Annotated in this window: 55 protein-coding genes (2 of these 55 running past the window's edge); 33 read left to right on the top strand and 22 right to left on the bottom strand. The window is 72.8% G+C overall.

Annotated elements, in window-relative coordinates; all coding sequences use genetic code 11:
* From KZC56_RS02550 to rocD, 6 genes are all read left to right on the top strand, one after another.
* On the top strand, window positions 1–3,280 hold the 3' portion of the coding sequence (locus KZC56_RS02550; protein WP_247637791.1) for a proline dehydrogenase family protein. The gene continues 374 nt to the left of window position 1, outside the view; the window shows 3,280 of its 3,654 coding nt (coding positions 375–3,654); its start codon lies beyond the left edge, outside the window; it ends in the stop codon at window positions 3,278–3,280.
* Window positions 3,281–3,363: 83 nt separating this feature from the next.
* Window positions 3,364–3,798: a hypothetical protein gene (locus KZC56_RS02545; protein WP_136034142.1), complete on the top strand. Its 435-nt coding sequence runs from the start codon at window positions 3,364–3,366 to the stop codon at window positions 3,796–3,798.
* Entirely contained in the window at window positions 3,798–4,028 is a 231-nt protein-coding gene (locus KZC56_RS02540; RefSeq protein WP_136034144.1) for a helix-turn-helix transcriptional regulator, read from the top strand. The genes KZC56_RS02545 and KZC56_RS02540 overlap by 1 nt, the downstream gene beginning before the upstream one ends.
* Complete coding sequence (locus KZC56_RS02535; RefSeq protein ID WP_206252632.1) at window positions 4,025–5,017, top strand: NAD(P)-dependent alcohol dehydrogenase; 993 nt, start codon at window positions 4,025–4,027, stop codon at window positions 5,015–5,017. Before KZC56_RS02540 ends, KZC56_RS02535 begins: the two co-directional genes overlap by 4 nt.
* Before the next feature lie 166 nt (window positions 5,018–5,183).
* A complete protein-coding gene (gene ddaH / locus KZC56_RS02530; RefSeq protein WP_136034148.1) occupies window positions 5,184–6,062 on the top strand; it encodes a dimethylargininase in 879 nt (292 codons plus the stop codon).
* Window positions 6,059–7,282, top strand: coding sequence for an ornithine--oxo-acid transaminase (gene rocD / locus KZC56_RS02525; RefSeq protein ID WP_240744654.1), 1,224 nt, complete (start codon window positions 6,059–6,061; stop codon window positions 7,280–7,282). The genes ddaH and rocD overlap by 4 nt, the downstream gene beginning before the upstream one ends.
* Window positions 7,283–7,363: 81 nt before the next feature.
* Here the strand turns inward: rocD and KZC56_RS02520 are convergent, their stop codons facing one another.
* The 3 genes from KZC56_RS02520 to KZC56_RS02510 are packed head-to-tail and all read right to left on the bottom strand — an operon-like array spanning window position 7,364 to window position 9,483.
* A complete protein-coding gene (locus KZC56_RS02520) occupies window positions 7,364–7,642 on the bottom strand; it encodes a hypothetical protein (protein WP_136034150.1) in 279 nt (92 codons plus the stop codon).
* Between the two features lie 60 nt (window positions 7,643–7,702).
* On the bottom strand, window positions 7,703–9,037 hold the full coding sequence (locus tag KZC56_RS02515) for an MFS transporter (RefSeq protein WP_136034163.1): 1,335 nt from the start codon (window positions 9,035–9,037) through the stop codon (window positions 7,703–7,705).
* Between the two features lie 5 nt (window positions 9,038–9,042).
* A complete protein-coding gene (locus KZC56_RS02510; RefSeq protein ID WP_136034152.1) occupies window positions 9,043–9,483 on the bottom strand; it encodes a MarR family winged helix-turn-helix transcriptional regulator in 441 nt (146 codons plus the stop codon).
* Window positions 9,484–9,554: 71 nt separating this feature from the next.
* Between KZC56_RS02510 and KZC56_RS02505 the strand changes: the two genes are divergently transcribed.
* The 5 genes from KZC56_RS02505 (at window position 9,555) to KZC56_RS02485 (ending at window position 14,153) form a co-directional block, all read left to right on the top strand.
* Window positions 9,555–10,298 carry a copper homeostasis protein CutC gene (locus KZC56_RS02505; RefSeq protein ID WP_247637790.1) on the top strand — a complete coding sequence of 248 codons (744 nt, stop codon included), beginning with the start codon at window positions 9,555–9,557 and terminating at the stop codon, window positions 10,296–10,298.
* 9 nt (window positions 10,299–10,307) lie between these two features.
* Window positions 10,308–11,162 (top strand): alpha/beta fold hydrolase, encoded by an 855-nt coding sequence (locus KZC56_RS02500; protein ID WP_136028536.1) that lies wholly within the window; start codon window positions 10,308–10,310, stop codon window positions 11,160–11,162.
* A 193-nt stretch (window positions 11,163–11,355) separates the two neighbouring features.
* A complete protein-coding gene (locus KZC56_RS02495; protein ID WP_136036951.1) occupies window positions 11,356–12,093 on the top strand; it encodes a DUF1684 domain-containing protein in 738 nt (245 codons plus the stop codon).
* 33 nt (window positions 12,094–12,126) lie between these two features.
* Entirely contained in the window at window positions 12,127–13,176 is a 1,050-nt protein-coding gene (lplAB, locus tag KZC56_RS02490) for a lipoate-protein ligase LplAB (protein ID WP_136028538.1), read from the top strand.
* On the top strand, window positions 13,155–14,153 hold the full coding sequence (locus KZC56_RS02485) for a DNA-methyltransferase (RefSeq protein WP_372490542.1): 999 nt from the start codon (window positions 13,155–13,157) through the stop codon (window positions 14,151–14,153). The genes lplAB and KZC56_RS02485 overlap by 22 nt, the downstream gene beginning before the upstream one ends.
* A 3-nt stretch (window positions 14,154–14,156) precedes the next feature.
* On the opposite strand, the gene KZC56_RS02480 is transcribed toward KZC56_RS02485, so the two are convergent.
* From KZC56_RS02480 to KZC56_RS02470, 3 genes are read right to left on the bottom strand one after another with little or no spacing between them, the layout of a single operon-like run.
* Window positions 14,157–14,507 (bottom strand): cupin domain-containing protein, encoded by a 351-nt coding sequence (locus KZC56_RS02480; RefSeq protein WP_247637789.1) that lies wholly within the window; start codon window positions 14,505–14,507, stop codon window positions 14,157–14,159.
* Window positions 14,504–15,907 carry an NAD(P)/FAD-dependent oxidoreductase gene (locus KZC56_RS02475; protein WP_136036949.1) on the bottom strand — a complete coding sequence of 468 codons (1,404 nt, stop codon included), beginning with the start codon at window positions 15,905–15,907 and terminating at the stop codon, window positions 14,504–14,506. Before KZC56_RS02475 ends, KZC56_RS02480 begins: the two co-directional genes overlap by 4 nt.
* Before the next feature lie 25 nt (window positions 15,908–15,932).
* On the bottom strand, window positions 15,933–16,397 hold the full coding sequence (locus KZC56_RS02470; protein WP_136036948.1) for an Lrp/AsnC family transcriptional regulator: 465 nt from the start codon (window positions 16,395–16,397) through the stop codon (window positions 15,933–15,935).
* A 99-nt stretch (window positions 16,398–16,496) separates the two neighbouring features.
* Here KZC56_RS02470 and KZC56_RS02465 point away from each other — a divergent pair, with 99 nt between their 5' ends.
* A complete protein-coding gene (locus KZC56_RS02465) occupies window positions 16,497–17,945 on the top strand; it encodes a gamma-aminobutyraldehyde dehydrogenase (RefSeq protein ID WP_247637788.1) in 1,449 nt (482 codons plus the stop codon).
* Window positions 17,946–17,969: 24 nt separating this feature from the next.
* On the opposite strand, the gene KZC56_RS02460 is transcribed toward KZC56_RS02465, so the two are convergent.
* Window positions 17,970–18,497 carry a GNAT family N-acetyltransferase gene (locus tag KZC56_RS02460; RefSeq protein ID WP_136028543.1) on the bottom strand — a complete coding sequence of 176 codons (528 nt, stop codon included), beginning with the start codon at window positions 18,495–18,497 and terminating at the stop codon, window positions 17,970–17,972.
* A gap of 122 nt (window positions 18,498–18,619) precedes the next feature.
* On the opposite strand from KZC56_RS02460, the gene KZC56_RS02455 reads away from it, so the two are divergent.
* From KZC56_RS02455 to KZC56_RS02445, 3 genes are read left to right on the top strand one after another with little or no spacing between them, the layout of a single operon-like run.
* Window positions 18,620–19,768 (top strand): ROK family protein, encoded by a 1,149-nt coding sequence (locus tag KZC56_RS02455; RefSeq protein WP_247637787.1) that lies wholly within the window; start codon window positions 18,620–18,622, stop codon window positions 19,766–19,768.
* Window positions 19,769–19,785: 17 nt separating this feature from the next.
* Complete coding sequence (locus tag KZC56_RS02450) at window positions 19,786–20,715, top strand: polysaccharide deacetylase family protein (protein ID WP_136045197.1); 930 nt, start codon at window positions 19,786–19,788, stop codon at window positions 20,713–20,715.
* On the top strand, window positions 20,712–22,037 hold the full coding sequence (locus KZC56_RS02445) for an MFS transporter (RefSeq protein ID WP_136045196.1): 1,326 nt from the start codon (window positions 20,712–20,714) through the stop codon (window positions 22,035–22,037). Before KZC56_RS02450 ends, KZC56_RS02445 begins: the two co-directional genes overlap by 4 nt.
* 3 nt (window positions 22,038–22,040) lie before the next feature.
* Here the strand turns inward: KZC56_RS02445 and galE are convergent, their stop codons facing one another.
* From galE to galT, 3 genes are read right to left on the bottom strand one after another with little or no spacing between them, the layout of a single operon-like run.
* Window positions 22,041–23,021, bottom strand: coding sequence for a UDP-glucose 4-epimerase GalE (gene galE / locus KZC56_RS02440; RefSeq protein WP_136028547.1), 981 nt, complete (start codon window positions 23,019–23,021; stop codon window positions 22,041–22,043).
* 46 nt (window positions 23,022–23,067) lie between these two features.
* Window positions 23,068–24,246, bottom strand: a complete 1,179-nt coding sequence (gene galK / locus KZC56_RS02435) for a galactokinase (RefSeq protein ID WP_247637786.1) — start codon at window positions 24,244–24,246, stop codon at window positions 23,068–23,070.
* Complete coding sequence (gene galT / locus KZC56_RS02430; RefSeq protein ID WP_247638851.1) at window positions 24,243–25,412, bottom strand: galactose-1-phosphate uridylyltransferase; 1,170 nt, start codon at window positions 25,410–25,412, stop codon at window positions 24,243–24,245. The genes galK and galT overlap by 4 nt, the downstream gene beginning before the upstream one ends.
* Before the next feature lie 141 nt (window positions 25,413–25,553).
* Between galT and KZC56_RS02425 the strand changes: the two genes are divergently transcribed.
* Entirely contained in the window at window positions 25,554–26,516 is a 963-nt protein-coding gene (locus KZC56_RS02425) for a LacI family DNA-binding transcriptional regulator (protein ID WP_247638850.1), read from the top strand.
* Between the two features lie 2 nt (window positions 26,517–26,518).
* Here the strand turns inward: KZC56_RS02425 and KZC56_RS02420 are convergent, their stop codons facing one another.
* Both KZC56_RS02420 and KZC56_RS02415 read right to left on the bottom strand, forming a co-directional pair.
* Entirely contained in the window at window positions 26,519–28,525 is a 2,007-nt protein-coding gene (locus KZC56_RS02420) for a DUF2264 domain-containing protein (RefSeq protein WP_247637785.1), read from the bottom strand.
* Entirely contained in the window at window positions 28,522–29,535 is a 1,014-nt protein-coding gene (locus KZC56_RS02415; protein ID WP_247637784.1) for a hydroxyacid dehydrogenase, read from the bottom strand. Before KZC56_RS02415 ends, KZC56_RS02420 begins: the two co-directional genes overlap by 4 nt.
* Before the next feature lie 193 nt (window positions 29,536–29,728).
* Here KZC56_RS02415 and KZC56_RS02410 point away from each other — a divergent pair, with 193 nt between their 5' ends.
* The 10 genes from KZC56_RS02410 to KZC56_RS02365 all read left to right on the top strand — a co-directional run bounded on the left by KZC56_RS02410 (window position 29,729) and on the right by KZC56_RS02365 (window position 40,152).
* Window positions 29,729–30,829 carry a substrate-binding domain-containing protein gene (locus tag KZC56_RS02410; protein ID WP_247637783.1) on the top strand — a complete coding sequence of 367 codons (1,101 nt, stop codon included), beginning with the start codon at window positions 29,729–29,731 and terminating at the stop codon, window positions 30,827–30,829.
* Window positions 30,830–30,984: 155 nt separating this feature from the next.
* On the top strand, window positions 30,985–32,154 hold the full coding sequence (locus KZC56_RS02405; protein ID WP_247637782.1) for a Gfo/Idh/MocA family protein: 1,170 nt from the start codon (window positions 30,985–30,987) through the stop codon (window positions 32,152–32,154).
* The gene (locus KZC56_RS02400) at window positions 32,151–33,362 is read left to right on the top strand and encodes a DUF993 family protein (RefSeq protein ID WP_247637781.1); all 1,212 of its coding nucleotides are present in this window, start codon (window positions 32,151–32,153) and stop codon (window positions 33,360–33,362) included. Before KZC56_RS02405 ends, KZC56_RS02400 begins: the two co-directional genes overlap by 4 nt.
* Window positions 33,359–34,231: a sugar phosphate isomerase/epimerase family protein gene (locus KZC56_RS02395; RefSeq protein ID WP_247637780.1), complete on the top strand. Its 873-nt coding sequence runs from the start codon at window positions 33,359–33,361 to the stop codon at window positions 34,229–34,231. The genes KZC56_RS02400 and KZC56_RS02395 overlap by 4 nt, the downstream gene beginning before the upstream one ends.
* Before the next feature lie 90 nt (window positions 34,232–34,321).
* Window positions 34,322–35,056: a sugar phosphate isomerase/epimerase family protein gene (locus tag KZC56_RS02390; protein ID WP_247637779.1), complete on the top strand. Its 735-nt coding sequence runs from the start codon at window positions 34,322–34,324 to the stop codon at window positions 35,054–35,056.
* Window positions 35,057–35,099: 43 nt separating this feature from the next.
* Window positions 35,100–36,164 carry a LacI family DNA-binding transcriptional regulator gene (locus tag KZC56_RS02385; protein WP_247637778.1) on the top strand — a complete coding sequence of 355 codons (1,065 nt, stop codon included), beginning with the start codon at window positions 35,100–35,102 and terminating at the stop codon, window positions 36,162–36,164.
* The gene (locus KZC56_RS02380; protein ID WP_247637777.1) at window positions 36,161–37,264 is read left to right on the top strand and encodes a glycerate kinase; all 1,104 of its coding nucleotides are present in this window, start codon (window positions 36,161–36,163) and stop codon (window positions 37,262–37,264) included. Before KZC56_RS02385 ends, KZC56_RS02380 begins: the two co-directional genes overlap by 4 nt.
* A gap of 141 nt (window positions 37,265–37,405) precedes the next feature.
* A complete protein-coding gene (locus KZC56_RS02375) occupies window positions 37,406–38,257 on the top strand; it encodes an ABC transporter permease (protein ID WP_136034641.1) in 852 nt (283 codons plus the stop codon).
* 30 nt (window positions 38,258–38,287) lie between these two features.
* Window positions 38,288–39,322 (top strand): ABC transporter substrate-binding protein, encoded by a 1,035-nt coding sequence (locus tag KZC56_RS02370; protein WP_247637776.1) that lies wholly within the window; start codon window positions 38,288–38,290, stop codon window positions 39,320–39,322.
* Window positions 39,323–39,333: 11 nt separating this feature from the next.
* Window positions 39,334–40,152 (top strand): ABC transporter ATP-binding protein, encoded by an 819-nt coding sequence (locus KZC56_RS02365; protein WP_136045508.1) that lies wholly within the window; start codon window positions 39,334–39,336, stop codon window positions 40,150–40,152.
* Between the two features lie 93 nt (window positions 40,153–40,245).
* On the opposite strand, the gene pgm is transcribed toward KZC56_RS02365, so the two are convergent.
* Window positions 40,246–41,889, bottom strand: coding sequence for a phosphoglucomutase (alpha-D-glucose-1,6-bisphosphate-dependent) (pgm, locus tag KZC56_RS02360; RefSeq protein ID WP_136034647.1), 1,644 nt, complete (start codon window positions 41,887–41,889; stop codon window positions 40,246–40,248).
* Between the two features lie 77 nt (window positions 41,890–41,966).
* Here pgm and pheA point away from each other — a divergent pair, with 77 nt between their 5' ends.
* The gene (gene pheA, locus KZC56_RS02355) at window positions 41,967–42,917 is read left to right on the top strand and encodes a prephenate dehydratase (protein ID WP_136034649.1); all 951 of its coding nucleotides are present in this window, start codon (window positions 41,967–41,969) and stop codon (window positions 42,915–42,917) included.
* 79 nt (window positions 42,918–42,996) lie between these two features.
* Here the strand turns inward: pheA and KZC56_RS02350 are convergent, their stop codons facing one another.
* From KZC56_RS02350 to KZC56_RS02335, 4 genes are all read right to left on the bottom strand, one after another.
* Window positions 42,997–43,203 (bottom strand): methyltransferase, encoded by a 207-nt coding sequence (locus KZC56_RS02350; RefSeq protein WP_136035692.1) that lies wholly within the window; start codon window positions 43,201–43,203, stop codon window positions 42,997–42,999.
* A gap of 70 nt (window positions 43,204–43,273) precedes the next feature.
* Complete coding sequence (locus KZC56_RS02345) at window positions 43,274–44,311, bottom strand: LLM class flavin-dependent oxidoreductase (RefSeq protein WP_247637775.1); 1,038 nt, start codon at window positions 44,309–44,311, stop codon at window positions 43,274–43,276.
* 82 nt (window positions 44,312–44,393) lie between these two features.
* Window positions 44,394–44,618 carry a DUF2795 domain-containing protein gene (locus KZC56_RS02340; protein ID WP_136034658.1) on the bottom strand — a complete coding sequence of 75 codons (225 nt, stop codon included), beginning with the start codon at window positions 44,616–44,618 and terminating at the stop codon, window positions 44,394–44,396.
* A gap of 69 nt (window positions 44,619–44,687) precedes the next feature.
* Window positions 44,688–45,110, bottom strand: a complete 423-nt coding sequence (locus KZC56_RS02335; protein WP_136034660.1) for an Hsp20/alpha crystallin family protein — start codon at window positions 45,108–45,110, stop codon at window positions 44,688–44,690.
* Between the two features lie 124 nt (window positions 45,111–45,234).
* On the opposite strand from KZC56_RS02335, the gene KZC56_RS02330 reads away from it, so the two are divergent.
* Entirely contained in the window at window positions 45,235–45,549 is a 315-nt protein-coding gene (locus tag KZC56_RS02330; protein WP_136034662.1) for a MerR family transcriptional regulator, read from the top strand.
* Window positions 45,550–45,579: 30 nt separating this feature from the next.
* Window positions 45,580–47,310 carry a cation:proton antiporter gene (locus KZC56_RS02325; protein WP_206252674.1) on the top strand — a complete coding sequence of 577 codons (1,731 nt, stop codon included), beginning with the start codon at window positions 45,580–45,582 and terminating at the stop codon, window positions 47,308–47,310.
* A 73-nt stretch (window positions 47,311–47,383) separates the two neighbouring features.
* Here KZC56_RS02325 and KZC56_RS02320 read toward each other — a convergent pair whose 3' ends face one another.
* From KZC56_RS02320 to KZC56_RS02300, 5 genes are all read right to left on the bottom strand, one after another.
* Window positions 47,384–48,814, bottom strand: a complete 1,431-nt coding sequence (locus KZC56_RS02320) for a dicarboxylate/amino acid:cation symporter (protein WP_247637774.1) — start codon at window positions 48,812–48,814, stop codon at window positions 47,384–47,386.
* A gap of 143 nt (window positions 48,815–48,957) precedes the next feature.
* A complete protein-coding gene (locus tag KZC56_RS02315) occupies window positions 48,958–49,299 on the bottom strand; it encodes a hypothetical protein (protein WP_136034667.1) in 342 nt (113 codons plus the stop codon).
* 72 nt (window positions 49,300–49,371) lie between these two features.
* Window positions 49,372–49,608, bottom strand: coding sequence for a helix-turn-helix domain-containing protein (locus tag KZC56_RS02310; protein ID WP_136034669.1), 237 nt, complete (start codon window positions 49,606–49,608; stop codon window positions 49,372–49,374).
* Window positions 49,605–50,357 carry a hypothetical protein gene (locus KZC56_RS02305; protein WP_247637773.1) on the bottom strand — a complete coding sequence of 251 codons (753 nt, stop codon included), beginning with the start codon at window positions 50,355–50,357 and terminating at the stop codon, window positions 49,605–49,607. Before KZC56_RS02305 ends, KZC56_RS02310 begins: the two co-directional genes overlap by 4 nt.
* Window positions 50,357–50,980, bottom strand: a complete 624-nt coding sequence (locus tag KZC56_RS02300; protein ID WP_136034674.1) for a hypothetical protein — start codon at window positions 50,978–50,980, stop codon at window positions 50,357–50,359. The genes KZC56_RS02305 and KZC56_RS02300 overlap by 1 nt, the downstream gene beginning before the upstream one ends.
* Before the next feature lie 176 nt (window positions 50,981–51,156).
* Here KZC56_RS02300 and KZC56_RS02295 point away from each other — a divergent pair, with 176 nt between their 5' ends.
* The 4 genes from KZC56_RS02295 to KZC56_RS02280 form a co-directional block, all read left to right on the top strand.
* Complete coding sequence (locus KZC56_RS02295; protein ID WP_136034677.1) at window positions 51,157–53,688, top strand: ATP-dependent Clp protease ATP-binding subunit; 2,532 nt, start codon at window positions 51,157–51,159, stop codon at window positions 53,686–53,688.
* Window positions 53,689–53,793: 105 nt separating this feature from the next.
* Complete coding sequence (locus tag KZC56_RS02290; RefSeq protein WP_136034679.1) at window positions 53,794–54,294, top strand: amino-acid N-acetyltransferase; 501 nt, start codon at window positions 53,794–53,796, stop codon at window positions 54,292–54,294.
* A 60-nt stretch (window positions 54,295–54,354) separates the two neighbouring features.
* Complete coding sequence (locus KZC56_RS02285; protein WP_247637772.1) at window positions 54,355–54,999, top strand: hypothetical protein; 645 nt, start codon at window positions 54,355–54,357, stop codon at window positions 54,997–54,999.
* Between the two features lie 353 nt (window positions 55,000–55,352).
* Window positions 55,353–55,510 carry the beginning of a dehydrogenase gene (locus KZC56_RS02280; RefSeq protein ID WP_136034683.1) on the top strand. The gene runs 253 nt beyond the window's last position, so only the first 158 of its 411 coding nucleotides appear in the window; the start codon lies at window positions 55,353–55,355; the stop codon falls past the right edge of the window.

The following is a 55,510-nucleotide window of genomic DNA, read 5'->3' as shown; positions in this document are numbered from 1 at the left end:
CGCGCGTCCCGCCAAGCTCGGCCCCGCGATCGAGCGGCTGCGTGCCTCGGGTTCGCGGCTCAACCTCAATCTGCTGGGCGAGGCGGTGCTGGGCGAGGCCGAGGCGCAGCGCCGGCTCGACGGCATCCACGAGCTCATCCGCCGCGCCGACGTGGACTACGTGTCGGTCAAGGTGTCGGCCATCATGAGCCGCATCTCGATGTGGGGGTTCGACGCCGTCGTCGACCGCGTGGTGCAGCGTCTGCTGCCGCTGTACCTGACCGCGGCGGACGACGGCACCTTCATCAACCTCGACATGGAGGAGTACCGCGACCTCGACCTCACGATCGCGGTGTTCACGCGGCTGCTGGAGGATCCGCGGCTGGCGCGGCTGGAGGCCGGCATCGTGCTGCAGGCCTACCTGCCCGACGCGCTGCCCGCGCTGCAGGAGCTGACCGCGTGGGCGCAGGACCGCGTGGCCCACGGGGGTGCCCGCATCAAGGTGCGGCTCGTGAAGGGCGCGAACCTCGCCATGGAGCACGTCGAGGCGCGGCTGCACGGCTGGACCCCCGCGACCTACGACACCAAGCTCGACACCGACGCGAACTACCTCCGCTGCCTGGACTGGGCGCTCACGCCCGCGCACACCTCCGCCGTGAAGCTGGGGATCGCCGGGCACAACCTGTTCGGCATCGCCTACGCCTGGCTGCTCGCGGGCGAGCGCGGCGTGCGCGACGCGATCGAGTTCGAGATGCTGCTCGGGATGGCGCAGGGCCAGGTGCGGGCCGTGTCGCGCGAGGTCGGGGCGGTGCTCCTGTACGTGCCCGTGGTCGCCCCGGCCGAGTTCGACGTGGCCATCAGCTACCTGGTGCGGCGGCTGGAGGAGAACGCGTCGTCCGACAACTTCCTGTCCGCGGCCTTCCGGCTGCACGAGGACGAGGGGCTGTTCGCCCGGGAGCGCGACCGGTTCCTCGACGCCCTCGACCGCTCCACGGACGCGACCCTGCTCCGCGGACCGCGCCGCACGCAGGACCGGCTCGCACCCGTGCACGAGTCGGTCCGCCCGACCGCCGCGGCCCCGATCCCCGAGGCCGACCTGACGCAGGCGGTGCTGGGCATCGCCCGCGGCACCGACGGCGCGGACACCGGGGCCTTCCTGGAGACGGCGGTGTACGCGGCCCGCGAGCGCGGTGAGGACACGAGCGGCGCTCCGGGCTTCGCCAACGCGCAGGACACCGACCTCGCGCTGCCCGCCAACCGGGAGTGGGCCGACGGGATCCGCGGTCGCCTGGCCGACTCGACCGTGGGGGAGGCCGTGCTCGCCGCCGCGCGCGTGGACGACGCCGACGAGCTCGGGCGCCTCGTGCGGGGCGTGCGCGCCGCGGCCGCGTCGTGGGGCTCGCGTCCGGCGGCGGAGCGCGCGGAGGTGCTGCTGCGGGCCGCCGCCGCGCTCGACGGTCGGCGCGGGGAGCTGATCGAGGTGGCCGCGGCGGAGACCGGAAAGGTGTTCGCCGAGGCCGACGTGGAGGTCAGCGAGGCCGTCGACTTCGCCCGCTACTACGCCTCCACGTGCCGCGAGCTCGACGCGATCTCCGGTGCCGTGTTCGTGCCGGCGCGCGTGACCGTGGTCGCGCCGCCCTGGAACTTCCCGCTGGCGATCCCGGCCGGAGGAGTGCTCGCCGCGCTCGCCGCCGGCTCGGGGGTCGTGCTCAAGCCCGCCCCGCAGGCGCGACGCTGCGCCGCCGCGCTCGCCGAGGCCCTGTGGGAGGGTGGCGTGCCGCGCGAGGTGCTCGCCCTGGTCGACATCGAGGAGGGCGAGCTCGGACGGGCGCTGATCACCGACGAGGCCGTGGACCGCGTGATCCTCACCGGCTCGTGGGAGACGGCGGCGCTGTTCCGCTCGTGGCGCCCCGACCTGCCGCTGCTCGCCGAGACCAGCGGCAAGAACGCCATGATCATCACGCCGTCCGCCGACCTAGACCTGGCCGTCGCCGACCTGGTCAAGAGCGCCTTCGGGCACGCGGGGCAGAAGTGCTCCGCCGCCTCCCTCGCGATCCTCGTCGGCCCTGTCGGCCGTTCGCAGCGCTTCGCCCGGCAGCTCGCCGACGCGGTCCGCTCCCTGCGCGTGGGCTGGCCGGCGGATCCGTCGGCCGAGGTGGGCCCCGTGATCGAGCAGCCGCAGGGCAAGCTCGCCTGGGCGCTCACCGAGCTGGAGGGCGACGAGCGGTGGCTGATCGAGCCCGCCCCCGTGGACGGCGACGAGAGCGGACGACTGTGGCGGCCCGGCGTGCGCGTGGGCGTGCAGCCGGGGTCGCGCTTCCACCTCGAGGAGTTCTTCGGCCCGGTGCTCGGCATCATGCACGCGCCCACGCTCGCGCGCGCGATCGAACTGCAGAACGCGGTCGCGTACGGCCTCACGGCCGGGCTCCACACGCAGGACCCCGACGACCTGTCGCTCTGGCTCGACCGGGTGCAGGCGGGCAACCTCTACGTCAACCGCGGCACCACGGGGGCGATCGTGCAGCGGCAGCCCTTCGGCGGCTGGAAGCGGTCGTCGGTCGGACCCGGTGCGAAGCCGGGCGGCCCGAACCACCTGATCGGCCTCGGCACGTGGCGCTCGCAGCCCGGGGGCGCGGCATCGAGCACCCTGCACCTGCGGGGACTCGACTCGCGCATCACGGCGCTCATCGAGTCGGCGCAGCCGTCGCTGGCGTACGAGGCCTTCGAGTGGCTGCGGCGGGCGGCCCTGTCGGATGCCCTGGCCTGGGACCGTGAGTTCGGGCGGGTGCGCGACGTGTCGCGGCTGGAGGTGGAGCGCAACCTGTTCCGCTACCGCCCGGGGCACGTGGAGATCAGGGCGACCGAGGACGCACGGCTGCAGGACGTGCTGCGGGTCGTGATCGCGGGGGTCCGCGCGGGGGCGGGCTTCGTGCTCTCCACCCCGGTGGGGCTGCCGGCCGGGGTGCGGCACGCGCTGGGCGACCTCGACGCGGTGGTGTTCCTGGAGTCGGACGAGGAGTGGATGCAGCGCCTGCTGCCCGCGGAGGAGGAGCCGGCGGAGGGCGCGAGCGCGGGCGCGCGGTACGACCGGGTGCGTCTGGTGGGCGGCCGGGAGGCGGTCGCGACCCTGCGGGCGTCGCTGGCGGCGGCGACCGCGGGCGACCCCGATCTGGCGGTGTACGACGCGGAGGTGACCGCGGCTGCCCGCATCGAGCTGCTCCCGTTCGTGCACGAGCAGTCGATCTCCATCACGGCGCACCGCTACGGCAACCTCGACCCCTGGAGTGCTCCCGTCATCTGACCCCGGGCGTGTAAAAGATTCTTGACACCTCTGCCGGCCGCGCGTAGCCTCATGTCAAGAATCCTTTACATTCGGAGGGCGTCATGGTCTACGAGGAACGCAATGTCTGGGCGGGGCTCATCATCAGCCCGATCGTGCTCGTCGCCTACGTGGTGCTCGTGCTGCAGCAGGCGGCGGGCGGGCCGCTCACCGCGGTCGACTGGTTCCCGCTCATGCTCTGGAGCATCGGCGGCGGCATCGTCGGCACCATCCTGCTCAGCGTCGCCTGGGGCATCCTCGCCGGGATGCGCGACCCCGACGGCGTCGGCCGCTCCGACATCCGCGACCGCGACATCGGCCGCATGGGCGCCCGCGTGGAGCAGGCGTTCGTGGCGATCGCCGGACTCGGCGTGATCGTGCTGTGCGGGATCGGAGCCGACGTCTTCTGGATCGCGAACACGATGTTCCTCGGGTTCTTCGTGGCCGCGGTGGTCGGCGGCATCGCCCGGGTGATCGCCTACCGGCGGGGGCTCGTGTGATGGTCAAGCCCACCCTCGTCTCCAACAGCATCCGCGCCCACCGCGAGCGGGCAGGGCTCACCCAGGCCGAGCTCGCCAAGACCGTCGGCGTGACGCGCCAGACGCTCATCGCGATCGAGCAGCAGAAATACTCGCCCACGCTCGAGCTCGCGTTCCAGATCGCTCGCGCCTTCGGCGTCGGGCTCGACGAGCTGTTCTCCTATCCGAGCGCCCCCGGAGGTGCCGCATGACCGCCCGCATGGCCGCCTGGCGTCGCGAGACCTACGGCCCCGCCGACGGAGTCGCGCTCGAACGCCTCCCCCTGCCGCAGCCGCACCACGGCGAGGTGCTGCTCCGCGTGCGGGCCACCGCCCTCAATGCGGGCGACGTGCGGCTGCTGCTCGGCGATCCGCTGCTCGTGCGACCGGCGTTCGGGCTCACCCGGCCGAAGCATCCCGTGCGCGGCATGGAGGTCGTCGGCACGGTCGTGGGCGTCGGGCCCGACGTGGTGGGCGCCGAGCTCGACGAGCACGTGGTCGGCGAGCTCGTGGGCGGCGGAGGTCTCGCGGAGTACGTGCGGGTGCCGGCCGCCCGGCTCGTGCCGCTGCCGCCGGGCGTGGAGCCCGAGGTCGCCGCCACGCTCCCGGTCGCCGGGGGCACGGCGTGGCAGGCGCTCGACCTCGGCGGGGTCGGACTGCACGGCGGCACCCCGCGGGTGCTGGTGATCGGGGCGTCGGGCGGGGTCGGCACGTTCGCGGTGCAGCTCGCCGCGCTGCGCGGGGCCGAGGTGTGGGCGTCGTGCCGCGACCGCAACCAGCCGCTGATCGAACGCCTCGGGGCCGTGCGCACGTTCGACCACCGGGTCACGCCCCTGCGCGAGCTGCCCGCGGGGCACTTCGACGCGATCATCGACGTCGCGGGCGGCATCCCGCTGCGGCAGCTGCAGCGACTGGTGGTGCCCGGCGGTCGCGTGGTGCTGGTCACCGGCGACGGCGGGCCCGTGCTGGGTCCGATCCCGCGCATGCTGAGGGCGGTCGTGCTGTCGCTCGGATCGCGGCGCATCCGCCCGCTCGCGGCGACGCCCCGGCCCGAGGTGCTCGCCCGGCTGCTCGAGCTCGTGGCGGATGGCAGCCTCGTGCCGGTGATCGCCGAGACCTACGACTTCGCCGGGGCCGGGGCCGCGCTCGCCCGGCTGCAGGAGGGGCACGTGGTCGGAAAGCTGGTCGTGCGCGGCACCTGAGCGCGGCGGCGCGGGATCTGGCGGGCGGTCAGGCGCGGGTGGCACAATGGTCACCGGCGTGCCCGAGTCGCATCTTCCCCGCACCCGCTCCCGCGCGAGCGACGGGTCGAAGGACCGCCGGGCCCCTGGACAGCGTCCGCCGCGCCCGTTCACACGAGGAGCATCCATGTCGACGCCGGAGACCGCCGTCACCACCGCCCCTGCGCGCACCGCGCACCGCCGCCACTACCTGATGTGCCGTCCAGAGCACTTCACGGTGAACTACTCGATCAACCCGTGGATGGAGCCGGCCAAGCCGACCGACACGGCCCGTGCGGTCGAGCAGTGGCAGAAGCTGTACGACCTGTACGTCGAGCTGGGCCACGAGGTCGAGCTGATCGAGCCGCTCGCCGGATACCCCGACATGGTCTACACGGCCAACGGCGGCTTCCTGATCGACGGCCGCGCGTACGTGCCCGAGTTCCGCTTCGTCGAGCGTCAGGGCGAGGCCCCGGCGTTCGCCGACTGGTTCCGCGCCAACGGCTACGACACGGTGCTGCCCGAAGAGGTCAACGAGGGTGAGGGCGACTTCCTGCTGGTGGGTGACGTGATCCTCGCCGGCACCGGTTTCCGCTCCACGGGCGACAGCCACCGCGAGGTGGGTGAGGTGTTCGGCCGCGAGGTCGTGTCGCTCAACCTCGTCGACCCGCGCTTCTACCACCTCGACACCGCCATCGCGGTGCTCGACCCGGTGCAGGGCGTGGAGAACGGCGGCCCGGAGCGCGCCAACATCGCCTACCTGCCCGGTGCCTTCGACGACGCCAGCCGGGCCGAGCTCGAGCGGCGCTTCCCGGACGCGATCCTGGTGTCCGACGAGGACGGCGCGGTGTTCGGCCTCAACTCGTCCAGCGACGGCTACAACGTGATCATCTCGCCGCGCGCGAAGGGCTTCGAGCAGCAGCTGCGCGAGCGCGGGTACAACCCGATCACGGTCGACCTGTCCGAGCTGCTGCTCGGCGGCGGCGGCATCAAGTGCTGCACGCTCGAACTGCGCGGTGCGAAGTGACCGCGGTCGAGCCGGTGACCGCGGCGGCCGCTGAGGCCACGGCGCACGCGGAGCCGCACGTCGCGCACAACTACCACCCGCTGCCGGTCATGATCGCGCGGGGCGAGGGCGCGTGGGTCACCGACGTGGAGGGCAAGCGCTACCTCGACCTGCTCGCCGCCTACTCGGCCGTGAACTTCGGTCACCGCCACCCCGCCCTGGTCGCCGCCCTCACGGAGCAGCTCGGCCGCGTGACCCTGGTGAGCCGGGCGTTCCAGAGCGACACGCTCGAGCCCTTCGCCGCGGCGCTCGCCGAGCTGTGTGGCAAGGAGCTCGTGCTCCCGATGAACACCGGCGCCGAGGCCGTGGAGACCGGCATCAAGGTCGCCCGCGCGTGGGGCTACCGCGTGAAGGGCATCCCCGAGGGCGAGGCGCGCATCGTGGTGGCCAACGGCAACTTCCACGGGCGCACGACCACCATCGTGAGCTTCAGCGACGACGAGACCGCGCACGACGACTTCGGCCCCTACACGCCGGGCTTCGACCGGGTGCCGTTCGCCGACGCCGACGCCATCGAGGCCGCGATCACGGAGAACACCGCGGCCGTGCTGGTCGAGCCGATCCAGGGCGAGGCCGGGGTCGTGATCCCGCCGGAGGGCTACCTGCGCCGCATCCGCGAGATCTGCGACGCGAAGAACGTGCTGTTCATCGCCGACGAGATCCAGGCGGGACTGGGCCGGGTGGGCGAGACGTTCGCGTGCGACCGCGAGGGCGTCGTGCCCGACCTGTACCTGCTCGGCAAGGCGCTCGGCGGCGGCATCCTCCCGGTGTCGGCCGTGGTGGGCGACCGCGACGTGCTGGGCGTGATCCGCCCGGGCGAGCACGGGTCGACGTTCGGCGGCAACCCGCTCGCGGCGGCGGTCGGGCTGCGCGTGGTGGAGATGATGCAGACGGGCGAGTTCCAGGAGCGCGCACGGGCTCTGGGTGCGCACCTGGAGGCCGCGCTGCAGCCGCTCATCGGCCACGGCGTGACTGCGGTGCGCATCGCGGGGCTGTGGGCCGGCGTCGACATCGACCCGGCGATCGGGACGGGCCGGGCGGTCGCGGAGAAGCTGTCGGAGCGGGGTGTGCTCGTGAAGGACACGCACGGCCAGACCATCCGCATCGCCCCGCCGCTCGTGATCCGCGCGACCGAGCTCGACTGGGCGGTCGAGCAGCTCAAGCTCGTGCTGGCGGGCTGAGCCCCTCACACGCACGCGAAGGATCCGCGGACGGGCACCGGTCTCCGGTCGTCCCGTCCGCGGTTCCGTCTGCGGGAGCGCTCAGGCCGGCGGGTTGTCCGGGTCGAGCGTCTTCAGGGTGTCCTCCTCGGCGGGGTTGTCCGCGTCGAGGCCGTCCTCCGTGTTCTCCGAGCCGCCGAGCGGGGCGTGACCGGGGCCGGAGCTGCCCTGGATCGCGCCGCCGGTCGACTCGCCGCGGGAGCTGTCGCCCTGGATCGCGCCGCCGGTGCCGTCGCCCTGGCCATCCTCCTGGGGCACGTCGACGTCGGGCGCGCCCTCGGCCGGGTCCTGGGGGTGGGGGGTGCTCATGTTGTCGTCCATGGCCCGACCGTACGGCGCGGGGCGGATGACGCGGAGGGCGTTGACAAAACGCCGCGGTCGTCACTCGCCGTCGTCGCGGCGCACCGTGCGGATCGGCGTGGTCACGGTCGCCTTCTCGGTGAAGTCGACCGGTTCGACGGGCTGCACGACCCGCAGCGGCCGCGTCTCGTCGAGGGTGAGCAGGAAGCGGCTGGTCTCGTGCCGGTGCAGGCGCCCGGAGGTGAGCACCCACAGCACGCCGATCGCGCACGCGACGAAGCCCGCCGTGCCGCCCAGCATGATCGCGGCGCGCGGGCCGAACGTGTCGGCGACCCACCCGGCGATCGGCGCGCCGACCGGGGTCGAACCCATGATCACGGCCATGTACAGCGCCAGCACGCGTCCGCGCAGCGCCGGGTCGGTCGTGATCTGCACGTACCCGTTCGCCGTGGTCAGCAGCGTCACGATCATGAAGCCCGTGAAGGTGAGGGTCACGGCGTAGGCGAGGTAGCTCGGCATGGCGGCCGACACGAACGCGGCGATGCCGAACCCGCCCGCGGCGAGGATCACGACCCGCACGCGGGCGGTGTCGCGGCGGGCGGCGAGCAGCGCGCCGATCAGCGAGCCGATCGCGAGCACCGAGCTGAGCACCCCGTAGCCGTCGGCTCCCGCACCGAACTCGAGGGCCATGGTGGAGGCGAAGATCGGGAAGTTCATGCCGAACGCGCCGATCAGGAACACCGTCACGAACACGACCTTGAGGTCGCTGCGCGCCCACACGTAGCGGAAGCCCTCGGCCAGCCCGCCCCGGTTGCGGTGCTTGGGCCGCGGGGCGAGCAGGTTCGCGCGCATCAGCAGCAGGGCCAGGATCATCGCGAGGAAGGTGGCGGCGTTGGCGATGAACACCCACCCGGAGCCGATCGCGACGATGAGGAGGCCGCCCACGGCCGGGCCCACCATGCGGGCGAGGTTGAACGAGGCGGAGTTGAGGGCGACCGCGTTCGAGGTGTCGGCGGCGGAGACCATGTCGGACACGAAGGCCTGGCGGGCCGGGGCGTCGAACGCGTTGACGATGCCGAAGCCGAGCGCGAAGGCGAACATCATCGGCAGCGTCATGACGCCGGCCAGCAGCAGCGAGCCGACGGCGATCGCCAGCGCGAGCAGCGAGCCCTGCGTGGCGAGCAGGATGCGGCGGCGGTCGAAGCGGTCGGCCACCCAGCCGGTGAGGCTCACGAGCACGAGGGGCGGCCCGAACTGGAGGGCCATCGTGATGCCCATCGCGGTCGCGTCGTTGTCGGTGAGCTCGGTCAGCACGACCCAGTCCTGCGCGGTGGCCTGCATCCAGCCGCCGACGTTGGAGACCAGGGCGCCCGCGAACCAGATGCGGTAGTTGATGTTCGCGAACGAGCGGAACATGGCGCTCATCGTTCGACCACCCTCCGCATCAGGGCGCTCGCATCGCGCAGGATCGCGAGCTCGGCCTCGGTGTAGTCGACCTCGCGGAGCATGTCGGCCAGCAGCTCGTCGCGGCGGCGGATGGTCTCGACCACGATCTCGGCGCCGGCGGGCGTGATGTCGACCTGCACGCGCCGGCGGTCGTCCTCGTCGGGCGTGCGGGCGACGTAGCCCTGCTCCTCGAGCCCGTTGACGATGCTGGTCATGGAGGGGGCGGTCACGCGCTCGCGCTCGGCGAGGGTGGAGATCGTGCGCCGGCCGTTCATGCGCAGATCGGCGAGCACGGCGAGCTGGGTGTCGCTCATGGTGTCGGCGGCGCGGGCGCAGCGGAGGCGGCGGGCGAGCCGGAACGTGGCCAGGCGCAGGTCTGTGGCGGTGAGGGCGAGGAGATCATCGGGCGCAGACATACTTAGTTAGTCTATCTAATATTCGGGCGTCGTGGGCGGGCCGTCGCGCATCCACCCGGCAGAATGGACGGGTGACCCGTACCCTCGCTCTCGAACTCGCCGTCCAGGACCCCGCCGGAGTGCGCATCGCCGCAGAGATCGGCGCCGCCCGTGTCGAGCTCGCCACGGCCCTCGCGCTCGGCGGCCTCACCCCCTCGCCCGGGACCGTGGAGCTCGCGCTCGCCGCCGCCGCCGACGGCCCCGAGGTGCACGTGCTGATCCGTCCGCGCGCCGGCGACTTCCACTACGACGCCGACGAGCTCGCGGTCGCCGAGCGCGACGTGCGCCACGCGATCGCCGCGGGGGCCGCGGGCGTCGTGATCGGCGTGCTCGACGCCGCCGGCCGCCTCGACCGCGAGGCCGTCGCCCGTCTCCGCGACGCCGCCGGGGGAGCACCCGTCACGCTGCACCGCGCCATCGACGTGACCGCCGACCCGGTCGCCACGCTCCGCACCGCGCGCGAGCTCGGGCTGCGCCGCGTGCTCACCTCGGGCGGAGCGTCCGCCGCGATCGACGGCATCGACACGCTGCGCGCCCTGGTCGCCGCGGCCGAGGGCGCGATCGAGGTCATGGCCGGCAGCGGCGTCGACGTCGCGAGTGCCCCCGTGCTCGCCGAGACCGGCATCGACGCGCTCCACTTCTCCGCCAAGCGCACGGTCGTCGCTGAGGGCGGCGTGCGCATGGGCTCGGCGTCCGACGGCGTGGGCGGCTACGAGGTCACCGACCGCGACATCGCCGTCGCGATCAGGGACGCGCTCCCGGGGCGCGACCGGTAGGGTCGCAGCGTGACCGACACCCGCGAGTTCACCGATTCCCACGGCATCGCCATCGTCTACGACGTCCACCCGGCTGCGGGCGAGCCCCGCGGCGTCGTGCAGCTGCTGCACGGCGTGGGCGAGCACGCCGGCCGCTATCCCGCGCTGATCGCCGCGCTCACCGGCGCGGGCTTCCACGTGTACGCCGACGACCACCGCGGCCACGGGCGCACCGGTCTGCGTCAGCACGGCGACCCCGAGAAGCTGGGGCGGCTCGGCCCCGGCGGACTCCGGGCGGCGAAGGACGCGATCTGGCAGCTCACCGGCATCATCCGCGACGAGAACCCCGGCCTGCCGCTCGTGCTCCTCGGGCACTCGTGGGGGTCGTTCCTGGCGCAGATGCTCGTGAACGAGCACGCCGAGGCGTACGACGCGGTGATCCTCTCCGGCTCGGCACTGCGGACCCCGCGGTCGCTGAACCCCGCGCCGCTGAACGCCGCGTGGGCCGCCGACGACGCGACCGGATACGAGTGGCTGAGCCGCGACCCCGCGGTGTGGAAGTCCTTCGAGGAGGACCCGCTCACCACGGGCGTGCCCCTCCTGAAGCTGTTCGGTCCGCTCGACGCGGCGCGGCTCTACGGTCGTCCGGCGAAGCACCTCGCCCGCGACCTGCCGATGCTCCTCCTGGTCGGCCGCGACGACCCGGTCGGCGGTCCGCGCAGCGTCCACAAGCTCGCCGACGAGTATCGCCGCCGCTCGGGCCTCACCGACGTCACGACCCTCGTGTACCCCGACGCCCGTCACGAGATCTTCAACGAGCAGCAGCAAGACGAGGTGCGCGCCGACGTGCTCGCGTGGCTCGACGCGCACATCCCCGCCCGCTGACACCCGTACCCGCCCGTCCCTGGGCCCGGACTCGCACCCGCACCGGCCCGTCCGCACCCACACCCGCACGCGACCGAGGCGGACTGTGACGCGGGATGACGCGCGGTGAAGGAGTGTGACGCGAGCGCGCCGCGCCCGGCGTCGGCGACCTAGATTCGGCTCATCCGCAGCAGGGACGGGAGGGCGCGCGGCGATGGGTTTCCGGAGCGACTGGCACGAATGGCATGCGGCGCGCGAGCGCTACGCCGGCGCGGAGTACGGGCCGTCCGCGCTCGAGTCCACGAACTGGCTCATCAGCGAGCCCGCGGCCGTCGACGGCATCCCCGGGCTCTGGGCCCTCGCCGGCGACGATGGCATCCGCGGCACCGAGCTCGGTCAGGCGGGGTCGAGCGTCACCCTCCGCGGCGCGCAGACCCTGCGTCTGGGCCGCCGCGAGCTGCGCGTGTTCGACCGCAACGGAGCGATCGCGCTGCGCGTGTGGAACCCCGCGCGCCCGCAGCGGGAGTGGTTCACGGCGATCGACGCGTACGCCCCGGACGAGCGGTGGCGGCTGCCCGCCACGTTCGAGCCGACGCCCGGCGAGCGGATCCTGGTGACCTCGGTCGACGGCGCCTCGCGCGAGACGGACGTGGCGGGGCGCCTGCACTTCACGCTCGCCGGAGCCCCGCACACCCTCACGGTCACCCGCACCGGTCAGGGCACCCTGAGCGCGGTGTTCTCCGACGGCACCAGCGGCCTGGAGACGTACCGGTTCCGTTTCCTCCCGGTCGACGAGCCCGCCGAGGACGGGACGGCGGTGCTCGACTTCACGCGCGCCTACCTGCCGCCGTGCGCGTTCTCCGACCAGTTCGTGTGCCCGCTGCCGCCACCGGGCAACCGCTACTCCACGCCCATCCGCGCGGGGGAGCGCGTGGTGGTGCTCGGCGGCTGACCCGCGCGGCACGGCGCGCCTTAAGCTGGAGTCGTGCACGGTGAATACAAGGTCCCTGGGGGCAAGCTCGTCGTCGTCGACCTCGAGGTGGAGAACGACCGGATCGCGCGGTTCCGGCTCGCCGGCGACTTCTTCCTGGAACCGGACTCGGCGCTCGACGACATCAACGCGGCGGTCGAGGGTCTGCCCGTGGAGTCCGACGCCTCCGCGATCGCGGCCGCCGTCCGCGGGGCCCTCCCCGAGGGGGCGCAGCTGCTCGGCTTCACGCCGGAGGCGGTCGGCACCGCCGTGCGACGTGCCCTGGTCACCGCGCCGGGCTGGCGCGACTTCGACTGGGAGATCGTGCACGACAGGGCCGTCTCCCCGCGCATGAATCTCGCGCTCGACGAGGTGCTCACGTCGCGCGTGGGCGAGGGGCGTCGTCGTCCCACGCTGCGCATCTGGGAGTGGGACGAGTCGGCGGTCGTGATCGGCTCGTTCCAGTCGTACCGCAACGAGGTCGACCCGGAGGGCGCGGCCCGGCACGGGTTCGACGTGGTGCGCCGCATCTCCGGCGGCGGGGCCATGCTCATGGCGGCCGGCCAGATTATCACCTACTCGCTGTACGTGCCGGCGTCGCTCGTGGCGGGCATGACCTTCGCCGACTCCTACGCGTTCCTGGACGACTGGGTGCTGCAGGCGCTGCGCTCGCTCGGCATCGACGCGGTGTACCAGCCGCTCAACGACATCGCGAGCCCCACCGGCAAGATCGGCGGCGCCGCGCAGAAGCGTCTCGCCAACGGCGGGGTGCTGCACCACGCGACGCTGTCGTACGACATCGACGGTCAGGTGATGACCGAGGTGCTGCGCATCGGCCGCGAGAAGCTCAGCGACAAGGGCACCACGTCGGCGGCGAAGCGCGTCGACCCGCTGCGCAGCCAGACCGGGCTCGAGCGGGCGGAGATCATCGACCGGTTCGTGGAGACGTTCCGCTCGCTCACGTCCGCCGAAGACGGCACGATCACGCCGGAGGAGTACGCCGACGCCGAGGCTCTGGTGGAGTCGAAGTTCTCCACCGACGCGTGGCTGCACCGGGTGCCGTGACGACCTCGGACGCGGGCGCGGGCCGTCCCGTCGCCGCGGAGGGGGCGCCGCGGGGTGCGGTCGAGATCGTGGAGGGCGACAACCTCGCCGTCGCCGCGACGCTGCCATCCGGATCGTTCACGCTGGTGTACCTCGATCCGCCGTTCAACACCGGGCGGGCGCGCGAGCGGCAGGTCGTGACCGCACGGCGGACGTTCACGACTCCTCACGACCCCGCCGATCCGGAGGCCCCCGGTGCCGACGGGCCTGATGCGGAGGCAGATCCGCGGAGTTCCGAACCCGCGGCGGCGGAGGCCGAGGTGCGGCACGGGTTCCACGGCCACGCGTACGAGCGGGTGCGGGGCATGCTCCGCGCGTACGACGACAGCTTCGACGACTACGGCGCCTTCCTGATGCCGCGGCTGGAGGAGGCGTGGCGGCTCCTGGGCGACGACGGCACGCTGTATCTGCACCTCGACTACCGGGAGGCGCACTACGCCAAGGTGATGCTCGACGCGGTGTTCGGGCGGGACTGCTTCCTCAACGAGCTGATCTGGGCCTACGACTACGGGGCGAAGTCGCGGCGGCGCTGGCCCACCAAGCACGACACGATCCTGGTGTACGTGAAGAACCCGCGCACGTACGTGTTCAACTCCGACGACGTCGACCGCGAGCCGTACATGGCTCCCGGTCTGGTCACGGCGGAGAAGGCGGCGCGCGGCAAGCTCCCCACCGACGTGTGGTGGCACACCATCGTCCCCACCACGGGTCGCGAGAAGACGGGCTATCCGACGCAGAAGCCCGAGGGGATCCTGCGGCGCATCGTCACGGCGTCGAGCCGTCCGGGCGATCGCGTGCTCGACCTCTTCGCGGGCAGCGGCACGACCGGGGCGGTGGCGTCGGCGCTGGGCCGTGACGCGGTGCTGGTCGACGACAACCCCGAGGCGGTGCGGATCATGGCCGAGCGCATGCCGCACGCCGAGGTCCGTCGCGGTTGAGGCTCAGACCGCGACAGAGACCTTGCGCAGCGTCTCGGTCACGGTCCACACCGTGCGCATGCCGGCCGACAGGCGCATCACCGACCCGGGCCCGACCTCGACAGACGGCAGCGCGGGCTCGGTGAACTCGATGGTCGCGCGGCCAGACAGCACCACGAACACCTCCTCCTCCTCGGTGTCGCTCGCGGCGCCCGGTGTCATCTCCCAGACGCCGATCTCCGTCCCGTCCGCGGCGTCGAGCACGGCATACGCCGCGGTCGGCGCTCCGTCGCGCACCTCGTCCGCGGGCAGGGGCTCGTGCGCGAGGGCGACGGCGCGCGCGTCCACGGGCGTGCCCGGTGTCAGCGCGGTCACGAGTCGAACCCCATGCCGAGGGCGTCGAGCGTCTTCAGGAACGGGCCGCGTCGTCCCCCGTCGTGGTCGGCGCGGTCCATCGCGGCGCGCACCAGGTTGATGCCGATCGAGGCGGCGGGCTCGGGCGGGAAGGGGATCGGCTTCTCGCGCACCATGCGCAGCTCCGTGCGCTCGGTCTCCTCCCCGGCGAGCTTGTCGAGCATCACGTCGGCGGCGAACCGCGCGGCGCCCACCCCGAGCCCGGTGAATCCCGTGGCGTAGGCCACGCGCCCGCGACGGGCCGTGCCGAAGAACGCGCAGAACCGGCTGGAGGAGTCGATCGCGCCGGCCCAGCGGTGCGTGAAGCGGAGCCCCGCGAGCTGCGGGAACGTGGTGAAGAAGTGCGAGGCGAGGCGGCGGTGGCTCTCCATCCGGTCCTCGTACGCGGGGCGCACCTTCCCGCCGAAGTGGTAGACCGCGTCGTAGCCGCCGAACAGGATCCGGTCGTCGGCGGTGAGCCGGTAGTAGTGGAACTGGTTGGCGCTGTCGGCGAGGCCCTGGCGGTTGCGCCAGCCGATCGCGTCGAGCTGCTCCGCCGACAGCGGCTCGGTCATCAGCACGTAATCGTACACGGGCACCGTCATGAGCCGGTTGCGCTTCAGCAGCGAAGGGAACACGTTCGTGGCGAGGGCGATGTTCTCCGCGGTCACCCGTCCGCCGTCGGTCACGAGGGTGACCGGGCCGGCGTCGGGTCCCTCGATGCGGCGCACCATCGTGTGCTCGTGGATCTGCACGCCGAGCTCGACGGCCAGGCGCGCGAGCTCCAGGCCGAGCTTGGCGGGGTGCACGAGGGCCGTGCCCTCCCGGTCCCACGCGCCGGCGAGGAACGTGGGGGAGTGCACCTCGGCCTGCACGGCGTCGCGGTCGAGGAAGCCCTCCTCCTCGCGTAGCCACTCCACCTGGTGCGGCTCCACGGCCACGGCCAGCTGGCCCGTGCGCTCGAACTCGGCGTCGAGGGCGTACCGGCGCACGGTGTCCTCGATGCCGTCGAGGTTCTGCCGCCCCAGCTCCTCGAGCCGGTCGATCTCCTCCGGCCACCGGTTCACGCCGTTCTCGTGGCCGTGCGTGATGCTGGCCTCGCAGAAGCCGCCGTTGCGCCCCGACGCGGCCCAGGCGACGCGCGAGGCCTCCAGCAGCACGACCGTGCGCCCGGGGTCGCGCTCCTTCGCCCTGATCGCGGTCCACAGCCCGGTGTAGCCGCCGCCGACGATCGCGAGGTCGGCGTGCGCCGTCCCGCGCAGCGGCGGATGCGTCGGGCGGTCGACGTCGTCGAGCCAGAAGACCGACAGGGCGGTGTCGCGCAGGGACTCGTCGATGACGGACGGCGCGGGACGCCGGCGTTCGAAGACCGTGGTGCCCATGTTCACTCCCGGGTGCGGGGACGCGTCAGCGCGTTCCCCAGTTGTAGAGGTCTTTGTACAGTCCGGCGTAGAGCAGGCTCTCGGTCTGCACGATGCCGGGGATGGTGCGGATGCGGGTGGCGATGAGGTCGATCAGGTGGTCGTCGTCCTCGCACACCGCCTCGACGAGGATGTCGAAGGTGCCGAGCGTGACGACGACGTACGCGAGCTCGGTGATCGCGGTCAGCTCCTCGGCGATCGCGCGGGGGTCGCCGGAGACGCGGATGCCGATCATCGACATGCGCCGGAAGCCGAGCTGGAGCGGATCGGTGACGGCGACGATCTGGATGATCCCGGCCTCGGTCATGCGCTGCACCCGCTGGCGGGCGGCGGCCTCGCTGAGTCCGACCTCGCGCGCGATCTCGGAGTAGGGGCGGCGACCGTCTTCCTGCAGCAGCTCGACGATGCGCTTGGAGATGTCGTCGAGGGGCGGCTGCGGCGTCGGAGTCATGTACCGATAGTGACATTCTCAGGGGGCTGTCGCAACTGATTCCGTCGTTCGACCCTCGTCATCCTTCAGATTCCGCGTTCGAGTGGCTACCATGGCGCCATGCACACCCCGTCGACGACGACCGAGCCCCTGCACAACTTCCTCGGCGGCCGCGCCGTGCCCGCGCACGGACGGGGACGGCTGCCGCTGATCGACCCGGCGACCGAGGAGCCGTACGGCGAGATCCCCCTGTCCGACGCCGCCGACGTGGACGCGGCCGTCGCCGCCGCGGCCGCCGCGTTCCCCGAGTGGCGCGACACCACGCCCGCGCAGCGCCAGCTCGCCCTGTTCCGCATCGCCGACGAGATGGCCGAGCGAGCGGAGGAGTTCGCCGACCTGGAGTCCCGCGACACCGGCAAGCCCCGCGCCACGCTGGTCGCCGACGAGATCGAGCAGTCCATCGACCAGCTGCGCTTCTTCGCGGGTGCCGCGCGCAGCCTCGAGGGGCGGGCCGCCGCGGAGTACGTCGCCGGACACACGTCGTTCGTGCGCCGCGAGCCGATCGGGGTCATCGCGCAGGTCACCCCGTGGAACTATCCGCTCAACATGGCGGTGTGGAAGATCGCGCCGGCGCTCGCCGCGGGCAACACCGTGGTGCTCAAGCCCGCGGAGGCGACGCCGCTCACCACGCTGCTGCTCGCCGAGATCGTCGCGCGGCACACCCCGCCCGGAGTGTTCAACGTGGTGCTGGGCGACCGCGACACCGGCGCCGCGCTGATCGCCCACCCGGTGCCGCAGATGGTCGCGATCACCGGCTCGGTGCGCGCGGGCATGGCGGTCGCCCGATCGGCCGCCGACGACGTGAAGCGCGTGCACCTGGAGCTCGGCGGCAAGGCCCCCGCACTGGTGTTCGTCGACGCGGCGCTCGACCGCGCCGTGGAGGGCATCGTCGCCGGAGCGTTCTTCAACGCAGGGCAGGACTGCACGGCCGCCACCCGGGTGCTCGTGCACGCGTCCAAGCACGACGAGCTCGTGGCGGCCCTGGTCGCCCGCGCCCGCACGCACGCGCGCACCGGCGGCCCGCACGACCGGGGCGTGCTCTACGGACCGCTCAGCAGCGCCGCCCAGCTCGCCCAGGTGCAGGGCTTCATCGACCGCCTCCCCGCGCACGCCACCGTGGCCACCGGCGGCCGCCGGCAGGGCGACCGCGGCTACTTCTGGGAGGCGACGATCGTGACCGGTGTGCGGCAGGACGACGAGGTCGTGCAGGGCGAGATCTTCGGACCCGTGCTCACCGTGCAGTCGTTCGAGACCGAGGAGGAGGCGCTGGCCCTCGCCAACGGCGTGCCGTACGCGCTCGCGGCGTCGGTGTGGACCACGGATCACGCCAGGGCGATGCGCTTCTCGCGCGACCTCGACTTCGGGTGCGTGTGGATCAACACCCACCTGCCGTTCGTGTCGGACATGCCGCACGGCGGCTTCAAGCACTCCGGCTACGGCAAGGACCTGTCCCAGTACGGCTTCGACGACTACACGCGCCTCAAGCACGTCATGAGCGCGATCGACTGACGGGCGGCGCCGGGCCGTCCGGGCTCAGCGCGGGCCGAGGAGCTTGACGCGGCGGTGCTCGCGGAGCGTGAACTGCGGGCGCTGGTCGATCTTGGTCGCCCCGTCGAGCTCCCACCCGTGCCGGGCGTAGAACCCGTCGGCGCGGTCGTTGCCGTCGAGCACCCACAGGTAGCCGCGCGTGTGCCCGGCCTCGATCATGCGCGCCTCCGCGGCTTCGAGCAGCGCATGACCCGCGCCCGTCGACCACGTGTCCGGGTCGGCGTAGATGCCGTACAGCTCGGCGTCGTCGAGACCGTCGGGGTCGCGCCCCGAGCCGAACGACGCCCACGCGATCACCGCACCGTCGCGCACCGCCACCAGGGTGCCCAGGCTCGTGGGCAGCGGGTCGGCGAAGATCCGCCGCCACCCCTCGGCGCGCTCCGAGACCGAGAGCCCGTCGAGCACCTCCTGGTCGATCAGGCCGCGGTAGGCGGTCTGCCACGAGCGCACGTGCACTCGGGCCACGGCATCGGCGTCGTCGGCGCGGGCGTCGCGGATCACGAAGGACGTCATCCCTCCACCCTAGGTGCGCGCGGCGACGGCGGAATCGGGGTGGACGCACGCGGCCGGATGTAGCATGCTGGCCGGGCACCCGAGCCGAACCACGAGCATCGACACCTCCGAGGATCAGCCGCATGTCACGACCCCTTGCCGGACCGCAGAGCCTGCTCCGGTCGCTCAACGGCCGCGCGATCCTGGAGCGGCTCGCCGACAGCGGTCCGCAGACGCGCGCGGAGCTGATGGCGGCGACCGGGCTGTCGCGCACGGCCGTGACCCAGGTGCTGCGGATGCTGGAGGCGGGAGGTGCGGTGGCGGCCGCCGGCGTCGACCGCGGTGCGCGGGGTCCCGCCGCGGGGCGCGTGGCCCTGCACCCGCTGCTCGGGGTCGCCGCCGCGGTGCACGTGGATCATCATGCCGCCCACGTCGTGCTGGTCGATGCGACCGGGACCGTGCGGGCCGAGCAGCACGCGCCGTTCCCCTCGTCCGGGGACCGGGTCGGGCACATCGCCGGGCTCGTGGCGTCGTGCCGGGAGTCCACGCGCGGCCCGCTGCACCTCGCGGTGGTCGGGGTGCCCGGCATCGTGACGGCCGACGGAGGCATCCGCGACGACCAGGGCCCGGACGGCGGTGCGTTCCGCTCGGCGCTGCAGACGGCGCTCGGGTGCCCGGTGCAGGTGGAGAACGACGTGAACCTGGCCGCGCTCGCGGAGCTGACGGCGGGGGCGGGGGCCGAGCTGAGCAGCTTCGCCCTGTTCCTGCTCGACGACGACCTCGGCGCGGGCATCGTGATCGAGGGGCTGCTGCACCGGGGCTTCTCGGGTGTCGCGGGCGAGATCATGTACCTGCCGCAGTCGCCGCTGCCGATCGGCGCCCCCGTCGTGGGGGAGGAGGTGGTGCACGACCTCGCGCTCGGTCTGGGTCTCGACGTGCGGGCGCCGCTGCTGGCCCACCTCGAAGCCGCGCAGCAGGGCGACGAGAAGGCGCGCGAGCTGGTGGCCGAGATCGGCCGGCGCCTGGTGGTGGCGGCGGGCACCGTGGCGCTCGTGCTCGACCCCGAGGCGTTCATCCTCGGCGGCGAGGCCGCGCACCCCGCGCTCGTGGAGGCGGTCGACCGCGTCGCGGAGGAGTTCGCCGCGCAGCTGCCGCTCCGGTTCCTCGTCTCGGCGTTCGGCCCGGAGGCTCCGCTCGTCGGGGTCGTGGGCGAGGCGGCCTCCGCCCTGCGCGCGCTCGTCTTCTCCCGTCTCCTCACCCCCGCGGCCGCCACCCCCCGACCCGGCCGCTGACCCCGACAGGACCCGCCATGACCACTCCGCCCCCGCTCGCCGACCGGCTCGGCCTCCCGTCCGGTGCCAGGGCGATCATCCTCAACGCCGACGACTTCGGCATGTGCCACGCGGCGAACACGGCGATCGGGAGCCTCCTCGAGCGGGGCCGCATCGACAGCGCGACCGTCATGGTCCCGTGCGCCTGGGCGCCCGAGGCGCTCACGTTCGCCGCCGGTCGACGCGACCTCGATGTGGGCGTGCACCTCGTGCTCACCAGCGAGTGGCGGCGCTACCGGTGGCGTCCGCTCACCGGCCCCGGCACCACCCTCGTCGACGGCGACGGCTTCTTCCCGAACGAGGTCGCCGCGGTCGAGCAGGGGGCATCCGAGGCCGACGTGGCCGCCGAGCTGACGGCGCAGGTGCAGGCCGCGCTCGACGCCGGAGTCGACGTCACCCACCTCGACAACCACATGGGCTCGGTCTACGGACTGCAGAGCGGGCGCGACTTCCTGCGGCCGGTGTTCGAGCTCGCCGCCCGGCTCGGCCTGCCGTTCCGGCTTCCGCGGTACCGGGAGGGCGCGGAGGCCGACCAGGAGCTGCAGGCGAAGCTCGCGGAGGCCACGGCCGCCGCCGATGCGCTCGGCGTGGAGATCATCGACCGGCTGTGGACGCACCCGTTCGAGCTGGCCGGTGAGGGCACGGCGCAGGAGGAGACGTACGAACGGGTGCGCGACGGGTTCCTCGACGTGCTGCGGGCCGTGCCGCCCGGCGTGACCGAGATCTACCTGCACCCGATGACCGACGGCGCCGAGCTGCGCGCCGCCGTCGACTTCGGGGCGGCCAAGCGCGGCTACGAGCTGCGGCTGCTCGACGACCCGCTCGTGGAGCAGACGATCGACGACGAGGGCCTCGTGCGGGTCGGCTGGCGCGACCTGCGCGACCTGCAGCGCGGGGCGGCCCGGTGACGGCGCTCGCGGACCGGCTGCGCGACCGTCGCCTCGACGCGGCCCCGACGCGGGCGCAGTCGATCGCGTTCGGGGCGTCCGGGTTCCCCACGCAGCTGATGACGCAGACGTTCTCCGCGTTCGTCGTCTACTTCTACGTGTCGCACCTCGCGGTGCCCGCCACCTGGGTGGCCGTCGCGATGGTCGCACACGGCATCCTGAACGCGGCGCTCAACCCGCTGGTGGGCGCGCTGTCCGACCGGATCCGCACGCCGTGGGGCCGCCGCATCCCGTGGATCGGCCTCGGCATCGTGCCGCTGGTGGTGGCGTTCGCGCTGGTGTGGATGCCGCCCGACCTGCCCGCGGACGGCCTCATCGCCTGGTTCCTGGTGGTGGTCGCGGTCTACGACATCGCGTTCGTGGTGGTGGTGCTGAACATCTCGGCGCTGTTCCCGGAGATCTTCCGCACGACGGAGGAGCGCGCGCGGGGCAACGTGCCGCGGCAGATCTTCGCGATTCTCGGCATGGTGCTCGGCACGGCGGGCGCCCCGGCACTGTACGACGCGATCGGCTGGCCGGGCATGGCGCTCGTGCTGTCCGGGGTGTGCCTCGTGCTGCTGGCGTGGTCGTTCTTCGGCGGCATGATCGAGCGGCGCGTGCCGGAGGCGGCGTCGGAGGCGATGCGCTGGCGCGACCAGCTCACCTACACGTTCCGCAATCGGGCGTTCGTGCCGTACGTGCTGGGGTCGCTGTGCGTGCAGACCTCGATCGCGGTGATCCTCGCGTCGGTGCCGTTCTACGTGCGGTACTCGCTGGGTGCGGCGGAGGGGGAGGGCAGCCTGCTGCTCGGTGCGATCTTCGTGACCGCGATCCCGTCGATCGTGCTGTGGAGCACGGTGGTCCGCCGCACCTCCCCCCGCACGGCCCTGCTGTGGAGCGTGGCGGTGTTCGGGGTCGCGGTGCTCGGGTATCTGATCCCCACGTCGGTGCTCGGAGCGGCTCTCGTCGGCGTCGCGGTGGGCGTGGGCGTGGGCGGGCTGCTGCAACTGCTCGAGGTCGTGCTGGCGCAGATCATCGACGACGACGCGACGCGCACGGGGCATCGGCGGGAGGGCGCGTACTTCGGCGTCAACGGCTTCGTCGTCCGCGGCTCCGTCGTGCTGCAGGCGATCGTCGCGGCGGTCGTGCTCACGGCGTCGGGGTTCGACGCGACGCTCGGCGAGGCGCAGCCCGACACGGTCGACGGCGCCATCCGGCTCATGCTGGCCGTGATCCCGCTGGGGTTCACCGCGCTCGCGTGGCTGTGCTTCTGGCTCTACCCCATCCGCACCCGCGACGTGTGAGGCTCAGGCGCCGGCGGCCCGCCGTGCTTCCCAGCCCGTGCGCACCATCTCGTCGACCGTGTACCGCATGCGCCAGTCGAGGTCGCGCGCTGCGAGCTCGCCGGTGGCCACGATGCGGTCGGGGTCGCCCGGGCGCCGAGGGCCGACCTCGGGCGTGAAGTCGATGCCCGTGACCCGGGCGACCGCGTCCATGATCTGCGCCACGCTGAGGCCGTCGCCCGAGCCGAGGTTGTACGCCGGCTCGAGGGGCTCGCCCGCCGCGAGGCGTTGCGCGGCGGCCACGTGCGCGGCGGCGATGTCTCCCACGTGCACGTAGTCGCGCACGTTCGTGCCGTCGGGGGTGTCGTAGTCGTCGCCGAAGATCTTCGGGGTGCGGCCCTCCAGCAGCGCCTCGAACACGATCGGGAAGAGGTTGTGCGGGCTCACGTCGTACACCGCGGGGTCGGCCGAGCCGACGACGTTGAAGTAGCGCAGCGAGGTGTGCCGGAGCGGCCGCTCGCTGTCGGCGGTGGCGATGGCCTGGTCGCGCAGCAGCCACTCGCCGATCAGCTTCGACTCCCCGTAGGGGCTCGCCGGCTTCTTGGCGGTGTCCTCCACCACGAGCGGCACGTCGGGCGTGCCGAACACGGCGGCCGAGGAGGAGAACACGATGTTTGCGACGCCGGCGGCCTGCATGGCCTCCAGGATCACGCGGGTGCCCTCGACGTTCTGCGCGTAGGTGTGCAGCGGGCGCTGGACGGAGACCCCCGCGTACTTGTACCCGGCCACGTGGATCACGCCGTCGGCGTCGTGGTCGCGCAGGGCCTTCTCGACCAGGTCGCGGTCGAGGATGCTGCCCTGCACGAACGGCACGCCCTCCGGCACGAACGAGGCGACGCCGCTGGACAGGTCGTCGAGCACGACCGGGGTGAGACCCGCCTCCGCGAGAGCGCGGACCACGTGGGCGCCGATGTATCCGGCGCCGCCGGTGACGATCCAGGACATGCGTTCCTCTCCTGCCGCGACCGTGGCGGCTCGACCACTCATTGTGTCAGGCGTCGCGGCGCGGACCTGCGGACGGGCTGACGGTGAACACGTGCGGCTCGGCGTATCCGGCCTCGGCGAACCGGGCGCGCACGGCGGTCGTCACCGCCTCGACCTCGTCGCGCGGCACGAGCGCGATCGCCGCGCCCCCGAAGCCGCCGCCGGTCATGCGCGCCCCCAGGGCACCGGCGGCGAGCGCGGCGTCGACTGCGGTGTCGAGCTCGGGGGTGGAGATCTCGAAGTCGTCGCGCATCGAGGCGTGCGAGGCGACGAGCAGGCCGCCGATGGCCCGCGCGCCCTCCGCCCGCAGCACGGTGACGGTGTCGCGCACGCGCTGGTTCTCGGTGACGATGTGGCGCACGCGGCGGAAGGTCTCGTCGTCGAGCAGCTCCTGCGCGCGGGCGAGGTCCGCCACCGCGACGTCGCGCAGCGCGGGCACCCCGAGCGCCGCGGCGCCGCGCTCGCACGACTCGCGGCGCGCGCGGTAGCCGCCGGTCGAGTGGGCGTGCTTCACGCGGGTGTCGATCACCAGCACGGACAGCCCGGCCGCGGCCATGCCCAGAGGCACGACCTCGGCCTCCAGCGAGCGGCAGTCGAGGAAGATCGCGGCGTCGGGCTCGCCGAGCATCGACGACATCTGGTCCATGATCCCGGTGGGGGCGCCGACCGCCTCGTTCTCGGCCGTGCGACCGATGCGCGCGAGGGCCACCGCGTCGAGCCCGGTGCCCCACAGCTCGTTCAGCGCGGACGACGTGGCGCCCTCGATCGCGGCGGACGACGACAGTCCGGCGCCCACCGGCACGGTCGACGCGATCGCGATGTCGGCGCCGTGGCCCGGCACCCCCGTCGCCCGGCGCAGCGCCCACGCCACCCCGAGCGGGTACGCGGCCCACTCCGGCACCGCGGGGCGGCTCCCGGGCGCGGTGGGGAACAGGCGGTCGAGGTCGTCGAGGGCGACCTCCACGGGCTCGTCCGCGAACGTGGAGGTGACGCGGAGCCGACCGTCGTCGCGCCCGCCGACCGCCGCGGCCGTGCGCTGCGGGATCGCGAACGGCAGCACGAAGCCGTCGTTGTAGTCGGTGTGCTCGCCGATCAGGTTCACGCGACCGGGAGCCGACCACACGCCGTCCGGCCCGTGCCCGGTCAGGGTCGCGAACAGGGCCTCGGCCTCCCGCACCGCGGTCATGCGGAGACTCCGTCCACGGCGTCCGTGCGGGCGATGGCGTCGCGGAGGCGCTCGGCCCCCTGCTCCGGCGTGACCTCGGCGGCCCACGCCCACATCGCCGCCTCGGAGCCGGCGAGGTACTTGAGCCGGTCGGCGGCGCGGCGGGGGCTCGTCAGCTGCAGGTGCAGGCGCACGCTGTCGCGGCCCACGCGCACGGGAGCCTGATGCCACGCGGCGATGTAGGGCGTCGGGGTGTCGTACAGCGCGTCGACCCCGCGCAGCAGGCGCAGGTAGAGCGGGGCGAGCTCGTCGCGCTCGGCGTCGGTGGTCGCGGCGAGGTCGGGCACGTGGCGGTGCGGCATCAGATGCACCTCCAGCGGCCAGCGGGCGGCGAAGGGCACGAACGCGGTCCAGTGCTCGCCGCGGAGCACGACGCGCTCGGACCGCTGCTCGGTGTCGAGGATGCGGGCGAACAGGTCGGGCGCGGTGCGGTCGATCATGTCGAGCGTGCGGGTCGTGCGCGGCGTCACGTACGGGTAGGCGTAGATCTGGCCGTGCGGGTGGGGCAGCGTGACCCCGATCTCGGCGCCGCGGTTCTCGAACGGGAACACCTGCTGGATACCGGGCAGTGCGGAGAGGGCTTCGGTGCGGTCGGCCCACGCCTCGATCACGGTGCGGGCGCGCGTGACGGTCTGGGTGCCGAACGATCCCGCGGGCTCGGGGCTGAAGCACACGACCTCGCAGCGTCCGACCGCGGTGCGGGTGCGACCGAGGCCCGGGGCGTCGAGGTCGTCGAGCCCGCGTGGGGCGTCGGCCGCGGCGGGGGCGGTGCCCACGGCCTCGGCGAGCGCGGGGCCGAACGCGGGGGAGCGGTTCTCGAACACGGCGACGTCGTAGCGCGACGGCACCTCGGACGGGTTGCCCGGGGTCTGCGGGGCGAGCGGGTCGGCGTCGGCGCTCGGCATCATCACGCGGTTCTGCCGATTCGCGGCGACCGTGATCCAGTCGCCCGTCAGCACGTCGAGCCGCATGGTCGCGGTGTCGGGTCGCGGGGCGAGGGTGCGGGCGTCGACGGCTCGCTCCGCGCCGAGGGCGGTGCCGGGGTCGTCGTAGTAGAAGAGGTCGCGGCCGTCGGCGAGGGTCGTGGCGCGGCGGACGACGCCGGCACCGAGGACCTGCGTCCGCATCTCAGGGGAATCGGGCGTGTTCACGTCAACATGGTAGGTCTCCGCGCGTGATAACGTCAACATGACGGAGTTGTGAACGGAGGACGCGTGGCACGAGACACCCCCGCCTCCGCATCCGCCGCGCCGGACGCCCGCGTCTCCATGGCCCAGGTCGCCGCGCGCGCCGGAGTCTCGGGCCAGACGGTGTCGCGCGTCGTCAACGGCAGCCCGCGGGTCGATCCGGCCACGCGTGCCCGCGTCGAGGCGGCGATGGCGGAGCTCGGCTACCGGCCGCACCGCGCCGCGCGAGCCCTGCGCACGGGCCGCTCGCACACGATCGGCCTCGTCGTCACCACCCTCGCGACGATCGGCAACTCCCGCATGCTGCAGGCGACGGCCGAGGCGGCGGCCGAACGCGGCTACGCCCTCACCGTGGTCACCGCGTCCGAGGGCGTCGAGGCGGCGTTCGCCCAGCTCGCGGACCAGGGCGTCGACGGCGCGGTCGTGCTGAACGAGGCCTCCGCGCTCGTGCCGTCCGCCCCGCGGCCTCCGGGTCTGCGGCTCGTGGTGGTCGACGCGCCCGCCGAGACCGGGGCGATCGTCGTGCACAGCGATCACGCGGGAGGGGCGGCCGCGGCCACGGCGCACCTGCTGAGCCTCGGACACGCCACCGTGCACCATCTCGCCGGGCCCGCCGACTCCTTCGCCGCCGCCGAGCGCGAGCGGGGATGGCGGGAGGCGCTCGCCGCGGGCGGCATCGCGGCGCCCGCGGTGGTCCGCGGCGACTGGACCTCGCGATCGGGATTCGCGGCAGGCGCCGCGCTGGCTCCCGCGACGGCCGTGTTCTGCGCGAACGACCAGATGGCCCTCGGTCTGCTGCGGGCCCTGGCGGAGTCCGGACGCCGTGTGCCCGCGGACGTGAGCGTGCTGGGGTTCGACGACGTGCCGGATGCCGCGGACTACCTGCCGCCCCTCACCACCATCCGCCAGGACTTCTCCGCTCTCGCACAGCGGGCGGTGGGGGCCCTCGTCGCGGCGATCGAGGGAGCGGACCCGGCGGCGGACGGCGGCCGTGCGATCGTGCCCACCCGGCTGCTCGTGCGCGACAGCACCGCGCACCGCTGAGGTCAGCCGGGCGGCAGCAGCACCTCCGCGGCGAACGCCGTCGTCGACCCGTCCGCCCACACGACCAGCCACCCGCCCTCCTGCGGGGTGAGCTGCGGCGACGCCGAGGCCACGCCGAGCAGCACCCCCACCGCCACCCAGGCCCCCGGGCGCGCCGGAACAGTGAGCCACGGTGTCGCCGTCCGCGGGGCCAGGGGCGTCACGTCGGACTCGACCCGCACGCCCGAGGCCGCCCCGTCCGTGCCGTGCAGACCCACGAGGCGGCTGTGCCGCGCGGGCGCGCGACCGCCGGGCCGCCCGCTGCCGTGCGACGCGTTCCCCGCCTCGGCTCCGGCGGACACGCTCCCCGGGCCGTCCTCGACGAGATCCTCTCCCGACAGCGCCCATCCCCCGACGCGCAGCTGGTCGCCCTCCCGCACCCGCGTCGCGGCCGCCTCCCCCTCCGCGTCGCGGACACGCACCAGCCGCACCTCCCAGGCGCCGCGCACGACCGACACGACGTCGAGCACCGGCCCCGTCTCGGTGACGCGCGCCGCCGCACCGCCGCCCACGTCGAACGCCGACACGAACTCCCGGTGCCAGTGCACCCGCCCCGACGACCCGCCGAGCAGCGTGCCCTCGTGCTCGCCGAGCGTCCCGGTCGAGAAGCCGGAGCGGTGACTCGGGCGACCGTCCCGCACCAGGGCGGCGGTGCCGTCGAGCGGCTCTGTCAGTCCGGGCGTGCGGAGCACGGGCGCGGTCGCCGTCGAGTAGCCGAGCTTGGCGTAGAGCGGCGCGTCCGGATGGCGCTCTCCCGGAACGCCGTGGTCGGTGCCGTGGTTGACGATGCGCACGACACCGTCCTCCTGGGTGCCGCTCGCGAGCCACCCGGGCGCGGCGAGCACCCGCGCGAACGATCCCGCATCGATGGGCAACGGTTCTTCCACGGCCGTCCATACCGGATGGGCGGCGGGCAGCGCGAGCGCGAACAGCCCCTTCGCCGCCCAGGACGGCGACCCCGGGCCCGAGTAGTCCTGCGCGAGCGCCCGCCACGCGCCGTGCCAGCCCAGCGGGAGCACGCCGGACGCGTCCGGGATCCCGCGGTCGACGAAGTGCCGCACCTGGGCGCTGATGGCGCGGCGCAGCAGGCCGGGGCCGTGCCGCGATCCCCCCGTGAAGGCCGCAGCGCCCGGCGCCGCCGCCGACGCGAACCGGTACGTGAGGCTGCGGCCCTGGATCAGAGGTCCGCCGTCGGCGCCGACGAGGTGCAGGGCGTCGTCGAGGTAGTCGTCGAGGCGGGCGCGGGAGCGGGCGATCCGGGCGGTGTGCCGCGGATCGTCGGCGACCATGTCGGCCCAGATCGCGGGATAGAAGGACAGCGCCCAGCCCGCGTAGTGGTCGAACGAGCGCGGGGCGCCGTCGGAGGTCCAGCCGTGGGCCCGCTCGAACCCGTCGAGCAGGGCGAAGTCGGCCCCGCGGTCCTCGGTCGAGAACGGGCCGCCCACGCTCTCCAGGAACTGCTCGACGAGGATGCGGAACCAGGCCCAGTTGTTCGGCGGGTACGAGCCTCCGATGAACCCGGCGAGGTAGTCGATCGTGCGGGTGCGTGCCGTGTCGTCGAGTCGAGCCCAGACGGTGTCCCGCGTGAGGTGGAGCCCGACGGCGAGGGCTGCGGCCTCCACCTTCGCCTGATCGACCTCGTCGGGCCGGGGCCAGCGCTCCGGGTTCCCCCGGTCCACTCCGGCGGCGAGTCCGCGCGCATACCGCGCGGCCAGGTCGCCGGTGCCGTCGGGGTCTCCGGCGATGCGGAACGCGGCGAGCAGGAAGGTGCGGCTGAAGCCCTCCAGGGCGTCGATCGCGGGGCCGAATCCGCCAGGGCGGCCCGGATAGCGCACACCGGCGCCCGTGGGGCTCGCGTGCCGGGCGGCCCCGTCGAGGATGGCGTCGGCGACCGCCTGGAGGTGCGCGCGACCCCAGCCGGTGTACGGCGACAGGTCGCGGTCCTCCGGAGGGAGGGCGAGCGTGCTCACGCGCCGTGCTCCAGGTCGGCCGGGCGCACGGGGTGGAGCGGGGGAGCCCCGGCGATCCAGGCCTCCAGCTCGTCGAGGGCCGCATCGGCGAGCCGCCGCGTCTCGCTGCCGAGCGAGCCGGCGAGGTGCGGGGTGACCGCGACGTTCGGCAGCTGCAGCAGCCGCGAGTCCACGGGCAGGGGCTCGGGTTCCGTCACGTCGAGCACGGCGTCGAGTCGTCCGTCCGTGCACTCGTCGGCGAGGGCGTCGTGGTCGAGGAGCGCTCCGCGGGCCGTGTTGATGATGGTCGTGCCATCGCGGAGGGCGGCGAGCTGTGCGCGTCCGATCATGCCGCGGGTCGCCGGGAGCGCCGGAGCGTGCAGCGACAGCACGTCCACGCGGGGGAGCAGTGTCGCCAGCGGCACGAGCTCGGCGCCCGCGGCCCTGACCTCGGCCGCATCGGCGAAGGGATCCGCGACGAGCACCTCGATGCCGGGGAACGGCCGGAGCAGCTCCACCACGCGCCGGCCGATGCGCGAGAACCCGACGATGCCGACCGTCCGGTCGAGGTTGCCGATGCGACCGCCGACGCGGGCGCCGGTGCGGAGGTCGTGCTGCGGGTCGGCCGTCCGCAGGGGCACGAGGGCTCGCTTGCCGGCGAGGAGGATCATCGCGAGGGTGTACTCGGCGACGGGGGCCGCGTTGGCGTCGGCGGCGGAGGTGACGAGGATGCCCCGGTGCCACAGTGCCTCGGACACGAGGCCGCGGACGCTCCCGGCGGCATGGAACACCGCGCGCAGCCGGGGGAGCCGGGCCAGAGCCGCCTCGTCGAGCGCGGGCGCGCCCCATCCCGTGACGAGCGCCTCCACCCGGGCCAGGCGCTCCTGCGGGGCGGCGGCGTCGACGGCGGTGACGGGAACGGGGTCGTCGATCAGGGCGAGAGCCGCGAGCCGGTTGCGACGGGGGCCGTCGAACAGGAGGTCCCAGGCATCGGGGGACATCGCGACGAGGACGGTGGGGCGGGCGGACATGGTCTCCTCGGGGTCTGCGCGACGGACGTCGGCGCCGCTCCAGTGAAGGACGGCGGGGCGGTGCGCGCAACGGAGACGAACACGGTCTGTCATGATCGAACACACTCGAACAAGGAGTCCCGATGCCGATCCCACACCGCGCCCGCTCGGCCGAGCGGTGCCGTGCATCCACGACACACGGGGAGGCCGCGACGTGAGCGGCGGGGAGGAGGCGCCGCGCTTCGGCATCTCCCGCCGCGAGCGGATCCTCGACGAGCTGCGGCGCGCGGGGGCCGTGCGGGTGTCCGCGCTCGCCCGCGACCTGGGCGTGGCCGAGCTGACGATCCGCCGCGACATCGCCGACCTCGCGGAGCGGGGGCTCCTCACGCGCGTGCACGGCGGCGCCACGCTCCGCAGCACCCTCGACCCGGCCGCGGCTCGGCCGCTGTCCGCTCCGCGACGGTTCGGCATGGTGGTGCCGTCGCTGAGCTACTACTGGCCGCAGGTGGTCGAGGGCGCCCGCGTGGCGGGGATCGAGACCGACACGCAGATCGTGCTCCGGGGGGCGAGCTATGCGGCCGCCGACCAGCGCCGACAGATCTCCGCCCTGGTCGCGTCGGGGACGGTCCACGGGCTGATCGTGGCTCCCGAGACCGCGGGCGCGGACGGTCATGCCCTCCTCGCCTGGCTGGATGCGCTGCCCCTGCCCGTCGTGCTCGTCGAGCGTCGCGCGCCCGACGTGCTCGCGCTGACGCGTCTCGAGAGCGTCGTCACCGATCATGCGTTCGGGGGAGCGCTCGCCGCGAGTCATCTCGCAGGCCTCGGCCATCGGCGGGTCGGCATCCTCACCTCGCCCCAGTCGCCGACCTCCATCGCCCTGCGCCGCGGGTGGGGCCGTGCGGTCGAGGAGCTCGGTCTCGAGCCGGGGGTCGACCGCGAGATCGCCCTCGACCGCATGGGCCGGTCGGCGGTGGGGCCCTTCGTCGCCGCGCTCCTCGACGAGATCCGGGCGACGGCGACGACCGCGCTGCTGGTGCACTCCGACCCGCAGGCGCTCCTGCTGCAGCAGCACCTGGTCGATGCGGGGTGGCGGGTGCCGGGCGACGTGTCGCTCCTCGCCTACGACGATGAGATCGCGATGAACGGGGCCCCGCCCCTCACCGCGCTGCGCCCGCCGAAGCCGCAGGTGGGCCGCCGCGCCGTGGAGCTGCTCCGCGACCGCCTGCGCGACGGCATCGATCGCCCTTCGGAGCGGGTGGCGCTGGCCCCGGCTCTGCACGTGCGCGCCAGCACGGGGTCGCCGCCGGAAGCGTGACCCGGCGGGCGGCGCGGTGAGGCGGCCGGCCGTGCGCGCCCGAGGTCCGCCGCGGTTGCGGGGTGGACGTTCTCGTGCCATGATCTCGGAAAGCGCTTACCCGCATCCTCGAATCCGGGCCGCGCATCCCCCTCCACCGAAAGGAACGGACCGAGATGGCACAGGCCACGACCCGCGAGATCGGGATCATCATGAACGGCGTCTCCGGGCGCATGGGGTACCGGCAGCACCTGGTGCGCTCGATCCTCGCGATCCGCGACCAGGGCGGCATCGAGCTCGCGGACGGCACGCGGGTCACCGTGAAGCCGATCCTCGTGGGCCGCAGCGAGGCCAAGCTGGCGGAACTCGCCGCGGCCCACGGCATCGCCGACTGGACGACCGACCTCGACGCCGCGCTCGCCGACCCGCAGTGGGAGATCTACGCCGACTTCCTCGTGACGAAGGCCAGGGCCTCCGCGATCCGCAAAGCCATCGCCGCGGGCAAGGCGATCTACACCGAGAAGCCCACGGCCGAGTCGCTGGAGGAGGCGCTGGAGCTGGCCCGGCTCGCCCGCGACGCCGGCGTGAAGACCGGCGTCGTGCACGACAAGCTCTACCTCCCCGGCCTGCAGAAGCTCAAGCGCCTCATCGACTCCGGATTCTTCGGGCGCATCCTGTCGGTGCGCGGCGAGTTCGGCTACTGGGTGTTCGAGGGCGACTGGCAGCCCGCGCAGCGACCGAGCTGGAACTACCGCACGGAAGACGGCGGCGGCATCATCACCGACATGTTCCCGCACTGGAACTACGTGCTCGAGAACCTCTTCGGCGAGGTCACGAGCGTCTACGCCCAGGCGGCCGTGCACATCGCCGACCGCTGGGACGAGAAGGGCGAGCACTACACCGCGACGGCCGAGGATGCGGCGTACGGCATCTTCGAGCTGGCGGGCGGCGTCGTCGCCGAGATCAACTCCTCGTGGACGGTCCGCGTCAACCGCGACGAGCTCGTGGAGTTCCAGGTCGACGGCACGCACGGCTCCGCGGTGGTCGGACTCTTCGGCGCGAAGATCCAGCCCCGCAACGCCACCCCCAAGCCGGTGTGGAACCCCGACCTGGAGGACGACCACGACTACGACGCCGACTGGCAGCAGGTGCCCGCCAACCAGGTCTTCCAGAACGGCTTCCGGCAGCAGTGGGAGGAGTACCTGCTGTCCTACGTCGAAGGCACCGACTACCCGTTCGACCTGCTGGCGGGGGCCCGCGGCGTGCAGTTCGCGGAAGCCGGCCTGGCGTCCAGCGCCGAGGGCCGCAAGATCGTGCTCGAACCGCTGACGCTGGACCGGGCATGAGCGCCCTCCGTCTGCTCGCCGCCGACGGGCGCACCTCCGGCGTCGAGCTGCGTGCGCCCGACGCCGTGACCCGGCCGGACGGACCACTGCGCAGCCGGGTGGCGTACGCGGCGGCCCACGTGGTGCCGAAGCCGCACGCCGACAACACCCCCGGACGCCCCGCCGACATCGACTGGGACGCGACGCTCGCGTTCCGCCGCAACGTGTACTCGTGGGGGCTCGGCGTCGCGGATGCGATGGACACCGCGCAGCGCAACATGGGGCTCGACGCGGTCGCGACGCGCGAGCTCATCGCCCGCAGCGCCGAGGTCGCCCGCGAGGAGGGCGGGTCGGTCGTGGTCGGGGTCAACACCGATCAGGTCGACGACGCGCACATCCCGCTCGATCGCATCGTCGACGCGTACGTCGAGCAGCTGCACTTCGCCGAGGAGCAGGGAGCGGGGCCGGTGCTCATGGCGTCGCGACACCTCGCCAGGGCGGCCGAGAGCGCCGACGACTACCGCCGCGTGTACCGGGAGGTGCTGTCCCGCGCGTCCGCGCCCGTGGTGCTGCACTGGCTCGGCACCGCGTTCGACCCCGAGCTGGCCGGGTACTTCGCGCCGACGGCGGCCGCGGATGGCTCGGCCGGATGGGAAGAGGCGGCACGGGTGCTGCTCGACATCATCGCCGAGCACCGCGACGCGATCGCCGGGGTGAAGATGAGCCTGCTCGACGCCGACTCCGAGGTCTGGGTGCGCGACCGGCTCCCCGCGGGCGTGCGGATGTTCACGGGCGACGACTTCCACTACGTCGGCCTCATCGGCGGCGACAGCCTGGACTCCGGTGGTGCGACGCCGGCCTCGCACGGGCACTCGGATGCGCTGCTCGGGGCCTTCGCCGCGATCGCCCCCGTGGCGTCGGCGGCGATCCAGGCGCTGGATGCGGACGACCCCGACCGCTACCTCGCACTGCTCGGGCCCACCGAGGAGCTCAGCCGGCAGGTGTTCGCCGCGCCGACCTACTACTACAAGACGGGCGTGGCCTTCCTGTCGTGGCTCAACGGCCATCAGCCGGCGTTCCAGATGGTGGGCGGACTCCACTCCGCCCGGAGCCTCCCGCACCTCAGTCGCGTCGTGGAGCTCGCGAACGCGGCGCTCGCCCTGGAGCGGCCGGAGCTCGCCCGTGAGCGGTGGCACGGCCTCCTCCGGCTGAACGGCGTCGACGCATGACCGCCCCGTTCCCCGACCCGCGTCTCTCCCTCAACCAGGCAACGATCAAGCACGCCGACCTCGCCACGGCGCTGCAGGTCACGGCCGAGGCCGGGCTCCCGGCGATCGGCCTCTGGCGGGAGCCCGTGCAGGACGTGGGCCTCGCGGGGGCGGCGCGCATGCTCGCCGACTCCGGGCTGCGTTTCAGCACGCACTGCCGGGGCGGCTTCTTCACGCTCCCGGCCGGCCCCGCGCGCGAGGCCGCGCTCGCCGACAACCGGCGGGCGATCGAGGAGACCGCGACGCTCGCGGCGGCGGGGGCCGAGGGGTCGACGGCGGTCCTGGTGCTCGTCGCGGGAGGGCTGCCCGAGGGGTCGCGCGACCTCGTCGGCGCCAGGGAGCGCGTGCGTGACGCGATCGGAGCCCTCGCCGACGATGCCCGCGGCGCGGGCGTGACCCTGGCGATCGAGCCGCTGCATCCCCTCTACGCGTCGGACCGCGCCGTGGTGTCGACGCTCGGACAGGCGCTCGACATCGCCGCCGACTTCGACCCGGCCGTGGTGGGGGTCGCCGTGGACACCTTCCACATCTGGTGGGACCCCCAGGTGCTCGATCAGATCGCGCGCGCCGGGCGCGAGGGCCGCATCGCCACGTACCAGGTGTGCGACTGGAAGACGCCGCTCGCCGCCGACCCGCTGCTGTCGCGGCACTACCCGGGGGAGGGGGTGATCGACTTCGGCGTGCTCACCCGCGCGGTGCGGGCGACCGGCTACGACCGGGACATCGAGGTCGAGATCTTCCGCGCGGACGTCTGGGCCGCCGATCCGCGCGCCGTGGTCCGGCGCACGGCCGAGTCGTTCGCCGCGGCCGTCTCCCCGCACCTGCGATGACCGCCGGTCGTGCCGCCGTGACCGGGTCCCGTCGACGAGGGGGATTGAGATGATGAGGCCATGACGGGGATGCGCCCAGGATTGTGCTCGGTGACGTTCCGCGCGCTCGAGCCCGCCCGGATCGTCGCCCTCGCGGCAGCCGCGGGACTGGAGGTGATCGAGTGGGGCGGTGACGTGCACGTGCCGCCCGGCGATGTCGCGCGTGCCGAAGAGGTGGCGCGGCTCACGGCCGACGCCGGGCTCGCGGTCGCGTCCTACGGGTCGTACTTCCGTGCGGGGTCGGCCGAGCCTCTCACGGCCGTGCTCGACAGCGCCGCCGCGCTCGGGGCCGACCGTGTGCGCGTGTGGGCGGGCTCGACCGGAGCCGCCGCGGCGACGCCTCGCGAGCGCGCCGAGGTGGTCACGCGCCTCCGCGCCGCCGCGGTCGAGGCGGCCGCCCGCGGGATCGGGCTCGCCCTCGAGTTCCACTCCGGCACCCTCGCCGACACGGCCGAGGCCGCCCTCCGGGTGCTCGCCGAGGTCGGCCATCCGGCGCTGTCGAGCTACTGGCAGCCGACGGTCGGGGCTCCCGATGCCGAGGCGCTCGAGGAGTACCGGCGGCTCGCCGCCCACGTGAGCGCCGTGCACGTGTTCTCCTGGTGGCCGCGGACCGAGCGGCACCCGCTGCGCACCCGGGAGGCGCTGTGGACGCGCGTCGCCGCGGAGGCGGCTGCGGCGGAGCGACCGCCCCGCGACGCCCTGCTCGAGTTCGTCCCGGACGACGACCCCGCGCACCTCGCGGGGGAGGCCGCCGCCCTCCGCGCCTACCTCGGCCGGCCCGCATGACCCCGGCCGAGGGGCCCGAGGCGCCCGCCGGTAGGCTCTGGGCATGACCACGCCAGCCGCCCCGGCGGAGCCGCCGACCGCGCGTCGTCCTCGCCACGCCCGCGGTCCGGCGCCCACCCTGCACGACGTCGCCCTCGAGGCCGGCGTTTCGCTCGCGACGGCCTCGCGGGTGCTCAACGGGTCAGAGCGCAAGGTCGCTGCCGCGTTCCGCGAGAGGGTGGAGGCCGCCGCCGCGACCCTCGGCTACACGGCCAACGTCTCGGCCCAGGCGACCGCACGAGGGCGCTCGCCGGTGATCGCCCTCCTCGTGGCCGACATCGCCGATCCCTACTTCGGTCTCATCGCCTCGGGCGTCGCGCGCGGCGCCGACGAGCAGGGTCTCGTCGTCACCGTGGCGATCACGGAGCGCGATCCCGCCCGCGAGGCGCGGATCGTGCGGGCTCTGCGCGGGCAGCGGCCGCAGGGCCTCATCCTCGCCGCGTCGCGCACGCAGGAGGAGGGTCAGGCCGAGACGGCCCGAGAGCTCGCGGAGTTCACCCGACTCGGCGGACGTGTCGTGGCCTTCGGCGCGGAGGCCGAGGGAGCGCGCCGCGTCGAGATCGACAACCGCGCCGGTGCCACGGCCCTCGGCCGCCGGGTGGCACAGCTCGGGTACCGCTCGGCCGTTCTCGTGGGGGCGGCGGAGGGCGTGCGCACCTCGGACGACCGCCTCGCCGGGTTCCGCGCGGGCTTCGAGGAGGGCGGCGGCGCGGTGGCGCAGACCGTCCGCGGCGACTTCCGACGCGAGTCCGCCGCGGCGGCGATGACCGCGGCCCTCGATGCGGGCGTGCCGACGGGCACGGTCGTGTTCGGGATCAGCGACGTGGTGGCCATCGGTGCGATGGCGGCGATCCGTGCGGCGCAGCGCGAGGTCGGCGCGGACATCGCGGTGTGCGGCTTCGACGACGTGCCGTCCAGCCGGGATGTGACCCCCGCGCTCACCACGGTCCGGGTGCCGCTCAGCGACGCCGGGTACGAGGCCTTCCGGGCGATCGTCGACGACGACTGGACCCAGCCGCCGCTCGCGCTCGAGGTGGTCGTGCGCGACAGCACCCCGGGAGCGGCGTGACCCGGGTCGTCCTCGCGCCCGACAGCTTCAAGGGCAGCATCACCGCGGCTGCGGCGGCGCAGGCACTCGCCGAGGGGTGGGCGGAGGTCGAGCCCGGCGCTGAGTTCGTGCATCGCCCGATGGCCGATGGCGGGGAGGGCACGGTGGCGGCGTTCGCGGCGGCCGTCCCCGGGGCGCGGCGCATGCCCGTGCGCGTCACCGGTCCCGCCGGCGACGCGCACGACACGTCCTGGCTCCTCCTGCCGCCCGACGACGGTGCACCGCACGGCACCGGAGTGGTCGACATCGCCTCCACGTCGGGCATCGAGCTGCTCGCCGCACCGCGTCCGTGGGACGCGGACACCACGGGCTTCGGGCAGGCCATCGTCGCCGCGCTCGACCACGGCGTCTCGCGGCTGGTGCTCGGCATCGGCTCCAGCGCGTCGACCGACGGCGGCATCGGCATGCTCACCGCTCTGGGCGCCCGCTTCCTCGACGGCGCGGGACGCCCGGTCGCGCCCGGAGCCCGGGGCCTGGACGACGTCGCGGCCGTCGACCTCGACGGCCTGCGGGCGGCCCCCGAGGTGCGGGTGCTCACCGATGTGACGAATCCGCTCACGGGCGCACGCGGCGCCGCGGCGGTCTTCGGTCCGCAGAAGGGGCTGGCCGATCCGGGCGACATCTCCCGCGTCGACGCGGCGCTCGCCCGGCTCGCGTCGCTGCTGGACGTGGACGCGGAGCACCCGGGCGCCGGAGCGGCGGGCGGCACCGGGGCGGCCCTCGTGCGCTGGGGTGCTGTCCTCGCCCCGGGGGCTGCCGAGGTGGCGGAGCTCATCGGCCTCGCCGACGCCGTCCGGGGCGCCGACGTGGTGGTCACGGGCGAGGGGTCGTACGACGGCCAGTCCGGCGACGGGAAGGTGCCGTCGTTCCTCGCGGGGATGGCGGCCGCGGCGGGCGCACGCCCCCTGCTCGCGGCGGGGCGCATCACGCCCGACGCCGACGTCGGGATCTTCGCCGCGACCGTCTCCCTCACGGTCCTCGCCGGCTCGGGGGAGAGCGCCCTCGAGGACCCCGCCCGCTGGCTCCGCGTCGCCGGCGCCGCCCTCGCGCGCTCCCGGTGACCCGCGTCCCGGTCGGGGATTCCCGAGTTCACGCGCCTCGACGAACCGCGCGCGTTGACACGAGGGAACCGGCGGCATAGACTCGCAACACCGCTCGGGAATGCGCTTTCCCGAATCCTTCACGAAGATGTCGAGGACCACATGTCGTCTGCCCCCAACGCGACCATGACCCTGGCGCTGGCCGCCGACCGACCCGAGCCCGCGGGCATCGTCCGCTGGTGGAGCCGCCACTGGCACCCGCTCGTCTTCGTGCTCGCGGTCATCGCCCTGTGGTGGGTCTCGACGAGCCTCGGGTGGGTGCCGGCGTTCATCATCCCGTCGCCCGCCGACACCTGGGCGGCCTTCACCGACAACGCGGCCTACCTGGCGCAGAACACCTGGGTCACGACCTACGAGACCGTGATCGGATTCGTCATCGCGGTCGTCGTCGGCGTCCTCGTGGCGGTGCTCATGGTCTACTCCCGCGGTCTGGAGCAGACGCTCTACCCGGTGATCCTGTTCGCCCAGGTCATCCCGAAGATCGCGATCGCGCCGCTGTTCGTCGTGTGGCTCGGGTTCGGCGCCGAGCCCAAGATCCTCGTCGCCGTGCTCATGGCGTTCTTCCCCGTCGTCATCTCGGGCCTCGCAGGTCTGCGCACCGTCGATCCCGAGATCCTCCAGCTCACGTCGACCATGGGAGCGAGCCGCTTCAAGACCTTCCTCAAGGTGCGGCTGCCCGCCGCTCTTCCCGAGCTCCTGTCCGGACTGAAGGTCGCCGCCACGCTCGCGGTGACCGGCGCGGTGGTCGGCGAGTTCGTCGGCGCGAACGAGGGGCTCGGCTACGTCATCCTGCAGGCCAACGGCAACCTCGACACCGCGATGCTCTTCGCGGCGCTGATCATCATGTCGCTTCTCGGCGTGATCCTCTTCGGCATCATCCAGGTCGCCGAGCGCTTCCTCATCCCGTGGCACGCGTCCAAGCGCGACGTCGCCGCGGCCACCGTCCGACTCTGACCCCCCTCGCACCCACGAAAGAAGGCACTGATGAAGAAGTCAGGCACCATCCTCAGCTCCATCGCCCTCGCGTCCGCGGCGGTGCTCGCCCTCTCCGGGTGCGGCGGCTCCTCGGCCCCGGCGGGCGAGGGCGGCGACGACGCCGACGCGCTCACCCCGGTCACGCTCATGCTCAACTGGTACCCCTACGGCGAGCACGCCGCGTTCTACTACGGGGTCGACCAGGGCATCTTCGAGGAGCACGGGATCGACCTCACGATCAAGGCGGGGCAGGGCTCGACCAAGACCGCCCAGGCCGTGGGACAGGGCCAGGTCGACTTCGGCTGGGCCGACACCCCCGCCGTCCTCGCGAACATCGACAAGGGCGTCGGGATCAAGAGCGTCGGCGTCTTCCTCCAGACGACGCCGTCGGCCGTGCAGGTCTTCGCTGACTCCGGCATCTCCGGCCCGGAGGACCTGAAGGGCAAGACCATCGCGGTCTCCGCCGGCGACGCTCCGACCACGACGTTCCCGATGTACCTCGAGGCGGTCGGGCTCGACGAGGGCGACGTGACCCAGCAGAACCTCGACGCCGCGGGCAAGATCGCCGCGATGCTCTCCGGCCAGGTGGACGGGCTCATCGGGTTCGCCCACGACCAGGGACCGACCATCGCCGACAAGAGCGGCAAGGACGTCGAGTACCTGCGCTACTCCGACGCGGGGCTGAACTTCTTCAGCAACGGCCTCATCGCCCCGAACGACACGATCGAGAACGACCCGGAACTCGTCGAGGCGCTGGTCGCCGCGACCTCGGAGGCGTTCGAGGCCGCGCAGGAGGACCCGGAGGCCGCGGTCGCCGCGATGGAGGGCAAGGACCCGCAGATGCCGGCCCAGAAGGTGCTGCTGCACCAGTGGGAGGAGACCATCGAGCTGCTGCACACCGACGCCACCGAGGGCCAGGCTCCCGGAGCGAATGCCGCCGAGGACTGGGAGGCCACGCTCGAGGTGCTGTCGAAGGCGGGCCTCATCTCCGGCGACGGTGACGTCGAGACCTACTACGACGACGCGTTCACCCCCGGGAAGTGAGGTCGGATCTCATGCTCACCCACGATCAGCAGGCGCGCGCCACGGCGGCCACGCCCACCGGCCCCGCGCTGGAGGTCTCCGACCTGGCGATCACGTTCGCCTCCAAGCGCCGTCAGGTCACCGCGCTCGAGGGGGTCGACCTGCGCGTGGAGGAGGGCGAGTTCCTCTCCATCGCCGGCCCGTCCGGATGCGGCAAGTCGACGCTGCTCAAAGCCGTGGCAGGACTCACCGCTCCCAGCCGCGGCAGCATCCGCCTCCGCGGGGACGAGGTCCGCGGTCCCCGGCAGGACATCGGGTACGTCTTCCAGCGCGCGGCGCTCCTCGAATGGCGCAGCGTCCGCGGCAACATCCTCCTCCAGGCCGAGATGCGCGGGATGGACATGCGCAAGGCCCAGGCCCGTGCCGACGAGCTCATCGAGATGACCGGTCTCACCGGCTTCGAGAAGTCGCTGCCGCACGAGCTCTCGGGCGGGATGCAGCAGCGCGTCTCGCTGTGCCGCGCGCTGCTGCACGAGCCGCGGGTGCTGCTCATGGATGAGCCGTTCGGTGCCCTCGACGCCCTGACGCGCGAGCGCATGAACGTGGAGCTGAACCGCATCTGGAGCGCCACCGGGACCACCGTCCTGCTCGTGACGCACTCGGTCGCCGAGGCGGTCTACCTCGCGAGCCGCGTCATCGTGATGAGTCCGCGTCCCGGCCGGATCCTGGAGGAGCACCGGGTCGACCTCCCGGCCCGCCGCGGGTACGCCGAGGTACTGGAGACGCCGGAGTTCCACCGGGTGTCGAGTCGCGTGCGCGAGCTGCTCGGCTCCTCCACCGACGCGGACTGAACCGCCCCGGCCTCCGGTCCCACCCCTGTGCGGGATCGCGAACGTCCCCACCCGCTCCGGGGTCGTTCCGATCCCGCCGGGGTCGCCCGGGTGTCAGTCGCCGAGGGCGGCGGACACCACGGCGCGGGCCTCCTCCTGCACCTCGGCGAGGTGCTCCGGGCCGCGCAGGCTCTCGGCGTAGAGCTTGTAGACGTCTTCCGTGCCCGACGGGCGGGCGGCGAACCACGCGTGCTCGGTCTGCACCTTGAGCCCGCCGATCGCCGCACCGTTGCCGGGGGCGTGCGACAGCTTCGCCGTGATGTCCTCGCCGGCCAGCGTGGTCGCGGTGACCGACTCCGGCGCCAGCTTGCCCAGCGTGGCCTTCTGCTCCGGCGTCGCGGGGGCGTCGACGCGCTGATACGCCGAGGCGCCGAACGCCTGCTCCAGCTCGGCGTAGCGCTCCGACGGGGTCTTGCCCGTGACCGCGATGATCTCCGCCGCGAGCAGGCACAGCAGGATGCCGTCCTTGTCGGTCGACCACACGGAGCCGTCGCGGCGCAGGAACGACGCACCGGCCGACTCCTCGCCGCCGAACGCGACCGTGCCGTCGAGCAGCCCGGGCACGAACCACTTGAACCCGACCGGCACCTCCAGCAGGCGGCGGCCCAGCGACTCCGCCACCCGGTCGATGATCATTGACGACACGAGGGTCTTGCCGACTGCGGCGTCGCGCGGCCACTGCTCGCGGTGGGAGAAGAGGTAGTCGATCGCGACGGCGAGGTAGTGGTTGGGGTTCATGAGCCCCGCATCCGGGGTCACGATGCCGTGCCGGTCGGCATCGGCGTCGTTCCCGGTGAGCACGTCGTAGTCGCCCTTGCGGGCGACCAGGGACGCCATCGCCGACGGAGACGACGGATCCATCCGGATCTTCTCGTCCCAGTCGAGGGTCATGAAACGCCAGGTCGGGTCGACCTCGGGGTTCACCACGTCGAGGTCGAGGTCGTGCATCTCGGCGATCAGCGCCCAGTACTCCACCGACGCCCCGCCGAGGGGGTCGGCCCCGATGCGCACGCCCGCGCTGCGGATCGCGTCGAGGTCGATGATCGACGGCAGGTCGCGCACGTACGCGTCGCGGAAGTCGTACCCGGTGATCGCGTCCCAGTCGACGTCGGCGAACCGCTCGCGCTTCACCTCGGTGAGGCCGTCGGCGATGAGCTGGTTCGCGCGGTCGGCGATCCAGCCCGTGGCGTCGGTGTCGGCGGGACCACCGTGCGGCGGGTTGTACTTGAAGCCGCCGTCGCGGGGCGGGTTGTGCGACGGGGTGACCACGATGCCGTCGGCCCGGCCGGGGTCGTCGGTCGCGCGACCCCTGTTGTACGTGAGGATCGCGTGGCTCAGGGCGGGCGTCGGCACCCAGGAGTCGCGGGCGTCGACGCGCACGTCCACGCCGTTCGCGAGCAGCACCTCGATCGCGCTGCGCTCGGCGGGCAGCGACAGGGCGTGCGTGTCGCGGCCGAGGAACAGCGGCCCGGTGATGCCCTGCGCGGCGCGGTAGTCGACGATCGCCTGCGTCGTGGCGAGGATGTGGTTCTCGTTGAAGCTCTTCGTCAGCGAGGAGCCGCGGTGGCCGCTGGTGCCGAACACGACCCGTTCGGCCGGGACCGTCGGGTCGGGCACGCGGTCGTAGTAGGCGGCGATCAGCTCGTCGACGTCGATCAGGTCACTTTCCTCCGCGGGGAGGCCGGCACGACTGCTCATCCTCTCAGTCTGCCCCGTGATCCGGATGCGCGCATCCGCTTGACATCCGGGAGGCCGGTGCGCGAGCGAGGGCTAGGCTGAACGCCGTGACCGATCGCCGCACCTACAGCTATCTCGGACCAGCCGGAACCTTCACTGAGGCGGCACTCGACCAGGTGGCGGAGGCCAGGGGGCAGGTGTGGCGTCCCGTGCACAACGTCGGCGAGGCGCTCGACGACGTGCTGGAGGGCCGCAGCGACGCCGCGATGATCGCGATCGAGAACTCGATCGAGGGCGGCGTCTCCACCACGCAGGACGCGTTGGCGACGCTCCCCGGGCTGCGCATCATCGGCGAGTACCTGGTGCGGGTCAACTTCGTCCTGGTCGCCCCGCGCGGCACCACGCTCGACCAGGTGGAGGTGATCGCGGCGCACCCCGTGGCGTACGCGCAGTGCCACGGCTGGCTCGGCGAGCACCTGCCGCGGCACTCGCACGTGCCGGCGGCGAGCAACGTGGCCTCGGCGATCGGCGTGCTCGACGGTTCGCTGCCCGCCCAGGCGGCGATCGCGGCCCCCGGCATCGTGCAGCACTACGACGTGGACGTGCTCGCGGAGGGCATCGGCGACAACGCGGCCGCCGTCACGCGCTTCGTGCTGGTCACCCGCACGACGCGCTCCCCGGAGCCGACCGGGGCCGACAAGACCTCCCTCATCGTGGAGCTGCCCCACGACCACCCCGGCTCGCTGCTGGAGATGCTGGAGCAGTTCTCCACCCGCGGCATCAACCTCTCGCTCATCGAGTCCCGCCCGATCGGCGACGAGCTCGGCCGCTACCGCTTCGTGATCGACGCCGACGGTCACATCGAGCACGAGCGCATGGCCGACGCCCTGCTCGGCATCCGCCGCTTCAGCCCGCGCGTGGTGTTCCTCGGGTCGTACCCGCGTGCCGACCGGCAGATCGTGCAGTACCCCGACCGCTACTCCGACGACGTGTTCATCGAGGCACGCGACTGGCTGCGCGGCATCCTCTCCGGCGAGCCCGAGTCCTGACACCCGTCCCCGGGCTTCGCGGGTCGAGCACGCGTCGGGACCGAGGGCCCCGGCGCGTCTCGAGCGACGGTCGCGGTGGTCAGTGCTCCTGGAACAGCGGCCACGCGCTGCCGGGAGCCATGCGCGCATGCAGTGCCCCCTTCGCCGACGCGAGGCTCGGGTAGGTCCCGGCCACGGCGTCCGCCCCGGCCATCGTGACCGCGTACCCCTCGTCGTCATGGCGGATGCTGCCGACCACGCCGTTCGGGCCGTAGGCGACCCACAGTGCGAGTGTCCTGGTGCTCATCGTCGAACCCCTCTCTCTGCCGCTGAGGCTACGCCTCGGAGTCGGCCGGGGCCAGCCCCTCGCGCCGGGTTCAGGCGGTCGCGATGAGCTCGAGCGTCTGCGTGCGTCCGGGCGAGGTGTCGGCGGGCTCGGCCTCGAACGCTCCGGCGACGGGCGAGAGCATGACCTCGTCCACGCCGTGCTGCGTGGCGAAGGCCCGCACCTCTGCGGCGACGGACTCGCCCGTGCCGACGTACCACCGCGACCGGGCGGCCTGCACGACCTGGTCGGTCGCGGCGTCGGAGGCCGCGGCGAGTGCCTGTTCCACGGTCTCCAGCGCCACCAGGGGTTGGTTGAGCCGCAGCCGGGCCATCATCCGCAGCTGGGGGAGGGCGCGCTGCTCGGCCTCGTCCGCGGTGGGGGCGGCGACCGCGTTGACGGTGAGGAACGTGCGCGGCTCCGGGTGCTCCTCGCTGGGGCGGTAGTTCGTGCGGTACAGGTCGAGCGCCCGCTCCAGCCCCTGGCCGGAGAAGTGGTTGGCGAACACGTAGGGCAGTCCGTGCGAGGCGGCGAGCTGCGCGGAGTAGTCGCTCGACCCGAGCAGCCACACCTCGGGCACGCCGGTCGCGGCGGGGGTGGCCCGCACGGTGTACTCGCCGCCCGACGTGAAGCGCACCGTGGCACCGTCGGCGGAGAAGAGCGCCGCGATGTCCTGCACGTGACGCGGGAACTGCTCGACGTCGCTGGTGGTGCCGCTGCCGCGCAGCAGCTGCGTGATGACGGGGTCGCTGCCGGGCGCGCGGCCGAGACCGAGGTCGATGCGTCCTGGCGCGATGGCCTCGAGCGCCGCGAACTGCTCGGCGACGATGAGGGGTGCGTGGTTCGGCAGCATCACGCCACCCGAGCCCAGGCGCAGCCGCCGGGTGCGCGCGGCCGCCGCGGCGATCAGCACCGGGGGCGTGGTCGAGGCCACCGCGGGCATGTTGTGGTGCTCCGCGAACCAGTAGCGGCGGTAGCCGAGACGGTCGGCGGTCTCGGCGAGCGAGAGGGAGGCGGCGATGGCCTCGGCGCTGGTCTGGCCGGAGCGAACCGGCACGAGGTCGAGGACGGAGAGGGCGACGTCGTTCATCCCCGGATGCAACCCGAGACGTCGCGCGCGCATTCCCGGCCTCGCACCGGTGCGTCCGTGACGCGACCGCGCGGGTGCGGGCTCAGGCGGCCCGGGCGGCGGGGGTCAGCGACTCGCGGAGCGCGGCGCGGGCCAGGCGGTAGCGGATGTGCCAGGCGGCGCTGTAGCTCTGCTCGGGGAGGGTGCGCAGCACGGCACGGTCGTCGGCGTCGAGTCCGTCGCGGGTGGCCTCGCGCAGCAGGTCGTCGCGCGTCGCCGGGTACTCCATGCCGGCGAGGAAGCGATCGAGGGTGGGGGAGAGGGCCATGGGTCGTCCTTTCTGCGGGGAGGAGGAAAGGGAAGGACGGGGGCGGCGCGGGTGCGCCGCCCCCGCGGGTCAGGCGTCGATGGCCTGGCGCTGCTCGCCGGACTCCACGACGATCTTGCGCGGCTTGGCGCGCTCGCTCACCGGGATCACGACCGACAGCACCCCGCTCTCGTAGGAGGCGCTGATGCTGTCGAGGTCGACGCCGTCGCCGAGCGAGAACTGGCGCAGGAACGAGCCGGCGCCGCGTTCGCGGGCGAGCCAGCGCACGCCCTCGCGCGTGTCGGCGGTGCGCTGGGCGCGGATGGTGAGCTGACCGCCGTCGAGGTCGACGTCGATCGAGCCCGGGTCGGCGCCGGGGAGGTCGGCGTGCAGGATGTAGCGGTCACCGTCGCGGTACAGGTCCACCGGCATCGACCGGGGTGCGCGAACGGAGTCCAGCACGCTCGCGGCGAAGCGATCGAGCTGGCTGAAGGGATCGAAGGTCAGTGCCATGAGGTTCTCCTTTCGTGCGGCCCGTATGGGCTGAGGTGGTGTGCAGATTATCTGCACGTGGGGTATAGATTTGTTATAGAACGAGATGACCGATCTCGCAACCCCGATCCGAGGACACGTCAGGATGACCGCACGCGACTCGCGCACACCCGTCTACGGCATCGCCGTGGCTGCCCAGCTCGTCGACCTGCCGGAGGCGACCATCCGCCTCTTCGAGAGCAAGGGGCTGCTCGTCCCCGCCCGCAGCGACGGCGGCACGCGCCGCTACAGCGACGACGACATCGAGCGGCTGCGACGCGCGGCCGAGCTCCGCGGCGACGGGCTCAACATCGCCGGCATCGCCCGCGTGCTCGACCTGCAGGATGAGAACGCCGGACTCCGCGACGCGCTCGACGCGGAGACCGCCCGCACGCCCGCGCGGCGTCGCCCCACCCGCTGACCCGTCCTCGGACGACGCTACGCTTCCCCCATGGAAGCCGGGATCTTCTACGTCCTCGTCGGAGCCGTCGCCGTGGCCGCGTTCGCGCGCTGGCGCGGGTGGCCGGCGCCGCTGCTGGTGACGGTGGTCGCGCTCGCCGCCTCGTTCCTGCCGATCGTGCCCGACCTCCCCATCGACGGGCACCTGCTGCTCGGCCTGGTGCTGCCGCCGCTGCTGTACTCCGCCGCGCTGGATGTGTCGTTCGTCGGGTTCAAGCGCAGCCTGCCGCAGATCCGACGGCTCGGCATCTGGCTCGTCCTGCTCACCGCGCTCGCGGTCGGCCTCGTGGCGTGGTGGATCCTGCCGTCGCTGACCCTCCCCGGTGCGCTGCTGCTCGGGGCGATCGTCGCACCGCCCGATGCCGTGTCCGCCGCCGCGATCGGCCGCCGTCTCGGGCTCCCGCGGCGCATCATGACGGTGCTGTCGGGCGAGAGCCTCATCAACGACGCCACCTCGCTCACGCTGTACCGCGTGTTCGCGGCGATCCTCGCCGGGGCCACCCTGACGGTGTGGGACGGGGTCTGGCAGTTCCTGGTCGCCGTGGGCGTCGGCGTCGCGGTCGGGCTCGTGTTCGGGATCGTGCTCCACCAGCTGCGCATGCGCATCAGCGACCCCGTCGTGATCGGCACGTTCGGGCTGCTCGCGCCGTTCGGGGCGTACGGCATCGCCGAGCACCTCCTGGGCTCCGGTGTGCTCGCGGTCGTGGCGATGGGACTGTACGTGGGGTTCAACGCCCCACGCACCGACTACACGACCAGGCAGCAGGAGGCGCCACTGTGGCTGTCGGCCGACCTGCTGCTGGAGAGCTTCGTGTTCGCGTACATCGGACTGCAGTTCCCGCGGGTGCTCCGCGACCTGAGCAGCGAGTCCGTGGGGCGCATCCTGCTGCTGTCCCTCGCCGTGCTGGTGGTGGTGCTGCTCGTGCGGCCCCTGTACATCTACCCCACCAGCGCGTGGGCGAACTTCCAGGACCGTCGTCGGCTCGCGCGCATGGACCGGGGGATCGCCTCGGGGGAGTTCGACGAGCGTCGGCGGCGGTCGCGGCGCTGGCGGCAGTACAGCGCGGACGAGCTGCGCACGCAGATCGTGCGGGAGCGCATGGCCGGACTCCAGCTCACGTGGAAGGACAACGCCGTGATCTCCTGGGCGGGGATGCGCGGCGTGGTCACGCTCGCGATCGCGGTGGCCGCGGCCGACCTCGCGACGCTCGACACCGAGGCCTCGCACGCGATCGTCGTCGTGGCGTTCATCGTGACGGTGGGCACGCTGCTGCTGCAGGGGCTGACGCTGCCGCTGCTCATCCGGCGGCTCGGGATCCGGGGCGACGCCGAGCACGCGGAGGACGAGGCCGCGCTCGAGGCGGTCAAGGCCAAGAGCCGGGAGGCGGGCAAGGAGTACCTGGCGCAGAAGCGCGTCGAGTGGGAGCAGAAGCACGGTGCGGTCGACCTGAGCGTGTTCGACGCCTTCACGAAGCGCATGACCAGGGTGGAGAAGGACACCGACGAGGCGCAGCGGGTGGAGGACACCTCGAGCCGTCCGTCGTTCGACGACCTGGTCGCGCTGTCGAAGGGGTGGTTGCAGGTGCGGAGGGAGATCCTGGTCGCCGAGCGCGACGCGGGCAACCTCGACGAGGAGGTCATGCGGGAGCTGCTGACCGCGATGGATGCGGAGGAGCTGGCGATGGACACGCGCGGCGCCACGCGTCAGCAGGGCCGCGTCTGACGCGGTCGCCCCGCGCCCCGCACACGAGAACGCCCCGCCTCCCGGAGGAGACGGGGCGTTCCGGCGTGACGGGTCAGCGGGCGCCGGCCGGCTCCGGCGCGGTGTCCGAGGCGGCGTCGGCCTCGGGGGCGTCGTCGTCGGCCGAGTCGTCGGCGAACGGCAGGCCCTCGCGCGGCGCGTTGTAGAGCTCCTCGTTGAGGATGCCCTCGCGCTTGGCGACGATGGTCGGGATCAGCGCCTGGCCCGCGACGTTGACCGCGGTGCGGCCCATGTCGAGGATCGGGTCGATCGCGAGCAGCAGGCCAACGCCCTCGAGCGGCAGACCCAGGGTCGACAGCGTGAGCGTGAGCATGACGACCGCGCCCGTGGTGCCGGCGGTGGCGGCGGAGCCCACGACCGAGACGATCACGATCAGCAGGTACTGCACGAAGTTCAGCTCGATGCCGAAGAACTGGGCGACGAAGATCGCGGCGATGGCCGGGTAGATCGCGGCGCAGCCGTCCATCTTCGTGGTCGCGCCGAGCGGCACCGCGAACGAGGCGTACGAGCGGGGCACGCCGAGGTTGCGCTCGGTCACGCGCTCCGTGAGCGGCAGCGTTCCGATGGAGGAGCGGCTCACGAACGCGAGCTGCACCGCGGGCCAGACGCCCGAGAAGTACTGCTTTATCGACAGGCCGTGCGTGCGCACGAGGATCGGGTAGACCACGAACAGCACGAGAGCGAGGCCGATGTAGATCGCGGCGGCGAACCAGCCGAGCGACGCGAGCTTCTCCCAGCCGTACTTGATGACGGCGGAGCCGATGAGGCCGAACGTGCCGATCGGGGCGATGCGGATGATCCACCACAGCACGCGCTGGATGACCTTGAGCAGCGACTCGGTGAAGACGAGGAACGGCTCGGCCTTCTTGCCCGCCTTGAGGGCGGCGATGCCGACGACCGCGGCGACGACGATCACCTGCAGGATGTTGAAGCCCACCGTGGAGGTGAACGAGCCCTCGGTCGCGCCGGGGGAGGTGCTGACCGTGAGGCCGAGGAAGTTCTGGGGGATCAGGCCGAGGAGGAAGTTCCACCACGTGCCGACCGTGTAGGGGTCGCCGGGCTCGAGGCCCTCGCCGGCGCGGTTGCCCGGCTGAATCACGAGGCCGAGCCCGATGCCGATGATGACGGCGATGAACGCGGTGATCGCGAACCACAGGATGGTCTGACCGGCCAGGCGTGCCGCGTTCTGCACGCGGCGCAGGTTGGAGATGCTCGCGACGATCGCGGTGAAGATCAGCGGGACGACCGCCGCGCGCAGCAGCGTGACGTAGGAGCTGCCGATCGTGTCGAGCGTGGCGGACAGGCCGGTGGGGTTCTCGGCCGTGGCGCCGAGCTGACGGCCGATCAGGCCGGCGGCGATGCCGAGGACGAGGGCGGCGATGATCTGGAAGCCGAACGAGGTCAGCAGCTTCCGGACCGGCCCGCGGGTGTCTGGCGCCTTCTGGGCGCGTGCGGTGGTGCTCATCGAGGTGGGGACTCCAGAGATCGCGGCGCGCCGGGATGCGCGCCATGAGGCTCAACGCTAGAGCTGGCTGGGAATTCCCTGGGCGGATATGACGAAGCATGACGGCCGCCCCTCCGCAGCCGTCATGCTCCGGGTTCGGGGGGTCAGGGCGCGACGCACTCGTTCAGGTTGTCGGTGATGATCTGCGTCGTGAGCGCCTTGTCGGCTTCGTCCTTCTGCTTGTCTTCGCCGTTGGCGATGTAGGTGAGCGTCTCGTCGCTCAGCTCGGAGTCGACCAGGGCGTCGGCGAGGCAGCTGGCGGCCTCGTCGGTCATCGCCTGCTCCTGGCTCGTGCCGGCGAACACCTTCTGGATCCCCTCGGCCACCTCGTCGGACGACGGGCGGGCCGGTCCGCCGCACGCGGCGAGGGACAGGGCGAGCGCGACGGCGGGCACGAGGGCAGCGAGGCGGGCGGCCGGGCGGGCCGCGGGTGCTGGCTTCTTCATGCGGACGACGCTAGTGCGCCACAGCAGATTCATAGAAGGGGCTTGCGTGCGGAGGCGCATCCATGCTCCGCGTCAGCGGGCCGCGAGCACGAGCAGGTCGCCCACGTCGCACTCCAGCGCCTCGCAGATCGCCCGCAGCGTGGAGTAACGGATCGCGCGGGCGCGGTCGTTCTTGAGCACGGACAGGTTGACGATGCTCACGCCGACCGCGGCGCTCAGCTCGGTGAGGGTCATGCCGCGCTCGGCGAGCAACTCGTCCAGGCGGCAGTGGATGCCGGTGAACTCCTCGTCGCTCTCGGCCGGGCTCACACCAGCCCCTCCGTCTCCTTCTCCAGGGCGGCACGCTGCTGCTCCAGGCGCATGCCCTGCCGGAACACGGCGGCGAGGGCGAGCAGGCCGAGCGCGGCGGCGAACGGCAGCGGCGTCACGGTGAGCTGATACGCCGCGGGGTACCACGGGCTGCCGATCGGGAGGGCCTCCCGCAGGCCCGCCGTGGCGGCGATCCCGTTCAACAGGTCGGAGGCCACGCCGAGCACCACGAGCGTGACCGCGCCGCCGACGAGGGCGCGGGTCACGACCAGGGAGAACGCGCGCCCGCGCAGCGTGTGGAAGCAGATGAGGGCGAGGACCACGGCGGGCACCGTGGCGAGCGCCAGGCTGCTGAGCTGTGCCGCCGCGGCGAGGAGGCGGAGTCCGAGCGAGGCGTTGCCCACGGTGAAGTCCGTCAGTTCCGTGCCGCCGCAGGTGAGGGCGGTGTGCGCACCGTCGCCGAACTCGGAGCAGGGGAGGGCGGCGGGCCAGTCGAGGAAGACGACGGTCCGCCCGTGCAGCTCCGCCCAGTCGACCGCGAACGCCTTGACGACGACCGCGATCGCGCCGAGTGCCGACAGGATCACCCACCATCCCGACAGCGTGAGCGCCGCATCGAGGGTGACCGTGCGGCTGCCGCGCCGGCGGCTGTTCCAGACGACGAGGGCGACGACGGCGGCGCCGACGGCGAGGGCGATCGCAATGTTGAGCAGCGAGGGCCAGACGGCCTCCGAGCCGAACGTGATCATCAGACCAGCCCCTCCGTGTCGCGCTGCAGGCGGCGGCCGACGGCGAACACGCCCGCCACGAGGGCCAGGGCGAACGCCCACCCCACGGGTGCCAGGTCGAACTGCACGAGCAGCGTCCACAGCACGTCTTCGACGCCGGGTTCGGTCGCGGCCAGATCCTTCACGATCTCGGCCCGGCCGATGCCGCCGGCGAACTGCCCGAGCAGCGTGCCGGCCATCAGCAGGCAGGCGGCGACCGCGAACATCCACCCGAGCGAGGCGCGGAACGGGCGGGAGCGGATGAGGGACACTCCCAGCCACCAGACCACCGCGCACAGGGCGACCGTGGCGAGCGCGGGCAGCGCCGTCTCCAGCAGCAGCAGCCAGCGGGCGGCGGTGGGCGGCGCGGTGAGGGTGACGAGTGCGGAGTCGACGGTGGCGCCCTCGATCCCGGCCACGCCGTCGAGGGCGGTGAGGTCGACGTCGTGCACGGGCATCGCGATCGTCGGCGACGGCGAGAACAGGGTGGCGGCGGCCTGGGCGACGGCGACGATCGCACCGATTCCGACGCTCACGGCTCCGGTCGCGATCAGTCCGAGGGCGATGCCGTCGGCGAGCGAGGGTCGTCTATCCGTGGCGAGCATGGGCTCCTCCTGGAGATCGGGGGGTTATCGACTTTCGTTAACATAACGACTGTCGATAAACGGGTCAAGCCCCCGCTATGCCCACGGCGAACACGGGCATACCCGGCATTCCTGGTCGTTACTCTCGATGTACAAGCGCTTCATGCGTCTTCGCCCCGTGCGAATAAGGAGTCAACATGTTCGAGAGATTCACGGACCGAGCCCGTCGAGTGGTCGTCCTCGCCCAAGAAGAGGCGAAGATGCTCAACCACAACTACATCGGCACCGAGCACATCCTGCTCGGCCTCATCCACGAGGGCGAGGGCGTCGCAGCCAAGGCGCTGGAGTCGCTCGGCATCTCCCTCGACGCCGTGCGCGAGCAGGTGCAGGACATCATCGGCCAGGGTCAGCAGCAGCCGACCGGCCACATCCCGTTCACGCCGCGCGCCAAGAAGGTGCTCGAGCTCAGCCTCCGCGAGGCTCTGCAGCTCGGCCACAACTACATCGGCACCGAGCACATCCTCCTCGGCCTCATCCGTGAGGGCGAGGGCGTGGCCGCCCAGGTGCTGGTCAAGCTCGGCGCCGACCTCAACAAGGTGCGCCAGCAGGTCATCCAGCTGCTGTCCGGCGCTCCGGGGCGCGAGCCCGCGTCGGTCGGCGCGCAGACCAACGACTCGCCCGCCGGCGCCCAGGGTGGCTCCGCGGTGCTCGACCAGTTCGGTCGCAACCTCACCCAGGCCGCGCGCGACAACAAGCTCGACCCGGTGATCGGGCGCGAGAAGGAGGCGGAGCGGGTCATGCAGATCCTCTCCCGCCGCTCCAAGAACAACCCCGTCCTGATCGGTGAGCCCGGCGTCGGCAAGACCGCCGTCGTCGAGGGCCTGGCGCAGGCGATCGTCAAGGGCGATGTGCCGGAGACGCTGAAGGACAAGCAGCTCTACTCGCTCGACCTCGGCTCTCTCATCGCCGGTTCCCGCTACCGCGGCGACTTCGAGGAGCGCCTGAAGAAGGTCACCAAGGAGATCCGCACGCGCGGCGACATCATCGTCTTCATCGACGAGATCCACACCCTCGTGGGTGCGGGTGCCGCCGAGGGCGCGATCGACGCGGCGAGCATCCTCAAGCCGCTGCTCGCCCGCGGTGAACTCCAGACGATCGGCGCCACCACGCTCGACGAGTACCGCAAGCACTTCGAGAAGGACGCCGCTCTCGAGCGCCGCTTCCAGCCGGTGCAGGTGAACGAGCCGACGCTGCCGCACGCGATCAACATCCTCAAGGGGCTGCGCGACCGCTACGAGGCGCACCACAAGGTGCAGATCACCGACGGCGCGATCGTGGCCGCGGCGAACCTCGCCGACCGCTACGTCTCCGACCGGTTCCTCCCCGACAAGGCGATCGACCTGATCGACGAGGCCGGCGCGCGCCTGCGTCTGTCGATCCTGTCGAGCCCGCCCGAGCTGCGGGAGTTCGACGAGAAGATCGCCGCCGTGCGCGAGCAGAAGGAGCTCGCCTCCGAGGAGCAGGACTTCGAGAAGGCCGCGTCGCTGCGCGACGAGGAGAAGAGCCTGCTCGCCGAGCGGCTGCGCCTCGAGAAGCAGTGGCGTGCGGGCGACGTCGCGACCCAGGCGGTCGTCGACGAGGGCCTGATCGCCGAGGTGCTCGCGCAGGCCACGGGCATCCCCGTGTTCAAGCTGACCGAGGAGGAGTCCAGCCGACTCGTCTTCATGGAGAAGGCGCTGCACCAGCGCGTTATCGGTCAGGAGGAGGCCATTGCGGCCCTCTCCAAGACCATCCGTCGTCAGCGTGCGGGCCTCAAGGACCCGAAGCGCCCCTCCGGTTCGTTCATCTTCGCCGGCCCCACGGGCGTCGGAAAGACGGAGCTTGCCAAGGCGCTCGCGGAGTTCCTGTTCGACGACGAGGCCGCGCTCATCTCGCTCGACATGAGCGAGTTCGGCGAGAAGCACACCGTCTCGCGGCTGTTCGGTGCCCCTCCCGGGTTCGTCGGCTTCGAAGAGGGCGGTCAGCTCACCGAGAAGGTGCGGCGCAAGCCGTTCAGCGTGGTGCTGTTCGACGAGATCGAGAAGGCCCACCCCGACATCTTCAACTCGCTGCTGCAGATCCTCGAGGAGGGTCGCCTCACCGACGGTCAGGGTCGGATCGTGGACTTCAAGAACACGGTCATCATCATGACCACCAACCTCGGTGCACGCGACATCGCCGGCGGCCCCGTGGGCTTCCAGATCGAGGGCAACAACGCCACCAGCTACGAGCGGATGAAGGGCAAGGTCAACGAGGAGCTCAAGCGGCACTTCAAGCCCGAGTTCCTCAACCGTGTCGACGACATCATCGTCTTCCCGCAGCTGAGCAAGGACGAGCTGGTGCAGATCGTGGACCTGTTCACGAAGCGCCTCGGCGAGCGTCTGCTCGACCGCGACATGACGATCGAGCTGTCGCAGGCCGCCAAGGAGCGTCTGATCGAGATCGGCTTCGACCCGGCTCTGGGCGCCCGGCCGCTGCGTCGCGCGATGCAGCACGAGATCGAGGACCGTCTGTCGGAGAAGATCCTGCACGGCGAGCTCGACTCGGGCGACCACGTGAAGGTCGACGCGAAGGACGGGGAGTTCCTGTTCGAGCACGGTCCGCGCGGCGAGAAGGTCGCGGTCGGTGTCAACACCGGCGGCGGCGCCATCGCCGGTACGCCCGACCTGGCGATCACCGGCAACGACTGATCCCACCCGGGTCGTGAGCCCGGACGTGAAGGGGCGGATGCTGCGGCATCCGCCCCTTCCTCGTGTCTGGGAGGCGCACGGAGGGTGCGGTTCTAGGCTGGTCGGGTGAGCGACTACATCGTCCGGCCCGCCCGCAGCGCCGATATCGTCAGCATCCGCAACCTGCTCCAGCCGCTCGTGGAGCAGCGCATCCTGCTCGGCAAAGACCTGGCGGTGCTGTACGGCGCGGTGCAGGAGTTCGTGGTGGCGGAGGCCGACGGCGAGCTGATCGGCTGCGGCGCCCTGCACGTGATCTGGGAGGACCTCGGCGAGGTGCGCACCCTGCTCGTGCGCGACGACTGGCTGCACCACGGCATCGGTCGCGCGATCGTCGAGCGCCTGGAGGAGAACGCGCGCGCACTCGGACTGACGCGCCTGTTCTGCCTCACGTTCGAGGTCGATTTCTTCGGCCGCCGCGGCTTCACCCCCATCGGCGAGCAGGTCGTCGATCCCGACGTGTACTCGCAGCTGCTGCGCAGTGGAGACGCGGGTGTCGAGGAGTTCCTCGACCTGGCGCACGTCAAGCCGAACACGCTCGGCAACACCCGGATGCTCAAGGTGCTCTGAGGTCCGACGGGCGCACGACGCCTCCCAGGATCGCGGGGCTCGATCGCTTAACCTGGAAGCATGCCCCGTCGTTCCGCCGCCGTCTACCGTCGTCGGCGTCTGGTGGTGCTGCTCGGGCTGATCCTGGTCCTCGCGGTGATCGGGGTGTCGGTGTGGCTGCTGGTCGCGCGCCCCTGGGCCGCCGCGACCGATGCGACCCCGGCTGCGACGTCCTCCTCGACGACCGAGACGACGCCGCCGCCCACGGGTTCCGCGAGCCCGGCGCCCACTCCGAGCGCCTCCGAGACGCCCGCTGTCGTGGCCTGCCAGGCGAAGGACATCGAGGTCACGGCTGTCACCGACGCCGACACCTACGCGGCGGGCGTCACCCCGCGCCTGTCGATCTCGCTGACGAACAAGGGCACCACGGACTGCACGATCGACGTGGGGTCGAGCACCCAGGTGTTCACGGTGTCGAGCGGCGCGGACGTGTGGTGGCGGTCGACGGACTGCCAGGAGAACCCGAGCAGCATGATCGCGACGCTCACCGCCGGATCGACCGTGGTGAGCAAGGAGCCCGTGGTGTGGGACCGCACCCGGTCGAGCGTGGAGACGTGCGCGCAGGAGAACCGGCAGCGGGCGCCCGGTGGCGGCGCGTCGTACCATGTGGCCGTGTCGATCGGCGGCTTCCCCAGCGCCACGACGGCGCAGTTCCTGCTCTACTGATCGCACGCTACGGCTTTGCGGGCGATCCGGCCGTGCGGCTTCGGATTGCTTCGTCTGCTGCGGCAACCGATCCGAATTGCGGCGACCTTCGCGTCGGAGGGCCTCTTGTGCTGACACGAGTCGTTCTTTGGGATACCATAGACATGACTCTCCGCCTATGCGGCATAAGCCATCCCCAGTGGCGTCGAACTACAGCGTCCCCAGCGCTTCGACACCGCCGCTCGAGAGTCCGAGGGCCCTCTCGAGTACCCCAGTCCCCAATGGAGGACTCGAGAGGGCCCCAATCTTTTTCCCGCGCCGGCCGGAGGTCGCCGTGGAGCCGCGCTCGTCGTGTCGATGCCTAAGCTGGAGACATGGCTGCGAAGAAGGCGAAGTCCGGCAAGAAGAAGCCCGCACCCGAGGACTTCCGGTCCGAGGCGCTGGCGGTGGCCCTGGAGAAGCAGGACGTGGCCGCGGTCGCCCTGGCCCTGCGGCACGGCACGACCGTCGTCCCGCTCATCAAGCCCGGTGC

This window comes from Microbacterium sufflavum (genome assembly GCF_023091155.1).
Taxonomy (GTDB): domain Bacteria; phylum Actinomycetota; class Actinomycetes; order Actinomycetales; family Microbacteriaceae; genus Microbacterium; species Microbacterium sufflavum.
This window is presented reverse-complemented; position numbering and strand designations above follow the sequence as displayed.

Excerpts from the sequence above, each read along its gene's own strand:
- KZC56_RS02545 (WP_136034142.1), top strand. The coding sequence starts at position 3,364 with ATGGTCTACGAGGAACGCAATGTCTGGGCGGGGCTCATCATCAGCCCG.
- KZC56_RS02540 (WP_136034144.1), top strand. The coding sequence starts at position 3,798 with ATGGTCAAGCCCACCCTCGTCTCCAACAGCATCCGCGCCCACCGCGAG.
- KZC56_RS02535 (WP_206252632.1), top strand. The coding sequence starts at position 4,025 with ATGACCGCCCGCATGGCCGCCTGGCGTCGCGAGACCTACGGCCCCGCC.
- ddaH (WP_136034148.1), top strand. The coding sequence starts at position 5,184 with ATGTCGACGCCGGAGACCGCCGTCACCACCGCCCCTGCGCGCACCGCG.
- KZC56_RS02520 (WP_136034150.1), bottom strand. The coding sequence starts at position 7,642 with ATGGACGACAACATGAGCACCCCCCACCCCCAGGACCCGGCCGAGGGC.
- KZC56_RS02515 (WP_136034163.1), bottom strand. The coding sequence starts at position 9,037 with ATGTTCCGCTCGTTCGCGAACATCAACTACCGCATCTGGTTCGCGGGC.
- KZC56_RS02510 (WP_136034152.1), bottom strand. The coding sequence starts at position 9,483 with ATGTCTGCGCCCGATGATCTCCTCGCCCTCACCGCCACAGACCTGCGC.
- KZC56_RS02495 (WP_136036951.1), top strand. The coding sequence starts at position 11,356 with ATGGGTTTCCGGAGCGACTGGCACGAATGGCATGCGGCGCGCGAGCGC.
- KZC56_RS02475 (WP_136036949.1), bottom strand. The coding sequence starts at position 15,907 with ATGGGCACCACGGTCTTCGAACGCCGGCGTCCCGCGCCGTCCGTCATC.
- KZC56_RS02470 (WP_136036948.1), bottom strand. The coding sequence starts at position 16,397 with ATGACTCCGACGCCGCAGCCGCCCCTCGACGACATCTCCAAGCGCATC.
- KZC56_RS02465 (WP_247637788.1), top strand. The coding sequence starts at position 16,497 with ATGCACACCCCGTCGACGACGACCGAGCCCCTGCACAACTTCCTCGGC.
- KZC56_RS02460 (WP_136028543.1), bottom strand. The coding sequence starts at position 18,497 with ATGACGTCCTTCGTGATCCGCGACGCCCGCGCCGACGACGCCGATGCC.
- KZC56_RS02455 (WP_247637787.1), top strand. The coding sequence starts at position 18,620 with ATGTCACGACCCCTTGCCGGACCGCAGAGCCTGCTCCGGTCGCTCAAC.
- KZC56_RS02450 (WP_136045197.1), top strand. The coding sequence starts at position 19,786 with ATGACCACTCCGCCCCCGCTCGCCGACCGGCTCGGCCTCCCGTCCGGT.
- galE (WP_136028547.1), bottom strand. The coding sequence starts at position 23,021 with ATGTCCTGGATCGTCACCGGCGGCGCCGGATACATCGGCGCCCACGTG.
- galK (WP_247637786.1), bottom strand. The coding sequence starts at position 24,246 with ATGACCGCGGTGCGGGAGGCCGAGGCCCTGTTCGCGACCCTGACCGGG.
- galT (WP_247638851.1), bottom strand. The coding sequence starts at position 25,412 with ATGCGGACGCAGGTCCTCGGTGCCGGCGTCGTCCGCCGCGCCACGACC.
- KZC56_RS02425 (WP_247638850.1), top strand. The coding sequence starts at position 25,554 with ATGGCCCAGGTCGCCGCGCGCGCCGGAGTCTCGGGCCAGACGGTGTCG.
- KZC56_RS02415 (WP_247637784.1), bottom strand. The coding sequence starts at position 29,535 with ATGTCCGCCCGCCCCACCGTCCTCGTCGCGATGTCCCCCGATGCCTGG.
- KZC56_RS02405 (WP_247637782.1), top strand. The coding sequence starts at position 30,985 with ATGGCACAGGCCACGACCCGCGAGATCGGGATCATCATGAACGGCGTC.
- KZC56_RS02400 (WP_247637781.1), top strand. The coding sequence starts at position 32,151 with ATGAGCGCCCTCCGTCTGCTCGCCGCCGACGGGCGCACCTCCGGCGTC.
- KZC56_RS02395 (WP_247637780.1), top strand. The coding sequence starts at position 33,359 with ATGACCGCCCCGTTCCCCGACCCGCGTCTCTCCCTCAACCAGGCAACG.
- KZC56_RS02385 (WP_247637778.1), top strand. The coding sequence starts at position 35,100 with ATGACCACGCCAGCCGCCCCGGCGGAGCCGCCGACCGCGCGTCGTCCT.
- KZC56_RS02375 (WP_136034641.1), top strand. The coding sequence starts at position 37,406 with ATGTCGTCTGCCCCCAACGCGACCATGACCCTGGCGCTGGCCGCCGAC.
- KZC56_RS02370 (WP_247637776.1), top strand. The coding sequence starts at position 38,288 with ATGAAGAAGTCAGGCACCATCCTCAGCTCCATCGCCCTCGCGTCCGCG.
- KZC56_RS02365 (WP_136045508.1), top strand. The coding sequence starts at position 39,334 with ATGCTCACCCACGATCAGCAGGCGCGCGCCACGGCGGCCACGCCCACC.
- pgm (WP_136034647.1), bottom strand. The coding sequence starts at position 41,889 with ATGAGCAGTCGTGCCGGCCTCCCCGCGGAGGAAAGTGACCTGATCGAC.
- KZC56_RS02350 (WP_136035692.1), bottom strand. The coding sequence starts at position 43,203 with ATGAGCACCAGGACACTCGCACTGTGGGTCGCCTACGGCCCGAACGGC.
- KZC56_RS02345 (WP_247637775.1), bottom strand. The coding sequence starts at position 44,311 with ATGAACGACGTCGCCCTCTCCGTCCTCGACCTCGTGCCGGTTCGCTCC.
- KZC56_RS02340 (WP_136034658.1), bottom strand. The coding sequence starts at position 44,618 with ATGGCCCTCTCCCCCACCCTCGATCGCTTCCTCGCCGGCATGGAGTAC.
- KZC56_RS02335 (WP_136034660.1), bottom strand. The coding sequence starts at position 45,110 with ATGGCACTGACCTTCGATCCCTTCAGCCAGCTCGATCGCTTCGCCGCG.
- KZC56_RS02330 (WP_136034662.1), top strand. The coding sequence starts at position 45,235 with ATGACCGCACGCGACTCGCGCACACCCGTCTACGGCATCGCCGTGGCT.
- KZC56_RS02325 (WP_206252674.1), top strand. The coding sequence starts at position 45,580 with ATGGAAGCCGGGATCTTCTACGTCCTCGTCGGAGCCGTCGCCGTGGCC.
- KZC56_RS02320 (WP_247637774.1), bottom strand. The coding sequence starts at position 48,814 with ATGAGCACCACCGCACGCGCCCAGAAGGCGCCAGACACCCGCGGGCCG.
- KZC56_RS02315 (WP_136034667.1), bottom strand. The coding sequence starts at position 49,299 with ATGAAGAAGCCAGCACCCGCGGCCCGCCCGGCCGCCCGCCTCGCTGCC.
- KZC56_RS02305 (WP_247637773.1), bottom strand. The coding sequence starts at position 50,357 with ATGATCACGTTCGGCTCGGAGGCCGTCTGGCCCTCGCTGCTCAACATT.
- KZC56_RS02300 (WP_136034674.1), bottom strand. The coding sequence starts at position 50,980 with ATGCTCGCCACGGATAGACGACCCTCGCTCGCCGACGGCATCGCCCTC.
- KZC56_RS02295 (WP_136034677.1), top strand. The coding sequence starts at position 51,157 with ATGTTCGAGAGATTCACGGACCGAGCCCGTCGAGTGGTCGTCCTCGCC.
- KZC56_RS02285 (WP_247637772.1), top strand. The coding sequence starts at position 54,355 with ATGCCCCGTCGTTCCGCCGCCGTCTACCGTCGTCGGCGTCTGGTGGTG.